At 70.4% G+C, this 54618-nt stretch carries 49 protein-coding genes; 20 read left to right on the top strand and 29 right to left on the bottom strand.

Annotated features, from left to right (window positions below; translation table 11 throughout):
* On the top strand, positions 1-542 hold a 542-nt coding region (locus AOJ26_RS07785; protein WP_199828838.1), incomplete at its 5' end, for an AbfB domain-containing protein.
* Positions 543-608: 66 nt separating this feature from the next.
* On the opposite strand, the gene AOJ26_RS07780 is transcribed toward AOJ26_RS07785, so the two are convergent.
* From AOJ26_RS07780 to AOJ26_RS07745, 8 genes are read right to left on the bottom strand one after another with little or no spacing between them, the layout of a single operon-like run.
* Positions 609-941 carry a metal-sulfur cluster assembly factor gene (locus AOJ26_RS07780; RefSeq protein ID WP_037708299.1) on the bottom strand — a complete coding sequence of 111 codons (333 nt, stop codon included), beginning with the start codon at positions 939-941 and terminating at the stop codon, positions 609-611.
* On the bottom strand, positions 938-1408 hold the full coding sequence (gene sufU / locus AOJ26_RS07775; protein ID WP_053847449.1) for a Fe-S cluster assembly sulfur transfer protein SufU: 471 nt from the start codon (positions 1406-1408) through the stop codon (positions 938-940). The genes AOJ26_RS07780 and sufU overlap by 4 nt, the downstream gene beginning before the upstream one ends.
* Before the next feature lie 17 nt (positions 1409-1425).
* A complete protein-coding gene (locus AOJ26_RS07770) occupies positions 1426-2682 on the bottom strand; it encodes a cysteine desulfurase (RefSeq protein ID WP_053847448.1) in 1257 nt (418 codons plus the stop codon).
* The gene (sufC, locus tag AOJ26_RS07765; protein WP_053847447.1) at positions 2679-3443 is read right to left on the bottom strand and encodes a Fe-S cluster assembly ATPase SufC; all 765 of its coding nucleotides are present in this window, start codon (positions 3441-3443) and stop codon (positions 2679-2681) included. Before sufC ends, AOJ26_RS07770 begins: the two co-directional genes overlap by 4 nt.
* A gap of 7 nt (positions 3444-3450) precedes the next feature.
* Positions 3451-3771, bottom strand: coding sequence for a non-heme iron oxygenase ferredoxin subunit (locus tag AOJ26_RS07760; RefSeq protein WP_053847446.1), 321 nt, complete (start codon positions 3769-3771; stop codon positions 3451-3453).
* Complete coding sequence (gene sufD, locus AOJ26_RS07755) at positions 3771-4952, bottom strand: Fe-S cluster assembly protein SufD (protein WP_053847445.1); 1182 nt, start codon at positions 4950-4952, stop codon at positions 3771-3773. Before sufD ends, AOJ26_RS07760 begins: the two co-directional genes overlap by 1 nt.
* Positions 4953-5008: 56 nt before the next feature.
* Positions 5009-6430 carry a Fe-S cluster assembly protein SufB gene (sufB, locus tag AOJ26_RS07750; RefSeq protein WP_053847444.1) on the bottom strand — a complete coding sequence of 474 codons (1422 nt, stop codon included), beginning with the start codon at positions 6428-6430 and terminating at the stop codon, positions 5009-5011.
* Complete coding sequence (locus AOJ26_RS07745) at positions 6427-7170, bottom strand: helix-turn-helix transcriptional regulator (RefSeq protein WP_053847443.1); 744 nt, start codon at positions 7168-7170, stop codon at positions 6427-6429. Before AOJ26_RS07745 ends, sufB begins: the two co-directional genes overlap by 4 nt.
* A 161-nt stretch (positions 7171-7331) precedes the next feature.
* Here AOJ26_RS07745 and AOJ26_RS07740 point away from each other — a divergent pair, with 161 nt between their 5' ends.
* From AOJ26_RS07740 to AOJ26_RS07725, 4 genes are all read left to right on the top strand, one after another.
* Positions 7332-8186, top strand: coding sequence for an aminoglycoside N(3)-acetyltransferase (locus AOJ26_RS07740; protein WP_053847442.1), 855 nt, complete (start codon positions 7332-7334; stop codon positions 8184-8186).
* A 389-nt stretch (positions 8187-8575) separates the two neighbouring features.
* Positions 8576-9499, top strand: coding sequence for an ABC transporter ATP-binding protein (locus AOJ26_RS07735; RefSeq protein ID WP_053847441.1), 924 nt, complete (start codon positions 8576-8578; stop codon positions 9497-9499).
* Positions 9496-10266 carry an ABC transporter permease gene (locus tag AOJ26_RS07730; RefSeq protein WP_078959791.1) on the top strand — a complete coding sequence of 257 codons (771 nt, stop codon included), beginning with the start codon at positions 9496-9498 and terminating at the stop codon, positions 10264-10266. Before AOJ26_RS07735 ends, AOJ26_RS07730 begins: the two co-directional genes overlap by 4 nt.
* Before the next feature lie 48 nt (positions 10267-10314).
* A complete protein-coding gene (locus AOJ26_RS07725) occupies positions 10315-11334 on the top strand; it encodes a COX15/CtaA family protein (RefSeq protein WP_053847440.1) in 1020 nt (339 codons plus the stop codon).
* Here AOJ26_RS07725 and AOJ26_RS07720 read toward each other — a convergent pair.
* From AOJ26_RS07720 to AOJ26_RS07705, 4 genes are all read right to left on the bottom strand, one after another.
* Entirely contained in the window at positions 11292-12005 is a 714-nt protein-coding gene (locus tag AOJ26_RS07720) for a nucleotidyltransferase domain-containing protein (RefSeq protein WP_053847439.1), read from the bottom strand. The genes AOJ26_RS07725 and AOJ26_RS07720 overlap by 43 nt on opposite strands.
* 18 nt (positions 12006-12023) lie before the next feature.
* Complete coding sequence (locus AOJ26_RS07715; RefSeq protein WP_053847438.1) at positions 12024-13130, bottom strand: amidohydrolase family protein; 1107 nt, start codon at positions 13128-13130, stop codon at positions 12024-12026.
* Positions 13131-13235: 105 nt separating this feature from the next.
* Positions 13236-13568 (bottom strand): hypothetical protein, encoded by a 333-nt coding sequence (locus AOJ26_RS07710; RefSeq protein WP_053847437.1) that lies wholly within the window; start codon positions 13566-13568, stop codon positions 13236-13238.
* Between the two features lie 44 nt (positions 13569-13612).
* Positions 13613-14566: a heme o synthase gene (locus tag AOJ26_RS07705; protein WP_053847436.1), complete on the bottom strand. Its 954-nt coding sequence runs from the start codon at positions 14564-14566 to the stop codon at positions 13613-13615.
* A gap of 354 nt (positions 14567-14920) precedes the next feature.
* Here AOJ26_RS07705 and tkt point away from each other — a divergent pair, with 354 nt between their 5' ends.
* The 5 genes from tkt to pgl are packed head-to-tail and all read left to right on the top strand — an operon-like array spanning position 14921 to position 21621.
* On the top strand, positions 14921-17023 hold the full coding sequence (gene tkt / locus AOJ26_RS07700) for a transketolase (protein WP_053847435.1): 2103 nt from the start codon (positions 14921-14923) through the stop codon (positions 17021-17023).
* Positions 17024-17056: 33 nt separating this feature from the next.
* Positions 17057-18175: a transaldolase gene (gene tal / locus AOJ26_RS07695; protein ID WP_053847434.1), complete on the top strand. Its 1119-nt coding sequence runs from the start codon at positions 17057-17059 to the stop codon at positions 18173-18175.
* Positions 18176-18179: 4 nt separating this feature from the next.
* Positions 18180-19703, top strand: coding sequence for a glucose-6-phosphate dehydrogenase (gene zwf / locus AOJ26_RS07690; protein WP_053847433.1), 1524 nt, complete (start codon positions 18180-18182; stop codon positions 19701-19703).
* Positions 19700-20842 carry a glucose-6-phosphate dehydrogenase assembly protein OpcA gene (gene opcA, locus AOJ26_RS07685; RefSeq protein ID WP_053847432.1) on the top strand — a complete coding sequence of 381 codons (1143 nt, stop codon included), beginning with the start codon at positions 19700-19702 and terminating at the stop codon, positions 20840-20842. Before zwf ends, opcA begins: the two co-directional genes overlap by 4 nt.
* On the top strand, positions 20839-21621 hold the full coding sequence (gene pgl / locus AOJ26_RS07680; protein ID WP_053847431.1) for a 6-phosphogluconolactonase: 783 nt from the start codon (positions 20839-20841) through the stop codon (positions 21619-21621). Before opcA ends, pgl begins: the two co-directional genes overlap by 4 nt.
* A gap of 76 nt (positions 21622-21697) precedes the next feature.
* On the opposite strand, the gene pgi is transcribed toward pgl, so the two are convergent.
* From pgi to uvrC, 11 genes are all read right to left on the bottom strand, one after another.
* A complete protein-coding gene (gene pgi, locus AOJ26_RS07675) occupies positions 21698-23353 on the bottom strand; it encodes a glucose-6-phosphate isomerase (protein WP_053847430.1) in 1656 nt (551 codons plus the stop codon).
* 266 nt (positions 23354-23619) lie between these two features.
* Positions 23620-23955 (bottom strand): RNA polymerase-binding protein RbpA, encoded by a 336-nt coding sequence (locus tag AOJ26_RS07670; RefSeq protein ID WP_003976875.1) that lies wholly within the window; start codon positions 23953-23955, stop codon positions 23620-23622.
* A gap of 214 nt (positions 23956-24169) precedes the next feature.
* Positions 24170-24400 carry a preprotein translocase subunit SecG gene (secG, locus tag AOJ26_RS07665; RefSeq protein WP_053847429.1) on the bottom strand — a complete coding sequence of 77 codons (231 nt, stop codon included), beginning with the start codon at positions 24398-24400 and terminating at the stop codon, positions 24170-24172.
* A gap of 103 nt (positions 24401-24503) precedes the next feature.
* Positions 24504-25280, bottom strand: a complete 777-nt coding sequence (gene tpiA / locus AOJ26_RS07660) for a triose-phosphate isomerase (protein WP_053847428.1) — start codon at positions 25278-25280, stop codon at positions 24504-24506.
* A 6-nt stretch (positions 25281-25286) separates the two neighbouring features.
* The gene (locus AOJ26_RS07655; protein WP_053847427.1) at positions 25287-26498 is read right to left on the bottom strand and encodes a phosphoglycerate kinase; all 1212 of its coding nucleotides are present in this window, start codon (positions 26496-26498) and stop codon (positions 25287-25289) included.
* 124 nt (positions 26499-26622) lie between these two features.
* Positions 26623-27630: a type I glyceraldehyde-3-phosphate dehydrogenase gene (gene gap / locus AOJ26_RS07650; RefSeq protein WP_053847426.1), complete on the bottom strand. Its 1008-nt coding sequence runs from the start codon at positions 27628-27630 to the stop codon at positions 26623-26625.
* Positions 27631-27843: 213 nt separating this feature from the next.
* The gene (locus AOJ26_RS07645) at positions 27844-30795 is read right to left on the bottom strand and encodes a M14 family metallopeptidase (protein ID WP_053847425.1); all 2952 of its coding nucleotides are present in this window, start codon (positions 30793-30795) and stop codon (positions 27844-27846) included.
* Between the two features lie 161 nt (positions 30796-30956).
* Positions 30957-31946: a DNA-binding protein WhiA gene (whiA, locus tag AOJ26_RS07640; protein ID WP_031057649.1), complete on the bottom strand. Its 990-nt coding sequence runs from the start codon at positions 31944-31946 to the stop codon at positions 30957-30959.
* Positions 31937-33004, bottom strand: coding sequence for a gluconeogenesis factor YvcK family protein (locus AOJ26_RS07635; RefSeq protein WP_053847424.1), 1068 nt, complete (start codon positions 33002-33004; stop codon positions 31937-31939). Before AOJ26_RS07635 ends, whiA begins: the two co-directional genes overlap by 10 nt.
* Positions 33001-33960, bottom strand: coding sequence for an RNase adapter RapZ (rapZ, locus tag AOJ26_RS07630; protein ID WP_053847423.1), 960 nt, complete (start codon positions 33958-33960; stop codon positions 33001-33003). Before rapZ ends, AOJ26_RS07635 begins: the two co-directional genes overlap by 4 nt.
* On the bottom strand, positions 33957-36068 hold the full coding sequence (gene uvrC, locus AOJ26_RS07625; RefSeq protein ID WP_078959790.1) for an excinuclease ABC subunit UvrC: 2112 nt from the start codon (positions 36066-36068) through the stop codon (positions 33957-33959). Before uvrC ends, rapZ begins: the two co-directional genes overlap by 4 nt.
* Positions 36069-36484: 416 nt before the next feature.
* On the opposite strand from uvrC, the gene AOJ26_RS07620 reads away from it, so the two are divergent.
* The 3 genes from AOJ26_RS07620 to AOJ26_RS07610 all read left to right on the top strand — a co-directional run bounded on the left by AOJ26_RS07620 (position 36485) and on the right by AOJ26_RS07610 (position 39677).
* A complete protein-coding gene (locus tag AOJ26_RS07620) occupies positions 36485-37441 on the top strand; it encodes a hypothetical protein (protein WP_053847421.1) in 957 nt (318 codons plus the stop codon).
* A gap of 137 nt (positions 37442-37578) precedes the next feature.
* Positions 37579-38703: a LacI family DNA-binding transcriptional regulator gene (locus AOJ26_RS07615; protein ID WP_053847420.1), complete on the top strand. Its 1125-nt coding sequence runs from the start codon at positions 37579-37581 to the stop codon at positions 38701-38703.
* Between the two features lie 62 nt (positions 38704-38765).
* Positions 38766-39677 (top strand): carbohydrate kinase family protein, encoded by a 912-nt coding sequence (locus AOJ26_RS07610; protein ID WP_053847419.1) that lies wholly within the window; start codon positions 38766-38768, stop codon positions 39675-39677.
* Positions 39678-39752: 75 nt separating this feature from the next.
* Here AOJ26_RS07610 and uvrA read toward each other — a convergent pair whose 3' ends face one another.
* Entirely contained in the window at positions 39753-42791 is a 3039-nt protein-coding gene (gene uvrA, locus AOJ26_RS07605; RefSeq protein ID WP_053847418.1) for an excinuclease ABC subunit UvrA, read from the bottom strand.
* A 228-nt stretch (positions 42792-43019) separates the two neighbouring features.
* Between uvrA and AOJ26_RS07600 the strand changes: the two genes are divergently transcribed.
* The 5 genes from AOJ26_RS07600 (at position 43020) to AOJ26_RS07580 (ending at position 47597) form a co-directional block, all read left to right on the top strand.
* A complete protein-coding gene (locus AOJ26_RS07600) occupies positions 43020-43706 on the top strand; it encodes a maleylpyruvate isomerase family mycothiol-dependent enzyme (protein WP_053847417.1) in 687 nt (228 codons plus the stop codon).
* Between the two features lie 9 nt (positions 43707-43715).
* A complete protein-coding gene (locus AOJ26_RS07595; RefSeq protein WP_053847416.1) occupies positions 43716-44366 on the top strand; it encodes an MBL fold metallo-hydrolase in 651 nt (216 codons plus the stop codon).
* A 704-nt stretch (positions 44367-45070) separates the two neighbouring features.
* Entirely contained in the window at positions 45071-45955 is an 885-nt protein-coding gene (locus AOJ26_RS07590; protein ID WP_053847415.1) for an ABC transporter substrate-binding protein, read from the top strand.
* Positions 45952-46842, top strand: coding sequence for an amino acid ABC transporter permease (locus AOJ26_RS07585; RefSeq protein ID WP_053847414.1), 891 nt, complete (start codon positions 45952-45954; stop codon positions 46840-46842). The genes AOJ26_RS07590 and AOJ26_RS07585 overlap by 4 nt, the downstream gene beginning before the upstream one ends.
* Positions 46839-47597 (top strand): amino acid ABC transporter ATP-binding protein, encoded by a 759-nt coding sequence (locus tag AOJ26_RS07580; protein ID WP_324613969.1) that lies wholly within the window; start codon positions 46839-46841, stop codon positions 47595-47597. The genes AOJ26_RS07585 and AOJ26_RS07580 overlap by 4 nt, the downstream gene beginning before the upstream one ends.
* 44 nt (positions 47598-47641) lie before the next feature.
* Here the strand turns inward: AOJ26_RS07580 and aroQ are convergent, their stop codons facing one another.
* On the bottom strand, positions 47642-48115 hold the full coding sequence (aroQ, locus tag AOJ26_RS07575; RefSeq protein ID WP_053847413.1) for a type II 3-dehydroquinate dehydratase: 474 nt from the start codon (positions 48113-48115) through the stop codon (positions 47642-47644).
* Between the two features lie 84 nt (positions 48116-48199).
* Here aroQ and AOJ26_RS07570 point away from each other — a divergent pair, with 84 nt between their 5' ends.
* Positions 48200-49246, top strand: coding sequence for a S66 family peptidase (locus tag AOJ26_RS07570; protein WP_053847412.1), 1047 nt, complete (start codon positions 48200-48202; stop codon positions 49244-49246).
* A gap of 95 nt (positions 49247-49341) precedes the next feature.
* Complete coding sequence (locus AOJ26_RS07565) at positions 49342-50628, top strand: MFS transporter (RefSeq protein ID WP_053847411.1); 1287 nt, start codon at positions 49342-49344, stop codon at positions 50626-50628.
* On the opposite strand, the gene AOJ26_RS07560 is transcribed toward AOJ26_RS07565, so the two are convergent.
* The 4 genes from AOJ26_RS07560 to AOJ26_RS07545 all read right to left on the bottom strand — a co-directional run.
* Complete coding sequence (locus AOJ26_RS07560) at positions 50618-51718, bottom strand: calcium:proton antiporter (RefSeq protein ID WP_053847410.1); 1101 nt, start codon at positions 51716-51718, stop codon at positions 50618-50620. The two genes, AOJ26_RS07565 and AOJ26_RS07560, sit on opposite strands and share 11 nt — an antisense overlap.
* A 45-nt stretch (positions 51719-51763) precedes the next feature.
* Positions 51764-52066, bottom strand: a complete 303-nt coding sequence (locus AOJ26_RS07555) for a hypothetical protein (protein WP_053847409.1) — start codon at positions 52064-52066, stop codon at positions 51764-51766.
* A gap of 131 nt (positions 52067-52197) precedes the next feature.
* Positions 52198-53199 (bottom strand): TerC family protein, encoded by a 1002-nt coding sequence (locus AOJ26_RS07550; RefSeq protein WP_107092816.1) that lies wholly within the window; start codon positions 53197-53199, stop codon positions 52198-52200.
* 227 nt (positions 53200-53426) lie between these two features.
* The coding region (locus AOJ26_RS07545; protein WP_078959789.1) for an export associated protein at positions 53427-54618 on the bottom strand (1192 nt) is incomplete at its 5' end.

The raw sequence follows: 54618 nt of genomic DNA, 5'->3' as shown, positions 1-54618 counted from the left end.
TGTCCCCCACCCCCGGCAGCCCCCGGCAGCAGGGCGCCGACCCCACCGTCACGGTCACGGCGAGCCCGAAGCCGCCCAAGTCCAGAACGACCAGGGCGAGTTCGCCGAAACCGCAGCCCCCCGCGACCTACCGTTCGGTCCGCTCGGTCAACTACCCCGACCGCTACTGGCACGTGGACGACGGCTATGTGGGCCTGGACCCGGTCAGCGGTGCGCAGTCCCGCGAGGACGCCACCTTCAAGCAGGTCAAGGGACTGGCGGACGGCTCCTGTTACTCGTTCGCCACCCAGGACGGCAGATACCTGCGCCACCGCTCCTTCGTCCTGCGGGCCGACCGCGACGACGGCTCCTCCCTCTTCGAGCAGGACGCGACGTTCTGCCCCCGGGACGCCGCCTACTCGGGCGCGAAGATGCTGGAGTCGGTGAACTACCCCGGCTCCTTCCTCCGCCACAGGAACTTCGTGATCCGTCTGGAGCGCTTCGAGTACGACTCGCAGTACCTGTCGGACTCGTCGTTCCAGCTCGTGGGCGGCCTGGCCTGAGCCGCGTCCGGGCACACGGAAGCGGCGGCACCCGAAGGTGCCGCCGCTTTGCCGTCCGCTCGTCCCTCAGACGTTGAACCCGAGCGCCCGCAACTGCTCGCGTCCGTCGTCCGTGATCTTGTCCGGGCCCCACGGCGGCATCCACACCCAGTTGATGCGCAGCTCGCTGACGAGGCCGTCCGTGGCGGACTTGGCCTGGTCCTCGATGACGTCCGTCAGCGGACAGGCCGCCGAGGTCAGGGTCATGTCGAGGGTCGCGATGTTCGCGTCGTCGATGTGGATGCCGTAGATCAGGCCGAGGTTGACGACGTCGATGCCCAGCTCGGGGTCGACGACGTCGTACAGCGCCTCGCGGATCTCTTCCTCCGAGGCCGGCTTCATCTCAACGGTCTCGCTCATGCCGTCTTCCTTTCGGCGTCGGCTCCGGCGTCCATCGCCTGGGCCGTCGCGTCCTTCCACGCCATCCAGCTGAGGAGGGCGCACTTGACCCGGGCCGGGTACTTGGAGACACCGGCGAACGCGACCGCGTCCTCCAGCACCTCCTCCATCGCGTCGTCCGGCTCGATCCGGCCCTTGGACTGCATCAGCTCCAGGAAGGTCTCCTGGATCCGCTGCGCCTGGGCCAGGTCCTTGCCGACCAGCAGGTCGTTCAGGACGGACGCGCTGGCCTGGCTGATCGAGCAGCCCTGCCCCTCGTAGGAGACGTCCTCGATCCTCGTGCCGTCGTACTTCACGCGGAGGGTGATCTCGTCGCCGCACGTCGGGTTCACGTGGTGCACCTCGGCGTCGCCGTCCCGGAGACCACGCCCGTGCGGGTGCTTGTAGTGGTCCAGGATGACTTCCTGGTACATCGAGTCCAGCTTCATGCGATAGCCCGTTCCCGTCAGCCGAAGAAGTTCCGTACGTGCTCCAGGCCCTCGACCAGTGCATCGATCTCGGCCGGAGTGGAGTACAGATAGAACGACGCTCGCGTGGTCGCGGGAATTCCGTACCGCAGGCAGACCGGCCGCGCGCAGTGGTGGCCGACCCGGACCGCGATGCCCTGCTCGTCGAGGACCTGGCCCACGTCGTGCGGGTGGATGTCACCGAGCGTGAAGGAGATCGCCGCGCCCCGGTCCTCGGCCGTGGTCGGGCCGATGATCCTGAGGTCGGGGACCTCCGCCAGGCGCTGGACCGCGTACTCGGTCAGCGCGTGCTCATGGGCGAGGATCTTGTCCATGCCGATCGAGTTGAGGTAGTCGATCGCCGCGCCCAGGCCCACCGCCTGCGCGACCGGGGGCGTACCCGCCTCGAACTTGTGCGGCGCCGGGGCGTACGTCGACGAGTGCATCGACACGGTCTCGATCATCTCGCCGCCGCCGAGGAACGGGGGCAGGTCCTCCAGGAGTTCCTGCCGGCCCCAGAGCACGCCGATGCCCGTCGGGCCGCACATCTTGTGGCCGGTGAAGGCCACGAAGTCGGCCTGGAGCGCCTGCACGTCCACCGGCATGTGCGGGGCGGCCTGCGAGGCGTCGATGCAGACCAGCGCACCGACCTCCTGCGCGCGGCGGATGATCGCCTCGACCGGGTTGACCGTGCCCAGGATGTTGGAGACCAGCACGAAGGAGACGATCTTGGTCTTCTCGGTGATGACCTCGTCGATGTTGGAGAGGTCGAGACGGCCGTCGTCGGTCAGTCCGAACCACTTCAGCTTCGCGCCCGTGCGCTGCGCGAGCAGCTGCCACGGCACGATGTTGGAGTGGTGCTCCATCTCCGTGATGACGATCTCGGTCTCGGAGTCCACGCGGTAGGGCTCGTCGGCCCAGCCCAGCATGTTGGCCACGAGGTTGAGCGACTCGGAGGCGTTCTTGGTGAAGATCACCTCGTCGCGCGAGGGCGCGTTGATGAACTCGGCGACCTTGTCGCGCGCGCCCTCGTACAGCGCCGTGGCCTCCTCGGCGAGCACATGCACACCGCGGTGGACGTTGGCGTTGTAGCGCTCGTAGTACTCGCTCAGGGCGTCCAGTACCTGGCGCGGCTTCTGCGAGGTCGCCGCGTTGTCCAGGTAGACGAGCTTCCGGTCGTCGTGGACCAGGCGGTCCAGGATCGGGAAGTCCTTGCGGATCGCCTCGGTGTCGAGGAGGCCCGGCAACTGTGTCACTCGGATGCGCCACCCTTCGTGTAGGCCTCGTAGCCCTCGTTCTCCAGCTTGTCGGCGAGCTCGGCACCGCCGGACTCGACGATCTTGCCGCCGGCGAACACGTGCACGTGGTCGGGCTTGATGTAGCGCAGGATGCGCGTGTAGTGCGTGATCAGCAGGGTGCCGACCTCACCGGTCTCGCGGACGCGGTTGACGCCCTCGGAGACGACCCGCAGCGCGTCGACGTCGAGGCCGGAGTCGGTCTCGTCGAGGATCGCGATCTTGGGCTTGAGGAGCTCGAGCTGGAGGATCTCGTGGCGCTTCTTCTCACCGCCGGAGAAGCCCTCGTTGACGTTGCGCTCGGCGAAGGAGGGGTCCATGTTGAGGCGCTCCATGGCCTCCTTGACCTCCTTCACCCAGGTGCGCAGCTTGGGGGCCTCGCCGCGGATGGCGGTGGCGGAGGTGCGCAGGAAGTTCGATACGGAGACACCCGGGACCTCGACCGGGTACTGCATCGCGAGGAACAGACCGGCGCGGGCGCGCTCGTCGACCTCCATCTCCAGGACGTCCTCGCCGTCGAGGGTGACGGTGCCGCCGGTGATCGTGTACTTGGGGTGACCCGCGAGGGAGTAGGCGAGCGTCGACTTGCCGGAGCCGTTGGGGCCCATGATGGCGTGCGTCTCGCCCTGCTTCACGGTCAGGTCGACACCCTTGAGGATCTCCTTCGTGGCGTTGTCGGCCTCGACGGTGACGTGCAGGTCTCGGATTTCAAGCGTTGCCATGGGTGCCTCAGGACTCCTGGGTGAGGGAGACGAGCACGTCGTCCCCTTCGATCTTTACGGGGTATACGGGGACGGGGCGTGTCGCGGGAAGGCCGGACGGTTTGCCGGTGCGCAGGTCGAAGCTGGAGCCGTGCAGCCAGCACTCGATCTGGCAGTCCTCCACCTCGCCCTCGGAGAGCGAGACGTTGGCGTGGGAGCAGATGTCGTGGATGGCGAACACCTCTCCCTCGGTCCGCACGACCGAGACCGGCGTGCCGTCGAGTTCCACCCGCTTCGGGGTGTCCTCCTCCAGCTCGCTCAGCCCGCAGGCGCGTACGAAGGCGGCCATCAGACGGTGGCCTCCAGCTCCTCGTCGATCTTCACGAGAAGGCGCTCCTCGATGTCGTCGACACCGATCTGCTGGACCAGCTCGGCGAAGAAGCCGCGGACCACCAGACGCCGGGCCTCGTCGGCGGGGATGCCGCGGGCCATCAGGTAGAAGAGCTGCTCGTCGTCGAACCGGCCGGTCGCCGAGGCGTGGCCGGCGCCGACGATCTCGCCGGTCTCGATCTCCAGGTTCGGCACGGAGTCGACCCGGGCGCCGTCGGTGAGGACGAGGTTCCGGTTCATCTCGTAGGTGTCGGTGCCCTCGGCCTTGGCCTCGATGAGCACGTCACCGATCCACACGGCGTGCGCCGCGTCGCCCTGGAGCGCGCCCTTGTAGACGACGTTGGACTTGCAGTGCGGGGTGTTGTGGTCGACCAGGAGGCGGTGCTCCTGGTGCTGGCCCTGGTCCGTGAAGTACAGCCCGAACAGCTCGGCCTCGCCGCCGGTGCCGGCGTAGGACACGCGCGGGTGCAGCCGTACGAGATCGCCGCCGAAGGTGACGACGACCGACTTGAAGGACGCGTCCCGGCCGACCAGCGCGTTGTGCTGGGCCACGTGCACGGCCTTGTCGTCCCAGTCCTGGACGGAGACGACGGTCAGCTTGGCGCCGTCGCCCAGGATGTAGTCGACGTTGGCGGCGAGCACCGCGTCACCGGTGTGGTCGATGACCACGACGGCCTCGGCGAAGGCTCCGAGCTCGATGACCTGGTGGCCGAAGCGGACCCCGCCCTCGCCGTGCACGGCGATGCGGATCGGCTCGGTGAGGACCGTCTCCTTGGGGACGGTGACCACGCCGGCCTTCTCGAACGACGAGTACGCCTGGGCGGCGATGCGGTCCACCGGGGTGCCCGCCTTGCCGATCCGGGCGTCGTCACGGCCGACGGTCTCGACGGTGACGCCCTCGGGGGCCTGCACGTCCACCGTCACGCCGGCGCCGGTGGCGACCGCGGTGCCGTCGTGCAGCCCGCGCAGGCGCTCCAGCGGGGTGAACCGCCACTCCTCCTCACGGCCGTGCGGGACCGGGAAGTCCGCGACGTCGAAGGACGGGGGCGCGCTCATGCGCGTGGCGACGGTCGACTCGGCGGCCACCGCGATCTGGCCCGCGGTGGTGGAGCCCACGGGGATGTTCTGAGCCTCAGCCATGGCTGTCGGTCTGCTCTCTTCCTACGTCAAGAAATCTTCGGGCTTCAGGAGGCGGGTCAGCCGACCGCGCCTTCCATCTGCAGCTCGATCAGCCGGTTGAGTTCGAGGGCGTACTCCATCGGCAGCTCCTTCGCGATGGGCTCGACGAAGCCGCGCACGATCATGGCCATCGCCTCGAACTCGGAGAGACCGCGGCTCATCAGGTAGAAGAGCTGGTCCTCGGAGACCTTGGAGACGGTCGCCTCGTGGCCCATGGACACGTCGTCCTCGCGGACGTCCACGTAGGGGTACGTGTCGGAGCGGGAGATGGTGTCGACGAGCAGCGCGTCGCACAGCACGTTCGACTTGGATCCGGCGGCGCCCTCACCGATCTCGACGAGACCGCGGTAGGACGTACGGCCGCCGCCGCGCGCCACCGACTTGGAGACGATGTTGGAGGAGGTGTTCGGCGCCATGTGGACCATCTTGGAGCCGGCGTCCTGGTGCTGGCCCTCGCCCGCGAAGGCGATGGACAGGGTCTCGCCCTTGGCGTGCTCGCCCATCAGGTAGACGGCCGGGTACTTCATGGTGACCTTGGAGCCGATGTTGCCGTCGATCCACTCCATGGTCGCGCCCTCGTACGCCACGGCGCGCTTGGTGACCAGGTTGTAGACGTTGTTCGACCAGTTCTGGATGGTCGTGTAGCGGCAGCGGGCGCCCTTCTTCACGATGATCTCGACGACCGCGGAGTGCAGGGAGTCCGACTTGTAGATCGGGGCCGTGCAGCCCTCGACGTAGTGGACGTAGGCGTCCTCGTCGACGATGATCAGCGTCCGCTCGAACTGGCCCATGTTCTCGGTGTTGATCCGGAAGTAGGCCTGGAGCGGGATCTCCACGTGCACGCCCTTCGGCACGTAGATGAAGGAACCGCCGGACCACACCGCGGTGTTCAGCGACGCGAACTTGTTGTCGCCGACCGGGATGACGGTGCCGAAGTACTCCTTGAAGAGCTCGGGGTGCTCCTTCAGGGCGGTGTCGGTGTCCAGGAAGATGACGCCCTGCTCCTCCAGGTCCTCGCGGATCTGGTGGTAGACGACCTCGGACTCGTACTGGGCCGCGACACCGGCGACGAGGCGCTGCTTCTCCGCCTCGGGGATGCCGAGCTTGTCGTACGTGTTCTTGATGTCCTCGGGCAGGTCCTCCCAGGACTCCGCCTGCTTCTCCGTGGAGCGCACGAAGTACTTGATGTTGTCGAAGTCGATGCCCGACAGGTCCGAGCCCCAGTTCGGCATGGGCTTCTTGTCGAAGAGGCGCAGACCCTTGAGCCGGAGCTTGGTCATCCACTCCGGCTCGTTCTTCTTCGCGGAGATGTCGCGCACGACTTCCTCGCTCAGACCGCGCTTCGCAGAGGCGCCGGCTTCGTCGGAGTCGGCCCAGCCGTATTCGTACTTGCCCAGGCCCTCGAGCTCAGGGTGGGCAGTCTCCGTGGGGAGAGTCATGCGGGGTTCCTCCCGGCCGTGCTTGCAGATGCGTGATGAGTGGTGTGGGAAATCTTGGGGATGAACGTCGTGCAGACGCCGTCGCCGTGCGCGATGGTCGCCAGTCGCTGGACATGGGTTCCCAGCAGCTGGGAGAAGATCTCGGTCTCCGCCTCACAGAGCTGGGGGAACTTCTCCGCGACGTGGGCCACCGGGCAGTGGTGCTGGCAGAGCTGCTCGCCGACCGGTGCGCTGCGCGCCGTAGCAGCGTACCCGTCCGCACTCAGGGCCTTGGCCAGGGCTTCGGTGCGCTCCTCGGGGGCGGCGGACTCGACGGCCTTGCGGTAGACCTCGGCCTGCGCGGCGATCCTCGCGCGCGCGAAGGCGACGACCGCCTCGTCCCCGCCGAAGCGCTCCTGGATCCAGCGCAGGGCGTCCGCGGCGAGCTTGTCGTAGGACTGGTCGAAGGCGTCCCGGCCGCAGTCGGTGAGCGCGAAGACCTTGGCGGGACGGCCTCGCGTCCGCGCGCCGTAGACCCGCTGCTCGCGCGCCTCGACCACCTCGTCGGCCACCAGCGCGTCCAGATGGCGTCGTACGGCCGCCTGGGTGAGCCCCAGTCGTCCGGCCAGCTCGGCGACGGTCGACGGGCCGTGGTCCAGGATGGATCGCGCGACGCGGTTGCGGGTGGACCGCTCACCGGTCGCGAGCTCCTCCTGAGGGGCCCCCGTGGGGGTCTCCCGAGCCTCGCCGACGTTTTTCACAACGCCATTGTTGCGTAATTCCTCAGGACCGGGCAAGCCGCGTCCGCTCCGGGGGACGGTGCCCTGCGTCACTTAGGCACCCCTAACCTGACCTGGGGAAACGATCTTTGATCGATCAAACCGGTGGCGTCCGGCGGTCCTGTCAGGGACACTCCCGAACCATGCCGACACGACCTCCCACCGGCCCACTTGTCACGCGCGACACCCTCGCCGGACAGCTGCGCGAGCTGGGTGTCATGAGCGGCGAGACCCTGCTCGTGCACTCCTCCCTGAGCTCCCTCGGCTGGGTCTGCGGAGGCCCGGTCGCGGTGGTCCAGGGACTCCTGGACGCCCTCGGCCCGGACGGCACCCTCGTGGTCCCCACCCAGACCGGCGACCTCTCGGACCCGGCGGTGTGGAGCGACCCCCCGGTGCCCGAGGAGTGGTGGGACACGATCCGGGCGGCCATGCCCGCCTACGACCCCCTCGTGACGCCCTCGCGCGGGGTCGGCGTCATCCCCGAGACCGTCCGCACCTGGCCCGGCGCCCTGCGCAGCGCGCACCCGCAGACCTCCTTCGCGGCGACAGGCCCCCGCGCGCGTGCGGTGCTCGACGGCCACGCCCCCGACTGCCGCCTGGGCGAGCGCAGCCCCCTGGCCAGGCTGGAGGCCCTCCACGCGCGCGTGCTCCTCCTCGGCGCGGGCTACGACACCTGCACGAGCTTCCATCTCGCCGAGTACCGCGTCCCGGCCCCGCTGGTGAAGGTCGGCCGCCCGGGACCGGAGGGCTGGGAGGTGGTCACGGAGGTCTCGATCACCTCGGACCGCTTCGACGAACTCGGGTACGACTTCGAGCGGGACACCGGTGTCGTCGTACGGGGAAGGGTGGGCGCCGCCGACGCTCGGCTGTTCCCGGTGGCCGACGCCGTGCGGTACGCGGAGCGCTGGCTGCCGCTGCACCGCTCGCGGGAGGAGGAGGTCCCGCTCGCGGCGCGGGAGGGACTCGGGCGCACCCGGGAGGGCCCGGCAACCGACTGAACCGGTTGCAACGCCCCGGCGGAGCCCACCCATGCCGGTCCGGAAGGCCCCAGCCACTTCGGAAGGCCGCCCGGTCCGGTCCCGAAAGCCACCGGGATGGTTCGGAAGGGCCCGGGCCGGTTCGCAAGGGCCGCGGCCCGGTCTCGGGGACCCCGAGGCCCGCCTCACAGACACCCGGCCCGGTGCCGAAGACACCCGAACCTGCCCCGGGACCGCGAGCCATCTCACAGGCACCCGCGCCTGCCCCGGGCCCCCGGGCCCCCGGGCCAGCCTCCGAAACCCCGTAACGACCCCGCTGGAACCTCACGACGGCCCCGGAATTCCTCCCGGCGGTGGAGATCTCGCACCCGCCCGTCTGCGTGGCGCACGGCGAACCTAGACTCGGGCCCATGCGAAGTGAGCCCGTGGTCCAGGTCCACGCCCTGGTGAAGCGGTACGGCACGAAGACCGCCGTGGACGGCCTCGACCTGGTGACCCGGGCGGGCGTGACCGCCGTACTCGGGCCCAACGGCGCAGGCAAGACGACGACCGTGGAGACCTGCGAGGGCTACCGCAGGCCGGACTCCGGCACGGTACGGGTCCTGGGCCTCGACCCGGTGCGTCAGGCCCGTGAGCTGCACCCGCGGATCGGCGTGATGCTCCAGTCCGGGGGCGTGTACTCGGGCGCCCGGGCCGACGAGATGCTCCGCCACATGGCGAAACTGCACGCGCACCCGCTCGACGTGGACGCGCTGATCGAGCGCCTGGGTCTGGAGAGCTGCGGCCGGACGACGTACCGCAGGCTGTCGGGCGGCCAGCAGCAGCGCCTGGCCCTCGCCATGGCCGTCGTCGGGCGCCCGGAACTGGTGTTCCTGGACGAGCCGACCGCCGGCCTCGACCCGCAGGCCCGCCGCGCCACCTGGGACCTGGTTCGCGACCTGCGCGCGGACGGCGTCTCGGTCGTCCTGACCACGCACTACATGGACGAGGCCGAGCAGCTCGCCGACGACGTGGCGATCATCGACGGCGGCCGGGTCATCGCCCAGGGCAGCCCCGAGGAGCTGTGCCGCGGCGGCGCGGAGAACACCCTGCGCTTCACGGGCCGCCCCGGACTGGACGTCGGCTCCCTCCTCAAGGCCCTTCCCGCCGACTGCACGGCGGCCGAGCTGACCCCCGGCTCCTACCGGGTGGTCGGCAAGGTGAACCCGCAACTGCTGGCCACGGTGACGTCCTGGTGCGCCCAGCACGGCGTGATGCCGGACAGGATCTCGGTGGAACGCCACACCCTGGAAGACGTGTTCTTGGAGCTGACCGGCAAGGAGCTGCGCGCGTGACCGCCACCGGCATGTACACCCCGAAGCCGGGCGCGGCGCCCCTGGGACGCATGATCGCGACCCAGGCGGTCCTGGAGACGAAGATGCTGCTGCGCAACGGCGAGCAGCTCCTGCTGACGGTGGTGATCCCCACCCTCGTCCTGGTCCTGTTCAGCTCGGTGGACATCATCGACACCGGCACGGACAAGGCGGTGGACTTCCTGGCCCCCGGCGTCCTGGCCCTCGCGGTCATGTCGACGGCCTTCACGGGCCAGGCCATCGCGACCGGCTTCGAACGCCGCTACGGCGTCCTGAAGCGCCTGGCGTCCTCCCCGCTCCCCCGCTGGGCCCTGATGACGGCGAAGACGGCCTCGGTCCTGGTGACGGAGATCCTCCAGGTGATCCTGCTGACGGTGATCGCCTTCGCCCTGGGCTGGTCCCCGCACGGCAACCCCTTCGCCGTCCTCCTGCTCCTGGTCCTCGGCACGGCGGCGTTCTCGGGCCTGGGCCTCCTGATGGCCGGCACCCTCAAGGCGGAGGCCACCCTGGCCGCGGCCAACCTGGTCTTCCTGCTCCTCCTGGTCAGCGGCGGGGTCATCATCCCGCTGGACCAGTTCTCCCGGACCACCCAGGACATCCTGAGCCTGCTCCCGATCACGGCCCTGTCGGACGGCCTGCGGGACGTGCTCCAGCACGGCGCCGGGATGCCGTGGGGCGACCTGGGGATCCTCGCGGTGTGGGCGGTGGCCGGTCTGGCCGCCGCGGGACGCTTCTTCCGCTGGGAGTAGACGCGGACCGGGGCCCTCGTGAAAGCGTGCACAAGCGGGCCCCCTACGATGGAAGGCGTGCCGAACCTGACCCGCGCCGACGCCGTAGCGGCCGTCCGCAACCCGCTCGCCTTCATCGCCGCACGCTGGACCCCGACCCCCCGGACGGTTCAGCGGGCCGCTCTCTCCGCGCTCGTCATGGCGGTGGTCATCGTGGTCACCGGCGGGGCGGTGCGGCTGACCGGGTCGGGACTCGGGTGCCCGACGTGGCCCAAGTGCACGGAAGACTCGCTGACCGCGACCAGCGCGATGGGCTTCCACGGAGCGATCGAGTTCGGCAACCGGATGCTGACGTACGTGCTGTGCGCCGCCGTAGGCTGGGCCATCGTCGCGGCCCGCAGCGAGAAGCCGCGCCGCCGCAGCCTCACCCGGCTGGGCTGGGCGCAGTTCTGGATCGTGATGAGCAACGCGATCCTCGGCGGCATCGTCGTCCTGGTCGGCCTCAACCCCTACACGGTCGCGGCCCACTTCGTGGCGACCACGGCCCTGATCACGGTCGCCGCGGTGATGTGGCAGCGCACCCGCGAGGGCGACACGGCACCCCGCCCGCTGGTCGGCAAGCCGGTGCAGCAGCTCGTGTGGTTCATGGTCGCGGCCGCCGCCCTGCTGATCCTCGTCGGCACCGTGGTGACCGGCGCCGGACCGCACGCCGGTGACTCCAGCGAGGTCGAGCGGATGCCGCTGGACTGGGAGACCGTGAGCAAGGTGCACGCGGTCCTGGCCTGGATCGTGGTGTCGCTGACCTTCGCCCTGTGGTTCATCCTCAAGGCGGTCGACGCTCCCCGGGGCCCCCTGCACCGCACCCGCGACCTCTTCCTGATCCTCCTCTCCCAGGGGGTCATCGGTTACGTCCAGTACTTCACCGACCTGCCCGAGTTCCTGGTCGGGCTGCACATGCTCGGCTCGGCCCTGGTGTGGATCGGGGTGCTGCGCGTCCTGCTGGCCCTGCGGGAGCGGCCCGAGGACGAACTGCCCGAGGTGCCGGCTCAGTACGCGGCCACCAGCTCGTCGATCGCCGGGCCCAGGTAGCCGCGGGTCAGCTCCGCCCTGTTCTCCACCGCGGGCCCCGGTTCGCCGTAGCGGCGCCCCCGCACGTCCTCGACGACCTCCTCGGGCGCCCCGAGCCGGGGCAGCAGGTCCAGCGCCTCGCGCTTCGAGATGAGCCGGCCCTCGCGCACGGTCACGGTCGCGCGGGCGAACGTCAGCAGCCCCAGGTCGACCCACACGTCCCGGTGCCACAGCGCCGCGTTGTCGACGGCCGGCCGCCAGAAGTCACGCTGGTCACGGATCACGAAGTCGGCCAGCTCCCGGTCCGGGACCGGCGCCAGCAGGTCCGCGGGCGGCTTCCCGTGCAGCACCCGCCCGAAAGAGTGCAGTTCGCGCCGGGTCACCGGGGAGACCGGCCGCCTGAACAGCTCCTCGTGGGCCCAGGTGAGGTGGCGGCGGTCCAGGTCGGCCGACGGCGTCAGATAGGTGCAGTGGAGCTGTGCGGACAGCGGCTCGGCCCGCAGGCGCGCGTGCAGCTTCGCCAGCCGCCACACCGTGCGGGGCGTGACCGAGGGGAGGACGGCGATCAGGTCCAGGTCGCTGCGGCCCTCCTGGTAGTCGCCGCCGGCCAGCGAGCCGTGGGCCCACACGGCGACGGGCGCGAGCGGGGCCAGGTCGGCGAGGAAGCGGTCCAGCAAGGCGTCGGTCTGCATGGACCCATCCTGTACAGCTCACTCCAGCCCGTACACCCTGCGCGCGTTCCCCGCCGCGATCAGCCCGGCCACCCGCTGGGCGTCCGCCAGCGACCAGGCCCCCTCGGCGACCCAGCCGCCCAGCACCCGGGCCAGCGCCTCACGGAACAGGCGGGCCCCCACCACATGCAGTTCGGGCAGGCTGTGGGCCCCGCTGGAGAAGACGATCTTGCCGAAGGGCGCCAGTTCCAGGATCTCCGCGAGGACGGTCGCCGCGCGGGCGCCGGTCCGCACGAGGGCGGCGCCCGAGTCGGTGTAGACGTGCGGGAAGACACCCGCGAGATGGGCGGCGTGCCGGTGGTAGGGGTAGCTGTGCAGCAGGACGATGTCGGTGCCGAGACCCGCGGTGGCGCGCACGAAGTCGGTGAGCAGGACGGGGTCGGTGCGGTCGATGCGCAGTCCCGGTTCGCCGAGACCGGCGTGCAGCTGGAGGGGCAGGCCGGAGGCGGCCGCGATCCACAGCAGGTGCCGCAGGAGCACGGGGTCGGACAGCTCGCCGCCCACCCGGCGGCCCGCCAGCCAGCGGCCTGCCGCGCCCCGCACCTCTCCGGGCCCGGGCGGCTCGGGCGCCAGCGCGAGCCCGTGCCGTACGCCCGCCACCGAGGTGAAGGCGACCGCGTTCGCGGCGGCTCCGTGCACCGACTCGGCGAGGTTGGCGAGGAAGGACTCGACGGTGCCCGAGGTGTCGGCGACCTGTTCGGCGAGGAGTTCCAGGCGGACGATCTCCCGGGTCTCCGCGGACGCGGCGGAGGCCAGCTCGGTGGGGCCTGTGAGGTCGCCGGGCAGTCCGGTGTCGATCAGGTAGGTGGTGATCCCGCTGCCGCGCAGCAGCCTGCGGCCCGCTTCCAGCACCCCGAGCTCACGGCGCCGGGCCAGATAGCGGGCGGGCGGGCAGTGCGGTTCGAGGCCGAGGAGGGGCGGGCACCAGCGCCGTACGGCGAAACCGGTCTGGGTGTCGAACAGCGTGGTCCCCGGGGCGGGCGGCCCCTCGGTGCGGGCCAGCTGGGCCTCGAAGGTGCCGAGGCCCAGCTCCGTCCTCAGTACGCCGTGGCAGTACTGGTCCACGAGGGACGGCGTTTCGATCATCCGGGCTCCCCGTGTCTGGACCGTGCCGGCTACTCACAGGTCCTAACGGGTGAACCGGGTGTCAGGTGTTGGGGACGCACACCCCATGTGAAAGGGCGGCGGATCTCAGCCGTTCGAGGGACCGCCGACCTGGATGCCGGCCATGCGGCTCCACTCGTACGGACCGGTCCTCACCTTGGCCGCGAACTCGCCGTCGAACTCCTCGTGCACGGTGAGGCCGGACTTCTCGACGGCCTTCTCGGCGATGTCGTGCGAGGGGGCCACCAGGTCGCCCCAGCCGCCGTCCGCGCCGACGAGGACGATCCGGGTGCCGCGCTCGCCGATGTTGGCGAGCTGGCCCTCGGCGCCGCCGTGCTCCCTGGAGAAGGCGCTGATCCGCCTGGCGAGCCGGGCGACCTTGCGCTCGGCCTTCGCGTCAACCTGCTGCGTGTCTGCCATGACCAGGATGCTACCGACGAGTAGAGGGGACGGCGACGTGACCCTTACCTCAGGAAGGGGTCGACCGCCACCGCGAGGAAGAGGATCGACACATAGGTGATCGACCAGTGGAACAGCCGCATCTCCTTGAGCTTCGCGCCCGTCACCTCGGCCTTGGCCCGGTTCTGCAGGCCGTGCGCCTCCCACAGCCAGAAGCCGCCCGCGAGGAGCGCGACCGCCGTGTAGAACCAGCCGGTGTAGCCGAGCGGGGTCAGCAGCAGCGAGACCGCGACCATCACCCAGCTGTAGATGACGATCTGCTTGGCGACGACCTTGTTGGAGGCGACGACCGGCAGCATCGGCACGCCCACGCGCGCGTAGTCCTCACGGACCTTCATGGACAGCGGCCAGTAGTGCGGCGGCGTCCAGAAGAACATGACGAGGAAGAGGACGACCGGGGCCCACGACATGGAGTTCGTGACCGACGACCAGCCGATCAGGACCGGCAGGCAGCCGGCGATGCCGCCCCACACGATGTTCTGCGAGGTACGCCGCTTGAGGATCATCGTGTAGACGACGACGTAGAAGAGCAGCGCTCCGAGCGACAGCCAGGCGGACAGCCAGTTGACGGTGAGGCCGAACAGCAGGGTCGACACGACCGCCAGCGTGATGCCGAAGGCGAGGCACTCGCGCGGCGACACCATGCCGGTCACCAGGGGGCGCTGCGAGGTGCGGTCCATGAGCGCGTCGATGTCGCGGTCGATGTACATGTTGAGCGCGTTGGCGCCGCCCGCGGACAGATAGCCGCCGACACAGGTGAGCAGGACCAGCTTCAGGTCCGGCACACCCTGCTGCGCCAGGAACATCACCGGAACGGTGGTGATGAGCAGCAGCTCGATGATCCGCGGCTTGGTCAGCGCCACGAACGCCTTGGCCCGGGCCCCGAACGGCCGGTGACTCGAGCTCTTGCTCTCCCCCAGCACACCGGCTGGACGGGATTCGACGGCCGTCACGCACACCCCTACAGAGACATCCCAGCAAGCCTCAGCCGTGTGAAGTCCCGGTAAAGGCTCGCGCGTACCACGCCACTGTAGACGTTGCCCATACCCCGATATCCGCGGGGGTCGGGTCGTGTCCGCCGACACCCCCGGAAGAGCTCGGTCCCACTCGGTTGAGCACTCGGACGAGCGCTTGCGTATTCAGTTGCCAAGTGCGCTCCGAGCCGGTCGGGAGGCGGATCCCGGTAAGGCCCGGCAGTCTGGAATGACTCGAAAAAACGCACGTACTTGCGGGGGTAGGCTCGACAACGGCCGGGCGTCCCGTGCACCGGCATTTCGACATGTGTGACATGTGGAGAGGAGCCCTGACCCAGGGTGAGCACCAAGCCGACCACCACAGACCTCGAGTGGACCGAGTTGGACCAGCGGGCCGTCGACACCGCCCGCGTCCTGGCCGCCGACGCCGTACAGAAGGTCGGAAACGGCCATCCGGGTACGGCGATGAGCCTGGCTCCCGCCGCCTACACCCTCTTCCAGAAGGTGATGCGGCACGACCCGGCCGACCCCGACTGGGTCGGGCGCGACCGCTTCGTGCTGTCCGCCGGCCACTCGTCCCTGACCCTCTACACCCAGCTCTACCTGGCCGGCTTCGGCCTGGAGCTGGACGACCTCAAGTCCTTCCGCACCTGGGGCTCCAAGACCCCGGGCCACCCGGAGTACGGCCACACCAAGGGCGTGGAGACCACCACCGGTCCGCTCGGCCAGGGTGTCGCCAACGCGGTGGGCATGGCGATGGCCGCCCGCTACGAGCGCGGTCTGTTCGACCCCGAGGCCCCCGAGGGCACCTCCCCCTTCGACCACTTCGTCTTCGCCATCGCCGGTGACGGCTGCCTCCAGGAGGGCATCTCCGCCGAGGCGTCCTCGATGGCCGGCCACCAGAAGCTCGGCAACCTGATCCTGCTGTGGGACGACAACCACATCTCGATCGAGGGCGACACCGAGACGGCCGTCTCCGAGGACACCGTCAAGCGCTACGAGGCGTACGGCTGGCACGTCCAGCGTGTCGAGCCGCAGGCCAACGGCGACCTCGACCCGGTCGCGATCTTCGAGGCGATCCAGAAGGCCAAGGCGGTCACCGACAAGCCGTCCTTCATCGCGATGCGCTCGATCATCGCCTGGCCCGCCCCCAACGCGCAGAACACCGAGGCCGCGCACGGCTCGGCGCTCGGCGACGACGAGGTCGCGGCCACCAAGCGGGTCCTCGGCTTCGACCCGGAGCAGTCCTTCGAGGTCTCCGAGGAGGTCATCGGCCACACCCGCCAGGCGCTGGAGCGCGGCCGGCAGGCCCGCGCCGAGTGGGAGAAGTCCTTCCAGGAGTGGCGCAGCAACAACCCGGAGCGCGCGGCCGAGTACGAGCGCGTCGCCGCGGGTGAGCTGCCCAAGGACTGGGAGTCGGCGATCCCCGTCTTCGAGCCCGGCAAGGGCGTCGCCACGCGTGCCGCGTCCGGCAAGGTCCTCCAGGCGCTCGGCGCGGTGATCCCCGAGCTGTGGGGCGGCTCCGCCGACCTCGCCGGTTCGAACAACACCACGATCGACAAGAACAGCTCCTTCCTCCCGGCGGACAACCCGCTGCCGGAGGCGGACCCGTACGGCCGCACGATCCACTTCGGCATCCGCGAGCACTCCATGGCAGCGGAGATGAACGGCATCGCCCTGCACGGCAACACGCGGATCTACGGCGGCACCTTCCTGGTGTTCTCCGACTACATGCGCAACGCCGTGCGGCTCTCGGCCCTGATGCACCTGCCGGTGACGTACGTGTGGACGCACGACTCCATCGGTCTGGGCGAGGACGGCCCGACCCACCAGCCGGTCGAGCACCTGGCCTCGCTGCGCGCGATCCCCGGCCTGAACGTGGTCCGCCCGGCCGACGCCAACGAGACCGCGACCGCCTGGCGCGAGATCCTCGGCCGCTGGACCAAGGAGTTCGGCAAGGGCGCCCCGCACGGACTGGCGCTGACCCGTCAGGGCGTGCCGACGTACGAGCCCAACGAGGACGCGGTCAAGGGCGGTTACGTGCTGTTCGAGGCCGAGGGGCCCGACGGGCAGAACACAGAGCCGGAGGTCATCCTGATCGCCACCGGCTCCGAGGTGCATGTGGCTGTCGAGGCACGTGAGCAGCTCCAGGCCGACGGCGTGCCGACGCGTGTCGTCTCCATGCCGTGCGTGGAGTGGTTCGAGGAGCAGGACCAGGGGTACCGGGACAGCGTCCTGCCCCCGTCCGTGAGGGCCCGTGTCGCGGTCGAGGCGGGTATCGGTCTGACCTGGCACAAGTACGTCGGGGACGCCGGTCGCATCGTTTCCCTGGAGCACTTCGGTGCTTCCGCGGACGGCAAGGTCCTCTTCCAGGAGTTCGGCTTCACCGGCGAGAACGTGGCCGCCAAGGCGCGGGAATCTCTCGCCGCCGCCCAGCGCTGACGCTCATATACGACACGTAGGAGATGTAATTCCATGACAGACGCACTCAAGCGCCTCTCCGAGGAAGGCGTCGCGATCTGGCTGGACGACCTGTCGCGCAAGCGGATCACGTCCGGCAACCTCGCCGAGCTGATCGACCAGCAGCACGTCGTGGGCGTCACCACCAACCCCTCGATCTTCCAGAAGGCGATCTCCGAGGGCGACGGCTACGACCAGCAGCTCTCCGACCTCGCCTTCCGCAAGGTCACGGTCGAAGAGGCCATCCGCATGATCACCACGGCGGACGTCCGGGACGCCGCCGACATCCTGCGGCCGGTCTTCGACGCCACCGGCGGCCAGGACGGCCGGGTGTCGATCGAGGTCGACCCGCGCCTGGCGCACAACGAGAAGGCGACCGTCGCCGAGGCCAAGCAGCTCGCCTGGCTCGTCGACCGCCCCAACACCCTCATCAAGATCCCGGCCACCCGCGCGGGCATCCCGGCGATCACCGACGTCATCGGTCTCGGGATCAGCGTCAACGTCACGCTGATCTTCTCGCTGGAGCGCTACCGCGAGGTCATGGACGCCTACCTGGCCGGCCTGGAGAAGGCCAAGGAGCGGGGCCTGGACCTGTCGCAGATCCACTCCGTGGCGTCCTTCTTCGTGTCCCGCGTGGACACCGAGATCGACAAGCGCCTCGACGCGCTGGGCACCGACGAGGCCAAGGCCGCCCGCGGCAAGGCCGGCGTGGCCAACGCGCGCCTCGCCTACCAGGCGTACGAGGAGATCTTCTCCGGCGAGCGCTGGGCGAAGCTGGAGAAGGCCGGCGCGAACAAGCAGCGTCCGCTGTGGGCCTCGACCGGCGTCAAGGACAAGGCCTACAAGGCCACCCTGTACGTCGACGAGCTGGTGGCGCCCAACACGGTGAACACCATGCCGGAGGCCACGCTCCAGGCGACCGAGGAGAGCGGCGAGATCCGCGGCAACGCGATCGCCGGCACGTACGAGCAGGCCCGTGCCGATCTCGACGCCGTCGAGAAGCTCGGGATCTCGTACGACGAGGTGGTCCAGCTCCTGGAGGAAGAGGGCGTCGAGAAGTTCGAGGCGTCCTGGAACGACCTGCTCAAGTCGACCGAGGCGGAGCTTCAGCGCCTCGCCCCCTCGGAGGGCTGAAACCTTGTCGAGCAGCAATCCGCTGCGTGACCCTGCCGACCGACGGCTCCCGCGTATCGCGGGGCCGTCGGGCCTGGTCATCTTCGGCGTCACGGGCGATTTGTCACGAAAGAAGCTCATGCCCGCCGTGTACGACCTCGCGAACCGGGGTCTGCTGCCGCCGGGCTTCTCGCTGGTCGGCTTCGCCCGGCGCGACTGGGAGAACGAGGACTTCGCCGAGGTCGTCCACGACGCCGTCAAGGAACACGCCCGGACGCCGTTCCGCGAGGAGGTCTGGCAGCAGCTCATCCAGGGGATGCGCTTCGTCCAGGGCACCTTCGACGACGACGACTCGTTCGAGCGGCTGCGCGACACCATCGACGAACTCGACAAGGCACAGGGCACCGGCGGCAACTTCGCCTTCTACCTGTCCGTGCCGCCGTCCGCCTTCCCCGTGGTCATCCAGCAGCTGAAGAAGCACCGGCTGGCCGACCAGTCGGGCGGCTCCTGGCGGCGTGCGGTCATCGAGAAGCCCTTCGGCCACGACCTCAAGTCGGCCGAGGAGCTCAACGCGACCGTCGAGGAGGTCTTCGCCCCGGACCAGGTCTTCCGCATCGACCACTACCTGGGCAAGGAGACCGTCCAGAACATCCTGGCGCTGCGCTTCGCCAACACGATGTTCGAGCCGATCTGGAACCGGTCCTTCGTGGACCACGTGCAGATCACCATGGCCGAGGACATCGGCATCGGCGGCCGGGCCGGCTACTACGACGGCATCGGCGCCGCCCGTGACGTCATCCAGAACCACCTGCTCCAGCTCATGGCCCTCACCGCCATGGAGGAGCCGGCCTCCTTCGACGCGGACGCGCTGGCCGCGGAGAAGACCAAGGTGCTCGGCGCGGTGAAGCTGCCGAAGGACCTGGGCCGGGACACCGTGCGCGGCCAGTACGCGGCGGGCTGGCAGGGCGGCGCGAAGGCGGTCGGCTACCTCGAAGAGGACGGCATCGACCCCCAGTCCAAGACCGACACGTACGCGGCCATCAAGGTGGAGATCGACAACCGCCGCTGGGCCGGCGTGCCGTTCTACCTGCGCACCGGCAAGCGGCTGGGCCGCCGGGTCACCGAGATCGCGGTGGTCTTCCAGCGGGCCCCGCACTCCCCCTTCGACACGACGGCCACCGAGGAGCTGGGCTCCAACGCGATCGTCATCCGGGTCCAGCCGGACGAGGGCGTCACCGTCCGCTTCGGCTCCAAGGTGCCGGGCACCTCGATGGAGATCCGGGACGTGTCCATGGACTTCGCCTACGGCGAGTCGTTCACGGAGTCCTCCCCCGAGGCGTACGAGCGCCTGATCCTCGACGTCCTGCTCGGCGACTCCAACCTCTTCCCCCGCACGGAGGAGGTCGAGCTGTCCTGGAAGATCCTCGACCCGATCGAGGAGTACTGGGACACGCACGGCAGGCCCGCCCAGTACCCCTCCGGTACGTGGGGCCCGGTCGAGGCGGACGAAATGCTCGCACGAGAGGGACGGAGCTGGCGCCGGCCATGAAGATAGACCTCACGGACACCACGGCCAGCAAGATCAACAAGGCCCTGGTCAAGGGGCGCCGCGCCATCGGCACACCGGCCGTCGGCATGGTGCTCACGCTGGTCATCGTCACGGACGAGGAGAACGCCTACGACGCCCTCAAGGCCGCCAACGACGCGTCCCGCGAGCACCCCTCGCGCACGCTGGTGGTCATCAAGCGGGTGTCGCGCAGTCCCCGTGACCGCACCCAGTCCCGTCTCGACGCCGAGGTGCGGGTGGGCGCGGACGCGGGCACCGGCGAGACGGTCGTGCTGCGGCTGTACGGCGAGGTCGTCGACCACGCCCAGTCGGTGGTCCTCCCGCTGCTGCTGCCGGACGCGCCGGTCGTCGTCTGGTGGCCGGTGGACGCGCCGCTCGACCCGGCCGGGGACCCGCTCGGGGCGCTCGGCCAGCGGAGGGTCACCGACACCTACTCCTCCGAGCAGCCGGTGCGCGAGCTGACCGCGCGCGCCGACACCTACACGCCGGGCGACACCGACCTGTCCTGGACCCGGATCACCCCGTGGCGCTCGATGCTGGCCGCCGCGCTCGACCAGGTCACCTGCAAGGTCGAGGCCGTCGAGGTGGAGGGCGAGGAGTTCAACCCGAGCTGCGAGCTGTTGGCGATGTGGCTGGCGGACCGGCTGGACGTGCCGGTGAAGCGGTCCCTGTCGAACGGCCCCGGCCTGACGGCGGTCCGCATGCACACGGACAGCGGTCCGATCGTCCTGGACCGCGCGGACGGCTCGCTCGCCACGCTCTCCATCCAGGGGCAGCCCGACCGTGCGGTGGCGCTCAAGCGCCGGGACACGGCCGAGCTGATCGCGGAGGAGCTGCGCAGGCTGGACCCGGACGACACGTACGCCTCCGCGCTGCGCTTCGGCGTGGACCGGCTGAACCCGTCGGCGCCCTTCCCGGAAGCGGGTGACGACGGTCCGGACGCCAAAGGGGGCGAGGGTTCGGACACCGAAGGCTCCGACGCCAAAGGAGAACCCGTCTCCGAAGCCCCTGTCGAGGGCGCTGCGGAAGCTCCCGGGGCGCAAGGGCCGCAAGAGTCGGCACCGGAATCGCTGAAGCCGGTCCCCTCCGGTCTGTCCGGCGGCGGGAAGGCGGCGAAGTGAGCACTCCGCAGCTCGTCGTGCACCACGACAAGGAACTGATGGCGCAGGCCGCCGCGGCCCGGCTGATCACCAAGATCGTGGACGCGCAGGCCTCCCGCGGCTCGGCGTCGGTGGTCCTCACCGGCGGCCGCAACGGCAACGGCCTGCTCGCCGCCCTGGCCGCGGCGCCCGCCCGGGACGCGATCGACTGGGGCCGCCTGGACCTGTGGTGGGGTGACGAACGCTTCCTGCCCGAGGGCGACCCGGAGCGCAATGTCACCCAGGCCCGCGAGGCCCTGCTCGACTCCGTTCCGCTGGACCCGAAGCGCGTGCACGCCATGCCCGCGTCGGACGGCCCGCACGGCGACGACGTGGAGGCCGCGGCGGCGGCCTACGCCGAGGAACTGGCCCGCGCGGCCGGCCCCGAGAACCACGGCGCCGTCCCGACCTTCGACGTCCTGATGCTGGGCGTCGGCCCGGACACCCACGTGGCCTCCCTGTTCCCGGAACTCCCCGCGGTACGGGAGACGGAGCGCACGGTGGTCGGCGTGCACGGCGCGCCGAAGCCGCCGCCGACCCGGGTGTCGTTGACGCTGCCCGCGATCCGCGCGGCCCGCGAGGTCTGGCTCCTGGCGGCCGGCGAGGACAAGGCACAGGCCGCGGCGATCGCCCTGTCCGGCGCGGGCGAGATCCAGGCCCCGGCGGCGGGAGCCCGAGGCCGGGCCCGCACCCTGTGGCTCCTGGACTCGGCGGCGGCCTCCCAGCTCCCCAGGTCGCTGTATCCGCCGGCTTCTCCGTAACGGCGGCATCGCACACGGCAGTCGACGCCGGGTCCCTCCGAGGAGGGGCCCGGCGTCGGTGTTGTCGGCGGGTGCGTCACGCCCGGCCGCGCAGCTCCCGGTACGTCGACACCAGGGCCTTGGTGGACGCGTCCAGACCCGGTACGTCGGCGCCCTCCGTGAGGGCGGGCTCGACGCGCTTGGCGAGGACCTTGCCGAGCTCGACGCCCCACTGGTCGAAGGAGTCGATGTTCCAGACCGCGCCCTGGACGAACACCTTGTGCTCGTAGAGCGCGATGAGCTGCCCGAGGACGGACGGCGTGAGCTCCTTCGCGAGGATCGTGGTCGTCGGGTGGTTGCCGCGGAACGTCTTGTGCGGGACGAGTTCCTCGGCCACCCCCTCCGCGCGCACCTCGTCCGGGGTCTTGCCGAAGGCCAGCGCCTGGGTCTGGGCGAAGAAGTTCGCCATGAGCAGGTCGTGCTGGGCCTTGAGTTCGTCGCTCAGTTCGCCGACCGGACGGGCGAAGCCGATGAAGTCCGCCGGGATGAGCTTGGTGCCCTGGTGGATCAACTGGTAGTAGGCGTGCTGCCCGTTGGTGCCGGGCGTGCCCCACACCACCGGCCCGGTCTGCCACTCCACGGGCCGTCCGGCACGGTCCACGGACTTGCCGTTGGACTCCATGTCGAGCTGCTGGAGGTAGGCGGTGAACCGGGACAGGTAGTGGCTGTACGGCAGCACGGCATGCGACTGGGCGCCGTGGAAGTTGCCGTACCAGATGCCCAACAGGCCCAGCAGCAAAGGCACGTTGGACTCGGCCGGGGCGGTGCGGAAGTGCTCGTCGACGAGGTGGAAGCCGTCGAGCATCTCGCGGAAGCGGTCGGGCCCGATGGCGATCATCAGGGAGAGGCCGATCGCGGAGTCGTAGGAGTAGCGGCCGCCGACCCAGTCCCAGAACCCGAACATGTTGGCCGTGTCGATGCCGAAGTCCGAGACCTTCCCGGCGTTGGTCGACAAAGCCACGAAGTGCCGGGCGACGGCTTCCTGGCCGGCCTTCAGCTCGCCGAGCAGCCACGCGCGGGCCGAGGTGGCGTTGGTGATCGTCTCGATCGTGGTAAACGTCTTGGAGGCGATGACGAACAGCGTCTCGGCGGCGTCCAGGTCGCGGGTGGCCTCGTGCAGGTCGGCGCCGTCGACGTTCGACACGAAACGGACGGTGAGGTCGCGGTCGGTGAAGCCGCGCAGCACCTCGTACGCCATCGCGGGTCCGAGGTCGGAGCCGCCGATGCCGATGTTGACGACGTTCTTGATCCGCTTGCCGGTGTGGCCGGTCCACTCTCCGGAGCGGACCCGGTTCGCGAAGTCGCTCATCCTGTCGAGGACGGCGTGCACCCGCGGGACGACGTTCTCCCCGTCGACCTCGATCACCGCGTCGCGCGGGGCGCGCAGGGCGGTGTGCAGCACGGCCCGGTCCTCGGTGAGGTTGATCCGCTCCCCGCGGAACATGGCGTCCCGCAGGCCGAAGACGTCGGTCGCGACGGCGAGTTCACGCAGCAGCCGCAGCGTCTCGTCGGTGACCAGGTGCTTGGAGTAGTCGACGTACAGGTCACCGACCCGCAGTGAGTACCCGGTGCCGCGCCCGGGGTCGGCGGCGAACAGCTCCCTGAGCCGCACCTCGCCGAGCTCCTCGCGGTGCTCGGCCAGCGCGGTCCACTCGGGCGTCCGGTTGAGCCTGGTACGGCCGTCTGCGTTCATGTCCGACTTCAGCCTTCTTTCGTGCCTGTCCCAGCGGTTCCAACGTAGTTGATCAACGCGGGACGCGAGCCGTGCGGGCCTCGGCGCCCCGCCCACCCACAGGTACGTGCGCACGGGGCACGGGTGTCAGTGGCACGGGGGACAGCACGGAGAAGGCGGCTGCGAACAGGGCAGCCCGGCACGGGCCGTGGAGGGCACGCAGGCCCTGTACGGCCGTGGAACGGCTCCGGCCAGGCACCCCTCGGTACCCGGCCGGTTCTCGACTTCTAGATCTCGCCCCGCAGCTTGGCGAGCGCCTCGGCGAGGATCGCCTCGCCGTCCGCGTCGCTGCGCCGCTCCCGTACGTACGCGAGGTGCGTCTTGTACGGCTCGGTGCGCGGCGGGTCCGGCGGGTTGTCCCGGTCCTGTCCGGCGGGGAAGCCGCAGCGCGGGCAGTCCCAGGTTTCGGGGACCTGCGCGTCGCTGGCGAAGCTGGGCTGCGTCTCGTGCCCGTTGGAGCACCAGAAGGAGATGCGCAGACGGGGCGCGGACTCGCCCCGCTCGGCCTCGCCCATCGGCCCCGCCCCGACCCGGCTACCTCGGATCGCGTTGCCACTTGCCACGGTCGTAACTCCCTGCGTGATGGTGCCGCGAAGCGAGTCGACGTGTCGCTTCGTTGCGAGCGCCTCAGTCTACGTAAGGCCCAACGCGCGTCCAGTGGTTGGAGTTACAGCCCCCACACCTAGACGCAAGCCCCATGATAGGCCGCGCTCAGGTGCGCGTACCGAACATGGGGCCTTACGTGCGGAATGGACGTGCTGTGTGGGGCGTCGCCGCTCAGTTGTTCGTCTTCATGAGAAGACCGAGTACGACAATGCACGCGAACCACAGCAGACCGATCACCACGGTGATGCGGTCGAGGTTGCGCTCGGCGACCGAGGAACCACCGACGGACGACTGCATGCCGCCACCGAACATGTCGGAGAGGCCGCCGCCCTTCCCCTTGTGCATCAGCACCAGCAGCATCAGCAGCCCGCTGAAGACGATCAGGGCGATCGAGAACCCCAAAACCACGGCTGGACCAACTCTCTCGGATTCGGATGAACGACGGGGGCACGGCCTTCAGGGCCATGCCCCCGCAAGGGTACGACGGATCGCCGCCAGGGCCTACTTACTGGTCCCGGAAGCGCACGATCTTGACGAACTCGTCGGCGTCCAGCGAGGCACCGCCGACCAGGGCGCCGTCGATGTCGGCCTGCGCCATGATCTCGGCCACGTTGCCGGCCTTGACGGAGCCGCCGTACTGGATGCGGACCTTGTCGGCCAGCTCCTGGGTGTACAGCTCGGCGACCTTGGCGCGGATGGCGGCGCAGACCTCCTGGGCGTCCTCGGCGCCGCAGACCTTGCCGGTGCCGATGGCCCAGACGGGCTCGTAGGCGATGACGACGGACTCGGCCTGCTCGGCGGGGACGTCCTTGAGGCCGCCCTCGACCTGGGCGAGGGTGTGGGAGACGTGGTTGCCCGCGTCGCGGACCTCCAGCTCCTCGCCGACGCACAGGATCGGGGTCAGACCGTGCTTGTAGGCGGCCTTCACCTTGGCGTTGACGATCTCGTCGGTCTCGGCGTGGTACTGGCGGCGCTCGGAGTGGCCGATGGCCACGTACGTGCACTTCAGCTTGGCCAGCATCGAGCCGGAGATCTCACCGGTGTAGGCGCCCGAGTCGTGCGCCGAGAGGTCCTGGGCGCCGTACTTGATCCTGAGCTTGTCTCCGTCGACCAGGGTCTGCACGGAACGCAGGTCGGTGAAGGGCGGCAGGACGGCGACCTCGACGGCCTCGTAGTCCTTGTCGGCGAGGGCGAAGGCGAGCTTCTGGACGTGTGCGATGGCCTCGAGGTGGTTGAGGTTCATCTTCCAGTTACCCGCCATGATCGGCGTGCGAGTGGTCATGCGGGGTCAGTCCTCCAGTGCGGCGAGGCCGGGGAGCGTCTTGCCCTCGAGGTATTCGAGGGAGGCGCCGCCACCGGTCGAGATGTGTCCGAACGCGTTCTCGTCGAAGCCCAGGATGCGGACGGCCGCGGCGGAGTCGCCGCCGCCGACGACCGTGAAGGCCGAGGAGTCGAGGAGGGCCTGGGCGACCGCCTTGGTGCCCTCGGCGAACTCGGGGTGCTCGAAGACGCCCATCGGGCCGTTCCAGAAGACGGTGGCGGCGTCGGTGATCTTCGAGGCGTACAGCTTGCCGGACGCCGGGCCGATGTCCAGGCCCATCCGGTCGGACGGGATGGCGTCGGCGGCGACGGTGGTGGCGTCGGCCGGGGCCTTGGTCTTCAGGTCCGGGAACTCCGGGGCGACCACGGCGTCGACCGGCAGGACCAGCTCGACACCGGTCTTCTCGGCGCGCGCGATGTACTCCAGGACCGCCGGGATCTGGTCCTCCTGGAGCAGGGAGGCGCCGACCTCGTGGCCCTTGGCCTTGAGGAAGGTGAAGGCCATGCCGCCGCCGATGAGGATGCGGTCGGCCTTGCCGAGCAGCTCGTCGATGACGGCGAGCTTGTCGGAGACCTTGGCGCCGCCGAGCACGACCACGTAGGGCCGCTGGACGTCGTCGGTGAGCTTCTTCAGGACGCCGACCTCGGTGGCGATGAGGTAGCCGGCGTAGTGCGGCAGCCGGGCCGGGAGGTCGAAGACCGAGGCGTGCTTGCGGTGCACCGCGCCGAAGCCGTCGCCGACGTAGACGTCCGCGAGGGCTGCCAGCCGGTCCGCGAACTCGCCGCGCTCGGTGTCGTCCTTGGAGGTCTCGCCGGCGTTGAAGCGCAGGTTCTCGATCACGGCGACCTGGCCGGGCTGGAGGCCGTTCACGGCGTCGTGCGCGGCGGGGCCGACGGTGTCCTGGGCGAAGGCCACGGGGGCGTCCAGGAGTTCGCCGAGCCGCTCGGCGGCCGGGAGCAGGGAGAAGGCCGGGTCCGGGGCGCCCTTGGGGCGGCCCAGGTGCGAGGCCACGACCACCTTGGCGCCCGCGTCCGCGAGGGCCTTGACGGTGGGCAGGACGGCGCGGATGCGGCCGTCGTCGGTGATGCGGCCGTCGGCGAGCGGCACGTTGAGGTCGGCGCGGACGAAGACCCGCTTGCCGTCCACGCCTTCGGCGAGAAGTTCGTCGATCGTCTTCATGAGGGAACTCCTGGTGAGGGTGCTCTGATCGTACGAGGGCTGTTCAGCACGTGAGTCAGGGCCCGGGCGGCGCGTCCCTGCGCCGCCCGGGCCCTGCTCTCATGTCAAGGTGCCTGCTCTGGGATCAGAGCTGGTTGCCGACGAAGACCGTGAGGTCGACGAGGCGGTTGGAGTAGCCCCACTCGTTGTCGTACCAGCCGAGGATCTTCACCGTCGTGCCCTCCTGGACCATGGTCAGGGAGGAGTCGAAGGTGCAGGACGACGGGTCGCTGACGATGTCCGAGGAGACGATCTCGTCCTCGGTGTAGGTCAGGTAGCCCTGGAGCTCACCCTCGGAGGCCTTCTTGAACGCGGCGTTGACCTCGTCCTTGGTGACCTCGCGGGACAGCTCCACGACCAGGTCGGTGGCCGAACCGGTCGGGACCGGGACGCGCATCGCGATGCCGTCCAGCTTGCCCTTGAGCTGCGGCAGGACCAGCGCGGTGGCCTTGGCGGCACCCGTGGTGGTCGGGATGATGTTCTCGGCGGCGGCACGGGCGCGGCGCAGGTCCTTGTGCGGGAAGTCCAGGATGCGCTGGTCGTTCGTGTACGCGTGGACCGTGGTCATCAGGCCCTTGACGATGCCGAAGTTCTCGTCGAGGACCTTGGCCATCGGCGCCACGCAGTTGGTGGTGCAGGAGGCGTTGGAGATGACGTGGTGGTTGGCCGCGTCGTACTTGTTCTCGTTGACGCCCATCACGATGGTGATGTCCTCGTCCTTGGCCGGAGCCGAGATGAGGACCTTCTTGGCGCCGCCGGCGATGTGCTTCTCGGCGTCGGCCTTCTTCGTGAAGATGCCGGTCGACTCGACGACGATGTCGACGCCCAGCTCGCCCCACGGGATGTCGGCGGGGTTGCGCTCGGACAGCACCTTGATGGTGTGACCGTCGACGGTGATCGTGTCGGCGGTGTGCGACACCTCGGCCTTGAGGCGGCCCAGGATGGTGTCGTACTTCAGCAGGTGCGCGGTGGTCGCGGTGTCACCCAGGTCGTTGACAGCCACGATCTCGATGTCAGCACCCTGCTCCAGCAGCGCGCGGAAGTAGTTACGACCGATGCGGCCAAAGCCGTTGATGCCTACGCGGATCGTCACGAACCGATCTCCTCGTTGGTACGCCGGTTGTGAGACCGGCGAGCTGTATGGGATGTCCCCGACCACCCCCGACCCTACCTCCCTGAGGCTTTCGGAGTGACATCGAGATGCCGCATACACGGGCAGGCGGTCCGTACCCGCCAGTAGGGGTACGGACCGCCCCGGACCGAAAGCTCCGGTCACCCGGGATCACTACTCCGGGTCACCATGGGTTCACCCGCCGACGGCCGCCAGTGCCTTGCGGATCAGGGCCGTGCGGTCGGCCGCCGCGGTGACGTGCTCCAGGCCGAAGCCCAGCAGCACGGTGTCGTCCGTGGTGACCGCGCCGTACGTCTTGAACAGCTCTCCGGCGCGCCCCCAGTCCTTCACGACCGCGGGGCTGCCCGCGGGCGGCCCGGGCACGCTCCACGCGCCGAGCGAGGTCTCGAAGCCCTCGGTCTCGGTGGCCTGGCCGCCGACGACCACGGAGGCGTTGTCCGCGAGGACACCGCGCCCGCCGGAACCCGGGTCGGTGATGTAGCTGAGCGAGACCTCGACCTTCTTGCCGGCGTACGCGGACAGGTCGAAGGAGACGTCCTGCCAGCCGGCCGACGCCCCGGTGAGGCTGTTCCACTGGCCGCTGGTGCCGGTGGCCGTGCAGCCGTCGGTCCCCTGCGTCAGATACCGCTTGAGCGCGGGGTGGGCCGCGATGAAGAACCCGGCCCCGCACTCGGCGGGCACCGCGGTGCTGGTGGCGCCGTTCTTCTCGGGGAGCGTGGTCCAGTCGTCGGCCCCGGCGGTGTGCGCCTCCAGGACAGCGTGGTCGTAGCCCTCCTCGGTGTCCCACAGCAGCCGGGTGCGCAGCGTGGGCGCCTGCGCGGCGGTCACCTGGGTGAGGTCGATGGTGCGGGTGAGGCGGTTCCAGGCGTAGTCGCTGTGCGTGACGGCGGCCATGGAGGTGCCCTCGTACGGCCCGTACGGGTTGGGCGTGCCCGGGTACGTCCCCGCTCCCGCGCTCGCGAACTGCGGGAAGGTCGCCACGGGCAGGTTGTCCGAGGTGACGCTGAAGGAGCCTGCCGCGTCCAGCGGGTTGCCGGGGGCGGCACCGAGGGTGCCGGCGGTCCCGGTGAGCTTGCCGGTGCCCTGGAAGGCGGTGGCGCCCGGCAGGGTCGTGCGGGTGTAGGCGCCCAGGTAGTACTGGCTGAAGTCGTTGGACAGCGTGCCGCCGCCCAGGTCGACGCTGCCGCCGGCCCGCTCGCCCGCCTCGATCAGCTTGCCGCCCTCGTTGAGGAAGGCGCGCAGCTGGAGCTGGGTGGGATTGCCCGGGACGGTCGCGCCCGTGTAGTGGACGACCGACCTGAAGTGGTCCAGGACCCCGAGCGCGTCGGGTGCGCCCTGAGTGGCGACGTTCCAGACGATCGCCTTGCGGCCGGCTGCCTTCAGCGCGTCCACGTACGTCTGCGCCTGTGCGGCGGTCGCGCCCTCCTCGGCGACCACGAGCACGTCGGCGCGCGGCCGTTCGGCCACGGTGTACGTGAAGTGCGCGCTGGCGGTGGGCTTTCCGCTCTTCGCCCGGCCGGTGAACCAGACCTCGACCCTGTCGCCCGGGTCGGCGTCCTCGACCTCGGCCCGGTACTCGTCGAAGTAGAGGTTGTCCTCACCGCCGTAGGTCTCGCCGCCCTTCCAGGCCCTGAGGTCCCTCTCGTGCGTACGGCCGCCGTTGACGCGGTACTTGAGCTCCTTGTCGCGCACCGACCTGCGGGCGACGACGGAGACCTCCTGGTCGGCGCCGCGCGCGTAGGACGTGGTGAACGTCTTCGGGGTGAAGTCGGCGGCCTTCAGACCGAGCGAGGACTTCGGCTGGTCGGGCCGGGCCGCGGACTCGGCGACGGAGAGCGCGAAGGGGATGTTCTTCTCGAACTCCTGCTGGATCAGCTTCTCGTCGTCCGGGAAGTTGAAGACCGACTGGCAGTCGGCCGCGTTCCACTGGTCGTTCGGGTCGAGGTCCGAGGCCGTCTGGCAGGTCGACATCTCGGGGGTGAACATCGCCAGGCCGTTGACGTTCGACGCGTGGCCGTCCGCCTCGCCGTTGGTGGTGTACAGCTCCGAGGAGACCTGCGGGCGGTAGCCGGGGATCGCGGAGTTCTCCGGGGTGCCGGCGAGCGCCCTGTAGAGGACGTCGTCGGGTGTGTCGGTGGCCACCTGCCAGCCGACGCCGTAGAGGAGGAGTTCGGCCGCGGAGTGGTAGTTGATGCCGTAGGTGAAGCCGATCCGCTTCTCGAAGGCGTCCAGGGCCTTGGTCTCGGGTTCCGAGGACGGGGCCGGGCCGCGATAGGTCTCGCTGGTGGGGTTGGGGGACGAACCCTCGTTGTCGTAGCCCCACTTGTAGGAGAAGTTGCGGTTGAGGTCGACGCCGTCGCCCACGCGGATCGTGCCGTCGCCGTTGTTGTCGCGCAGGTTCTTGCGCCACAGGCGGTTGTCTTCGCTCTGGAAGGTGTAGTCGTAGCCGTCGGGGTTGGCCGACAGGACGAACCACAGTTCGGTGGAGTCGACGATCTTCCTGATGCGCTTGTCGCGCTGGTAGTTGTCGACGTAGTGGTGGAGCAGCCGCCGTGTCATCTCCGGCGTGATCCACTCGCGCGCGTGCTGGTTGGACATGTAGAGGACGGAGGGTTTGGCGCCGTCCTTGGACTTCTTCGCGTTCTTGGTGAGCTTGAGGGCGAGGATGTCCTTGCCGTTGACCGTCTTGCCGATGGAGACGACCTTGGTGAGACCGGGGTTGGCGCGGGCGGTGGCGAGGAGTTCCTCCCTGAGCCCGCCGCTTCCGCTGTACGGCCGGAACACACCTTCGGCCGCCTTCTCCACGCGGGCCTCGGCCTTGGCGGTCAGGGTGTGCTCGGTGAGCTCGACGCCCTTCGCCTCGAGCTTCTCCGCTTCCTGGTCGGTGAGGTAGACCTCGACGGTCGCGGTGCCCTTCGCGGGCACCTGCTCGCTCAGTTCGTGGCCGTCCTGCCCGGCCGCCAGCAGCAGGGGTACCTGCCCGCTGGTGACCTCGGCGCGGAAGACCTTGACTTCGTTCGGATCAGGAGAACCGGCGCTCTGCGCGGCATGGGCGACGGGTGCGATGCCCGCGCCGCCGAGCAGGAGCGCGCCAACAGCGAGGATCGGTCTCGCTCTTCGTCTCATGAGCCCCCCTTGCGGTGGTCCGCCACAGCAGCGAACAGATGCCAGGCTCATGACAGTTCATGATCCAGTCAAGGGTGCCTCACGGATACGCAAACGCCGGTGCCGACGGCCCGAGGGGGCGTCGGCACCGGCGTGGTGAGGAGCGGTCAGGTGAGGGGCCGTCAGCCGACGAGGTTGTCGGCCATCTCCTCGGTGATGCTGGACTCCGTGCCCGGGATGCCGAGGTCGGAGGCGCGCTTGTCGGCCATCGCGAGCAGCCGGCGGATACGGCCGGCGACGGCGTCCTTGGTCAGCGGCGGGTCGGCGAGCGCGCCCAGCTCCTCCAGCGAGGCCTGCTTGTGCTCCATTCGCAGCCGTCCGGCGGCCGCGAGGTGCTCGGGCACGTCGTCGGCGAGGATCTCCAGGGCCCGCTGGACCCGCGCCCCGGCGGCGACGGCCGCGCGCGCGGAGCGGCGGAGGTTGGCGTCGTCGAAGTTGGCGAGCCGGTTCGCCGTGGCCCGCACCTCGCGGCGCATCCGGCGCTCCTCCCAGGCGAGCACCGACTCGTGGGCACCCAGACGGGTGAGCAGGGCGCCGATGGCGTCACCGTCGCGGACGACCACGCGGTCCACGCCGCGCACCTCGCGGGCCTTGGCGGCGATCGACAGGCGGCGGGCGGCGCCGACCAGCGCGAGCGCGGCCTCCGGGCCCGGGCAGGTCACCTCCAGGGAGGAGGAGCGGCCGGGCTCGGTGAGCGAGCCGTGCGCCAGGAAGGCCCCGCGCCAGGCGGCCTCGGCGTCACAGGTGGCACCCGAGACGACCTGCGGGGGCAGGCCCCGGATCGGTCGGCCCCGGCCGTCGACCAGGCCGGTCTGGCGGGCGAGCTGGTCACCGCCGGCGACGACCCGGACGACGTAGCGCGAGCCGCGGCGCAGCCCGCCCGGAGCCATCACGATCAGTTCGGAGCTGTGGCCGAAGATCTCCAGGATGTCCCGCTTGAGGCGGCGGGCCGCCATCGCGGTGTCCAGCTCCGCCTCGATCACAATGCGCCCGCTCACCAGGTGGAGGCCGCCGGCGAACCGCAGAATGGCGGAGACCTCCGCCTTTCTGCAGCAGGTCCGGGTGACGGGGAGCCGGGAGATCTCGTCCTTCACCGCTGCCGTCATCGCCATGGGCCGATCCTTCCATGCATCCGAAAAATACGGTCGTACGCGGCGGCCAACAGCTCCGGGTCGTGCCTCGGGGTTCCGTCGGGCCGGGCCACCGGCGCCAGCTCGACCGCGGCGCCGAACCGCTTGGCGGCATCGGTCAGTGAGTCGCGGTCGGGCACGGCGGCCTGGTCGGCCAGCACCACGTCCAGGGCGAGTTTAGGGGCGTGTCGTCCCAAAACCTCCAAATGACGCTGCGGGGAGAAGCCATCGGTTTCTCCCGGCTGCGGTGCGAGGTTCAGGGAGAGTACCCGGCGCGCCTTCGTCTGCGTGAGCGCGTCCAGCAGTTCCGGCACGAGCAGGTGCGGGATGACCGAGGAGAACCACGAGCCGGGGCCGAGGACCACCCAGTCCGCGTCCCGGACCGCCTCGACCGCCTCGGGGACCGCGGGCGGGTCGTGCGGCACCAGGTGCACCGACTGCACCTCGCCCGGGGTCAGCGCCACGGTCGCCTGTCCCCGTACGGTGTCCACGTCCTCGGGCCGCTCCGGGTCGTGTCCCTTGACCAGGGCCTGGAGCTCCAGGGGTACCGCGGACATGGGCAGCACCCGGCCATGGGCGCCCAGGAGCCTGCCGACCAGGTCGAGGGCCTGGACGTGGTCGCCGAGCTGCTCCCACAGGGCGACGATCAGCAGATTGCCGACCGCGTGTTCGTGCAGGTCGCCCTTGGACTGGAAGCGGTGCTGGATGACCCGGGCCCAGGTCTGGCCCCAGTCGTCGTCGCCGCACAGCGCGGCCAGCGCCTTGCGCAGGTCGCCGGGCGGCAGGACGCCCAGCTCGTCGCGCAGGCGCCCGCTGGAGCCGCCGTCGTCGGCCACGGTGACGACGGCGGTGAGGTCGCCGGTGATCCGGCGCAGGGCGGCGAGCGAGGCGGACAGGCCCATGCCGCCGCCGAGCGCGACCACCTTGGGCTGGGCACCGCGCCGGCGGGGCCGGGCCCCGCGGGCCTCGGCGGGGCGGGCCGCCCGCCCTTCGGGGACGGCCCTGCGCAGCCTGCTCAGCCGCGGACTACGTGCGGTCATTCCCGTCCCATGTCCCGGTGTACGACCACCGTCTCCACACCCTCGGCCGCGAGGCGCGCGGCGAGCTTCTCCGACGTGGCGACCGAGCGGTGCTTGCCGCCGGTGCAGCCGATGGCGATGGTCACGTACCGCTTGCCCTCGCGGCGGTAGCCGGCCGCGATGAGGCGCAGCAGCTCGGCGTAGCGGTCGAGGAACTCCTTGGCGCCGGGCTGGTTGAAGACGTACGCCGACACCTCCTCGTTGAGACCGGTGAAGGGCCGCAGCTCCGGCACCCAGTGCGGGTTGGGCAGGAACCGCATGTCCGCGACCAGGTCGGCGTCGACGGGCAGGCCGTACTTGAAGCCGAAGGACATCACGGTGGCGCGGAGTTCGGGCTCCTCCTCACCGGCGAACTGGGCGTCCATCTTGGCGCGCAGCTCGTGCACGTTGAGGCTGGAGGTGTCGATGACCAGGTCGGCGTCGCCGCGCAGCTCGCGCAGGAGTTCGCGCTCGGCGTCGATGCCGTCGACGATCCGGCCGTCGCCCTGGAGGGGGTGCGGGCGGCGCACGGACTCGAAGCGGCGCACCAGGGCCTCGTCGGAGGACTCCAGGAAGACGATCCGCCGGGTGACGTGCTTGGCCTCCAGGTCGGCGAGGGACTCGCGGAGGTTGTCGAAGAAGCGCCGGCCGCGGACGTCCACGACCACCGCGATCCGGGCGACATTGCCCTGGGAGCGGGCGCCGAGCTCCACCATGGTGGGGATCAGGGCGGGCGGGAGGTTGTCCACGACGAACCAGCCGAGGTCCTCCAGGCACTTGGCGGCGGTGGAGCGGCCGGCGCCGGACATCCCGGAGATGATCACCAGCTCGGGGATGGCGGCCTCCGGGACTCCCGCCGCGTCGAGGGTCGCGCCCGGGCTCACCTGTGCTTCTTCTCCACTCTGGTCCTGTCGTTCTTCGTGCTCGTTCACATTCATGTCTCCTGCCCCCGTCGTTCGTCCGGGGCGCCCGCCGTCACGGGGCCCCCACCGGAACCCGTGGTGACGGGTTCCTCGTTATCCATGATCTCTCCAGTCGCCGTGTTGACGGCGGGCGCGGCCGGGGCCGCCTGGGCGAGGGCCACGGCGATCGTCTCGGCCGTCTTGCGGCCTATGCCGGGGACCTCGCAGATCTGGTCGATGGTGGCGGATCGTAGTTTCTTCAGGGAACCGAAGTGTTTCAGCAGGGCCTGCTTGCGCGTGTCCCCGAGGCCAGGGACGTCGTCGAGCGGGCTCGACCGGAAACGCTGGGACCGCTTGGTGCGCTGGTAGGTGATCGCGAAGCGGTGGGCCTCGTCACGGACCCGCTGGAGAAGGTACAGGCCTTCGCTGGTGCGGGGCAGCACGACCGGGTCGTCCTCCTCCGGCAGCCAGACCTCCTCCAGGCGCTTGGCGAGGCCGCAGACGGCGATGTCGTCGATGCCGAGCTCGTCCAGGGCCCTCTTGGCGGCGGCCACCTGGGGCTGTCCGCCGTCGACGACGACGAGCTGGGGCGGGTAGGCGAACTTCTTGGGGCGGCCGTTGTCCTCCTTGAGGCCGTTGCCGGGGGCGCCGTCGGCGCCGGTCCCGGAGACGGCCGGGAGGTCGTTGCCGGAGGCGTCCTTGAGGCCGGTCTGGGAGGCGTCGTCCACCCACTCGCCGGTCTTCTCCTTCTCGGACAGGTACCGCCGGAAGCGGCGGGAGATCACCTCGTGCATGGACCGGACGTCGTCCTGGCCCGCGAAGCCCTTGATCTGGAAGCGGCGGTACTCGCTCTTGCGCTGGAGCCCGTCCTCGAAGACGACCATGGACGCGACCACGTCGTCGCCCTGGAGGTGGGAGATGTCGTAGCACTCGATCCTGAGCGGGGCGCTGTCCAGGTCGAGGGCCTCGGCGATCTCCTCCAGGGCACGCGAGCGCGTGGTCAGGTCGGAGGCGCGCTTGGTCTTGTGGAGGACGAGAGCCTGCTGGGCGTTGCGCTGCACGGTCTCCATCAGGGCCTTCTTGTCGCCGCGCTGCGGGATGCGCAGCGAGACGCCCGCCCCGCGGCGCCCGGCGAGCCACTCCTGGACCGGCTCGACCGGCTCGGGCAGGGCCGGGACGAGGACCTCCTTGGGGACCGCGTCGCCCTTCTCCTCGCCGTAGAGCTGCTGGAGGGCGTGCTCGACGAGGGCGCCGGTGGTGATCTCCTCGACCTTGTCGGTGACCCAGCCGCGCTGGCCGCGGACGCGTCCGCCGCGGACGTGGAAGATCTGGACGGCGGCCTCCAGCTCGTCCTCGGCGACCGCGATCAGGTCGGCGTCGGTCGCGTCGGCGAGCACGACGGCGCTCTTCTCCATGGCCTTCTTCAGGGCCCCGATGTCGTCACGCAGGCGGGCCGCCCGCTCGTACTCCATCTCCTCGGCCGCGTCCGCCATCTGCTGTTCCAGACGGCGGATGTAGGTCCCGGTGCGGCCGGCCATGAAGTCGCAGAAGTCCTCGGCCAGGTCGCGGTGTTCCTCGGCGGAGACGCGGTCGACGCAGGGCGCCGAGCACTTGCCGATGTAGCCGAGGAGGCAGGGGCGGCCGGTGCGGGCGGCGTTCTTGAAGACGCCGGCGGAGCAGGTGCGGACGGGGAAGACGCGCAGCAGGAGGTCGACGGTGTCGCGGATCGCCCACGCGTGCCCGTACGGCCCGAAGTACCGCACGCCCTTGCGTTTGTGGCCGCGCATCACCTGCACGCGCGGGAACTCCTCGTTCATCGTCACGGCGAGGTACGGGTAGCTCTTGTCGTCGCGGTACTTGACGTTGAACCGGGGGTCGAACTCCTTGATCCAGGAGTACTCCAGTTGCAGGGCCTCGACCTCCGTGGACACCACCGTCCACTCCACGGACGCAGCCGTGGTCACCATCGTGCGGGTGCGGGGGTGCAGGCTCGCCAGGTCCTGGAAGTAGTTCGCCAGGCGCTGACGCAGGCTCTTCGCCTTTCCGACGTAGATCACCCGGCGGTGCTCGTCGCGGAACCTGTACACCCCGGGAGTGTCAGGGATCTCCCCTGGTTTGGGGCGGTAGCTGGAGGGGTCGGCCATGTCTCACACCCTACTGGCGTGGGCTGACACTCCGGTGAGCCTGTGGACGACGACCGGCCGGTGCCAGGGGCCGCTGATCTCACGGTGTGATGTGTCACTCCGGGAACGTCAGCACCGCACGTGTTCCCCTGCGGTGCCCTCGGTGGCCCGAAGACGGTTCCGACGTCGACGTCGAGCGACCCTCGGGGCGGCCGGCGCCACGTGCGCGGGCGGGCCGCCGAGCGGCCGGGAGTGCACCACCGTTCGGCGGCAGGTGTTGTCGGGAATTGGTCAACACGCTTCAATGCGGGGGAACTCGGGGCCGGGAACGACGGCGTACGGATGTGAAGCCTCCCCCCGGCCTGCCACGGACGGCCCCGACACACCTCCGCGAACGGCCTGACCAGCCGGCCGCACCCGTACAGAAAGGCCCCTGCATGCCGCACGCCACACAGCACGCGGACGACGTGAGCGTCGCCGGCGCGGAACTGGACTCGGCCCTGCGGGGCGGCCCCTTCCACGTCGCGCTGCGCGCGGCGATCGCCGCGCGGGGGCTGCCGCTCCAGCGCGTCCAGCACCATCTGTCGCGTTACGGGGTCAAGGTCGGGGTCACCAGCCTGAGCTACTGGCAGCAGGGCGCCCGGCGCCCGCAGCGCCCGGAGTCGCTGCGGGCCGTACGCGCGCTGGAGGAGATCCTGCAACTGCCGGAGGAGTCGTTGATCCGGCTGCTCGCCGAGGACGACGACCGGTCGGCCGCCGAGCGGCCCGCGGCCCGCTCCTACCGCTCCTTCCTGGCGGCCTCGGACGTCCTCGGACAGCTGCTGGGAGAGCTGGACTCGCCGCCCGACGCGGGGCTGCACACCCTCGGCCACCACGAGCGCATAGACATCGGCGCGCGCCGCGAGCTGCGCGGCCTGGAGTCGCACCACATCGTGCGCGCCCACCGCGAGGGCGTCGACCGCTTCCTCGCCGTCCACCACGGCGACCCGGGGTGCGTGCCGGAGCTCATGACCGTCCACGCCCTGGAGAACTGCCGTACGGGGCGCGTCCGTTCGCACCACGACACCGGGGTGCTGGTGGCCGAGCTGCTCCTCGACGCCCGGCTGCGGGCCGGGGACACCTTCCTGTTCCGCTACGCCGTCGAGGACGGCACGGGCGGGGTCTCCCGCGAGTACGTCCGCGGCTTCGGTGCGCCCGGCGGGCAGTACGCGCTCCAGGTCCGCTTCGACGGGAACGCCCTGCCGCTGCGCTGCCACCGCTTCGCCCAGCACTCCCCCGCCGCGCCCCGCAGCGGCCGCCGGGACCTGTCCCTCACCGGCCACCACCACTCGGTGCACCTGGTCGAGCCACGGGTGCGGTCGGGGGTCGTGGGGATCGGGTGGGAGTGGGAGTGAGCGGGACGCCGTGTCGGGTCCGCCGCGGCACGTAAACGTTTGCGCAAGCGTTTACGCGGGCCGCCGGATGGGATACCTTCCCGGCCGTGGGCCCTCGACGTCCGGGTGCCCCGCACGCCGTTCCGGAAGGGGAGCCCATGCCGACCATGGCCGACGTGGCCCGCAGTGCGGGAGTGTCCGTGGCGACCGTCTCGCACGTCCTCAACGGCACCCGGCCGGTCCTGCCCCACACCCGCCAGGCGGTGCTGGACGCCGTCGACGAGCTCGGTTACACGCCCAACACCCTGGCCCGTTCGCTGGTGACCTCCCGCACCCGTTCCATCGGGCTCGCGGTGTCGGCGATCAGCAACCCGTACTTCACCGAGATCCTCCAGGGCGTCGAGGCGGGCGCGCTGGAACACGGCTACAGCCTGCTCATCGCCGATCCCCACGACGATCCCGACCACGAACACAAGGTCGTCCAGCTCCTGCACGAGAGGCGGGTGGACGGCATGATCGTCGCGCCCTCGCCGGACCCGCGCGAGCTGGTCTCCTACCTCGGCCGCCACCGGGTACCGACGGTGTTCCTGGACCGGGTGATCGACGGTTCGGGCGGCCGGGTGGGCGGTGGGGCGGGCGGTGTCAAGGAGAACGGCCTCCGGCGCTTCGACCAGGTCTGTGCCGAGAGCACCGAGCCGATGGCGCGGCTCGTCACCCATCTCGCCGGACTCGGCCACCGGCGCATCGGCCTGGTGGCCGGCCTGCCCGGGCTGAGCACCACCGCCGAACGGATCGCCGGATACCGGCAGGGCCTCACCGCCGCCCGCCTCCCCCACGACGACGACCTGCTCGTCCACGGCGACTCCGCGTCGGCCGGGGCCGAACGGGCCACGGCCGCCCTGCTCGCCCTGGACACCCCACCCACCGCCCTCGTCACCGCCAACAACGCGATGACCATCGGCACCCTACGGGCTCTTCGCGCGCACGGTCTCTCCGTACCGGACGACCTCGCCCTGTGCTGCTTCGACGACTTCGCCTGGGCCGATCTGTTCTCGCCCCGGCTCACCGCGATCGCCCAGCCCAGCAGGGAGATCGGCGCCCAGGCGGTCCGGGTCCTCCTGGAGCGCCTCGACGAGCCGGACCGGCCCGCCCGGACCGTGCGCCTCGACTGCACGTTCGTGCACCGCTCGTCGTGCGGCTGCCCCGACTCCGGGGAGGGGGCGGCGGGTTCCTCGCGGTCCCGTCGGGCTGCCCCGCTCGCCGATTCCTCCCGACGCCCTTGACCCTCTCAGCCCACGCACGCTCAGCCCTCCCTGCCCTCGCAGTTCCAGAAAGGACCCGTTTCGTGATCGTCGTCGCCGGTGAGGCCCTGATCGATCTGGTCCCGCAGGGCACCGGTGCCCTCGCGGCTCTCAAGCCGGCGCTCGGCGGCGGCCCCTACAACACCGCCGTGGCCCTCGGCCGGCTCGGCTCCCCCACCGCCTTCTGCTCCCGTACCTCCCTCGACGCCTTCGGCGAGGCCCTGCTCGACGGTCTCCGGGAGGCGGGGGTGGACGTGTCCGCCGTACAGCGCGGCAGCGAACCCACCACCCTGGCCGTCGCCACGATCGACACCGCCGGCTCGGCCGCCTACTCCTTCTACGTCGACGGCACCGCCGACCGCCTGTTCGCCGCCCCCGCCCAACTCCCCGCCGGCACGCGGGCGGTGTCCTTCGGCACCTGTTCGCTCGTCCTGGAACCGGGCGCGAGCGCCTACGAGGAGCTGATGCGGACCGCGGCCGCTCAGGGCGTGTTCACCGCGCTCGACCCGAACATCCGGGCCGGGCTGATCGCCGACGCGGACGCCTACCGGGCCCGGTTCAAGAACTGGCTGCCGTCGGTGTCGCTGCTCAAGCTCTCCGAGGAGGACGCCCTGTGGCTGGGCGGCACCCCGCAGGAATGGCTGGCCGCGGGGCCCGGGGCCGTCGTGGTCACCCACGGCGGCGACGGGCTGACGGTGTTCACCCGGGGCGGGACGGTGCTGCCGGTTCCGGGCGAGAAGGTCGACGTCGTGGACACGATCGGCGCGGGCGACACGGTGAACGCGGCCCTGCTGCACGGCCTGGCCGGCCTCGACGCGCTGTCCCCGGAGGCGCTCGCGGATCTGGGCGCCGAGGACTGGACCCGGCTGCTGCGGTTCGCGGCGCGCGCGGCGGCGATCACCTGCTCACGCGCCGGGGCGCAGCCGCCGTACGCGTCCGAACTGGGTGAGCTGTAGGAGCGGGGCCGGTGACGGAGCGAGCGGTGCCCCGCGGGACGTCCCGCGGGGCACCGCTCGCTCCGTCTGTCCGGCTCAGGCCTTGCGGGCCCGGGCCGTCTTCTTGGCGGGAGCGGCCTTCTCGGTGGCTCCGGCGGCCTTCTTCGCCGCCGTCGTCCTGGCTGTTGCCGTCTTCCTCGCCGTCGACTTGGCCGCGACCGTCTTCTTCGCCGCGGCCGTCTTCCTGGCCGGTGCCTTGCGCGGGGCCTTCACCGAGGTCCCGTCGCTGATCCGGTCGGCACCGAGGATCTCCCTGAGGAACTTGCCGGTGTGGCTCGCCGGGACTCCGGCGACCTCCTCCGGGGTGCCCTCGGCGACGACGAGTCCGCCGCCCGCGCCGCCCTCGGGGCCCATGTCGACGATCCAGTCGGCCGTCTTGATCACGTCGAGGTTGTGCTCGATGACGATGACGGTGTTGCCCTTGTCGACCAGGCCGGACAGGACCTTCAGCAGCTTGCTGATGTCCTCGAAGTGCAGACCGGTGGTCGGCTCGTCGAGGACGTAGACCGTACGGCCGGTGGAGCGCTTCTGGAGCTCGCTGGCGAGCTTCACGCGCTGGGCCTCACCGCCGGACAGCGTGGTGGCGGCCTGGCCGAGACGGACGTAGCCGAGGCCGACGTCCTTGAGGGTGTTGAGGTGGCGGGCGATCGCGGGGACGGCGTCGAAGAACTCCGTCGCCTCCTCGATCGGCATGTTCAGGACGTCGGCGATGGACTTGCCCTTGTAGTGGACCTCCAGGGTCTCCCGGTTGTACCGGGCGCCGTGGCAGACCTCGCACGGGACGTAGACGTCCGGGAGGAAGTTCATCTCGATCTTGATGGTGCCGTCGCCCGCGCAGTTCTCGCAGCGGCCGCCCTTGACGTTGAAGGAGAAGCGGCCGGGCATGTAGCCGCGGACCTTCGCCTCGGTGGTCTCGGCGAACAGCTTGCGGACGTGGTCGAAGACGCCGGTGTAGGTCGCCGGGTTCGACCGCGGGGTGCGGCCGATGGGCGACTGGTCGACGTGCACGACCTTGTCGACGAGGTCGTCGCCGTCCACGCGCGTGTGCCGGCCCGGGACGCTCCTCGCGCCGTTGAGCTCGCGCGCCAGGTGCGTGTACAGGATGTCGTTGACCAGGGTCGACTTGCCGGAGCCGGAGACACCGGTGACCGCGGTGAACACACCCAGCGGGAAGGACACGTCGATGTCCTGGAGGTTGTTCTCGCGGGCCCCGTGCACCGTGAGCTGCCGGGACGGGTCGAGGGGCCGGCGGATGTCGGGCAGCGGGATGGCCTTCTTGCCCGACAGGTACTGGCCCGTCTCCGACTCGGCGTTGGCGAGCAGCTCCTTCAGGGAGCCGCTGTGCACGACCTTGCCGCCGTGCTCGCCCGCGCCGGGGCCGATGTCGACGATCCAGTCGGCGACCTTGATGGTGTCCTCGTCGTGCTCGACGACGATGAGCGTGTTGCCCATGTCGCGCAGCCGGACCAGGGTCTCGATCAGCCGGTGGTTGTCGCGCTGGTGCAGGCCGATGGACGGCTCGTCGAGGACGTACAGGACGCCGACGAGTCCGGAGCCGATCTGGGTGGCCAGGCGGATGCGCTGGGCCTCGCCGCCGGACAGGGTGCCGGCCGCGCGGTTCAGCGAGAGGTAGTCCAGGCCGACGTCGACCAGGAACTTCAGCCGCTCGTTGACCTCCTTGAGGACCCGCTCGGCGATCTTCTTGTCGCGGGCGCTGAGCTTCAGCTCGCCCAGGAAGTCCGCGCAGTCGCTGATGGACATGCCGGAGACCTCGGCGATCGACTTGCCCATGACCGTGACCGCGAGGACGAGCGGCTTGAGCCGGGTGCCCTCACAGGTGGGACAGGGCACCTCGCGCATGTAGCCCTCGAAGCGCTCGCGGCTGGCGTCGCTCTCGGACTCGCTGTGCCGGCGCTTGACGAAGGGGACGGCCCCTTCGAACGGGGTGGTGTAGACCCGCTCGCGGCCGTACCGGTTGCGGTAGCGGACCTCGATCTGCGTCTTGTGGCCGTAGAGCAGGGCCTTCTTGGCGCGCTGCGGCAGTCCCGCGAAGGGGATGTCCGTGCGGAACCCGAGCGCGTCCGCGAGGGCGCCGATCAGCCGGCCGAAGTAGTCCTTGGTGTGCCCGTGCGACCAGGGGTGGATGGCGCCCTCGTCGAGGGACTTGTCCTCGTCGGGGACGATCAGCTCCGGGTCGACCTCCATGCGGGTGCCGATGCCGGTGCACTCGGGGCAGGCGCCGAAGGGCGAGTTGAAGGAGAAGGAGCGGGGCTCCAGCTCCTCGAAGGACAGGTCGTCGTACGGGCAGTACAGGTGCTCCGAGAACATCCGCTCGCGCTCGGGGTCGTCCTCGGGCAGGTCGACGAAGTCGAGCACGACCATGCCGCCGGACAGCCCGAGGGCGGTCTCGACGGAGTCGGTGAGCCGGCGCTTGGCGGAGTCCTTCACCGTGAGGCGGTCGATGACCACCTCGATGGTGTGCTTCTCCTGCTTCTTCAGCGTGGGCGGGTTGGAGAGCTGGACGGTCTCGCCGTCCACGCGCGCGCGGCTGTAGCCCTTGGTCTGGAGGTCCGCGAAGAGGTCGACGAACTCTCCCTTGCGCTCCCGCACCAGCGGCGACAGCACCTGGAAGCGGCTCCCCTCCGGCAGCTCCAGGACCCGGTCGACGATGGCCTGCGGCGACTGGCGCGAGATCGGGCGGCCACACTCGGGGCAGTGCGGCTTGCCGATGCGCGCGAAGAGCAGACGCAGGTAGTCGTAGACCTCGGTGATGGTGCCGACCGTCGAGCGCGGGTTGCGCGAGGTCGACTTCTGGTCGATGGAGACCGCGGGCGACAGGCCCTCGATGAAGTCGACGTCGGGCTTGTCCATCTGGCCGAGGAACTGGCGGGCGTACGAGGAGAGCGACTCCACGTAGCGCCGCTGGCCCTCGGCGAAGATGGTGTCGAAGGCCAGGGAGGACTTGCCCGACCCGGACAGGCCCGTGAAGACGATGAGCGAGTCGCGAGGCAGGTCGAGCGAGACGTTCTTCAGGTTGTGCTCGCGCGCGCCACGGACGATGAGACGGTCGGCCACGCCGGTCCGCACCTTTCTTGGCTTGAGAGGAGTGACAGGGGCGGGGCCCCCGTGCTTTCTCAGACTAGGGGGAGCCACTGACAACGCCGGTCGGATTCCCGGATGCGTAACAATCCCCGGCCTTCCAGCATGCCCGACGCCGCACCCGACCATATAGCACGCGCATTCGATTTACGGCACTCCTTCACCACCTTCACCCGAAGGTGTGGCGGCACTAGGGTCAGCAGCATGATTGATCACGCTCATGACCTGGAGTCTGTACGGGGTGCGACCGAGCGGCTGCTGACCGCAGCCGCCAGGATGGACAACGCGGACGTGACCGAGTCGTCACGGCTGCCGGGCTGGAGCCGCGGCCACGTCCTCGCGCATCTCTCCCGCAACGCCGACGCCCTGGTGAACGTCCTGGAGGGCCGGCCCATGTACCCCTCCGCGGAAGCGCGCGACGCCGACATCGAGCGCGACGCCCCCCGCCCCCTCGACGTCCAGCTCGCCGACCTCCGCGAGAGCGCCGCCCGCTTCCAGAAGGCCGGGGCCGAACCGGCCGACTGGTCGCGCACGGTCGAGCTGCGCAACGGAGTCACCGACTCGGCGTCCCGGGTGCCGTTCCGGCGGTGGGTCGAGGTGGAGCTGCACCATGTGGATCTCGGGATCGGGTACGAGCTGGAGGACCTTCCCGAGGACTTCACGCAGCGCGAGATCGACTTCCTGACGGAGCGGTTCCGGGGCCTTCCCGACGTGCCCGCGCTCGTGATCGAGCAGGACGACGGCCGCCGGACCCCGACGGGCGGCGCCGGGGACCCCGTGCTCGTCGTCACCGGCCGCACGGCCGACCTGCTCGGCTGGCTCGCGGGCCGCCGCGACGGCTCGGCACTGACGGTCCACGGCGGCACCCTCCCCTCGCTGCCCCCGCTATAGGCTGCCGCCATGACGTACAGCGGACAGGTGACGGTCGGCGGCGCCGCCGACGTGCACGAGCTCAAGGACCTGATGATCACCAAGATCGCGGTCGGCCCGATGGACAACAACGCCTATCTGCTGCGCTGCCGGGCCACCGACGAGCAACTGCTGATCGACGCCGCCAACGAGGCGGACACCCTGCTGGGCATGATCGGTGACGACGGCATCGCGTCCGTCGTCACCACGCACCGGCACGGCGACCACTGGCAGGCCCTTGAGGCGGTCGTCGCGGCCACGCGCGCGCGTACGTACGCCGGCCGGGACGACGCCGAGGGAATCCCCGTGCCCACCGACGTCCTGGTCGACGACGGCGACGTCATCCGCGTGGGCCAGGTCGAGTTGACCGCACGCCACCTCGTCGGCCACACGCCGGGCTCGATCGCCCTCGTCTACGACGACCCGCACGGGCATCCCCATGTGTTCACCGGGGACTGCCTGTTCCCGGGAGGTCCTGGCCGGACGACACAGCCGGCGGACTTCCAGAGCCTCATGGGCGGGCTCGAGGAGAAGGTGTTCTGCCTGCCGGACGAGACGTGGGTGTACCCGGGGCACGGCAACGACACCACCCTCGGAGCGGAGCGCCCGCAGCTCCAGGAATGGTGGGCGCGCGGCTGGTAGTCCCTCGACGCGGGAAGGGGGTGCCGATCCCTCGGCCAGCGGCGGTGCCGGCAGCCCCTCGGCCCGGATCGGGACCGGTGGCGGCCCCTCGGCTAGGGTCGCCGCTTCTCGGCCGCCAGCAGCGCGGCGACCAGCGCTTCGAAGATGCCCAGGTTCGCGGGGGACTTGATGCCGAGCTCCAGTGCGGCGGCTCGTGGGGTGATCGGAGAAGGCTTCTTGCCGGGTTCGAGGATCCCGGCTTCCCTGAGCAGCGCCTTCTGCGTGGTGTGCAGCGCCTTGGCGAGAGGCTTGAGCAGGTCGGCCGGAGGCTCGTACGTGGCGTCGGCGATCGCGGCTATGTCCGCCTCCGGCAGCTTTCCGGTGCTGTTGACTGACCATCATCCTGACACGGGGGCGGCGGACTCGGCCCGGTGTGCGCCGGTGATACCGGTCCGGCGCACGCGCCCCGTGTGAACTCTTCGCACGCGCCGGTGTCACGCACGCGCTCCCGGCGCACTTGGTCGCGCAGTCAACTGGGAGCAGCCCCGCACAGGATGACGGCTCCTGCGCGGTACGGGCCGCCGGTCTTTCATCCCCGCCCTCGACCGGCGGCCCCGGCAACCTGTCCGAAAACTGTTCACAGAAACGCAACACCCGTTCCCAATATGCGGACGATTGCCGTCGTGACCTCGACAAACGGGACAGTGGACTGTCACTCTCCCGCCATGCACCCTGCCCCTCGCGCACTGCGCCGCGCCGTCGCCGCGGCATCGATAGCCCTGCTCGCCACCGCTGTCGGCTGTGCTCCGCAGTCCGACGACGACGCGAACGCCAAGGCCTCGGGGTCCACCGGAACCACCTGCGCCAAGGGCGAGTTGGCCACCAAGACCTCCGGCAAGCTGACGATCGCGACCGACGAACCGGCCTACGAGCCCTGGTTCAAGGACGACAAGCCCGCGAACGGCAAGGGGTTCGAGTCGGCCGTCGCGTACGCCGTGGCGAAGCAGCTCGGCTACGACAAGAGCGCCGTGGTCTGGCAGAGCGTCCCCTTCAACAAGGCTTTCGCCCCCGGGGAGAAGACCTTCGACTTCGACATCAACCAGGTGTCGATCAGCGCCGAGCGCAAGAAGGCCGTGGACTTCTCGTCCGGCTACTACGACGTGCGCCAGGCCGTCATCGCGCTCAAGGGCACCAAGGCCGCCGAGGCGACGAGCATCGCGGACCTGAAGGGCCTCAAGCTGGGCGCCCAGGTCGGCACGACGAGCCTGAACTACATCCAGGACGTGGTGAAGCCGACGCGGGAGGCCGCCGCGTACGCCAAGAACGACCAGGCCAAGTCCGCTCTGGAGAACAAGCAGGTGGACGCGATCGTCGTCGATCTGCCCACCGCCTTCTACATCACCGCTGCCGAGGTCACGGACGGCACGATCGTCGGGCAGTTCGAGAACCAGGGCGGCACACCGGAGCAGTTCGGGCTCGTGCTCGACAAGGGCAGCGCGCTCACGTCCTGCGTGACGGCCGCCGTGGACGCCCTGCGCAAGGACGGCACGCTCGGCAAGCTGGAGCAGCAGTGGCTGTCGGACGCCGTCGACGCCCCGGTCCTCAAGTGACGCTCACCAAGGACGAGGCCGGCCCGGAGGACGCGGGCGACTCGTACGCGCCGTCGCGGCGGCGGATCGAGCGGGAGGCTCTCAAGCGGGCCCGCTCCCGCCGCGCCACGGCGATCGCCGCCGTCTCGACCCTGGTCACCGCCGTCGTCCTCTACCTGGTCGTCGTCAACGCGCCCGGCTGGCCGCGCACCAAGGAGACGTTCTTCAGCGGGCAGTACGCGCGCGAGGCGTTCCCGAAGGTCCTCGAAGGGCTCTGGCTGAACGTCCGGCTGCTGTTCGTCTGCGGCGCCGCCGTCCTGGTCCTCGGGATGCTCATCGCCATCGCCCGCACACTGCGCGGCCCGGTGTTCTTCCCGCTGCGCGTCCTGGCCGCCGCCTACACGGACTTCTTCCGCGGCCTTCCGCTCATCATCAACCTCATGATCGTCGTCCTGGGCGTGCCGGCGCTGCGGCTCCAGGGCGTGACGGTCGACCCGGTGTGGCTGGGCGGCACGGCGCTCACGCTGACGTACTCGGCGTACGTGGCCGAGGTGTTCCGCGCCGGCATCGAGTCCGTGCACCCCTCGCAGCGCGCCGCGGCCCGCTCGCTCGGCCTCTCCAACCGGCAGGCGCTGCGGTACGTGGTGCTGCCGCAGGCGGTGCGCCGCCAGGTGCCGCCCCTGCTGAACGACCTGGTGTCCCTCCAGAAGGACACCGGTCTGGTGTCGATCGGGGGCGCGATCGACGCCGTACGAGCCGCCGACATCATCGTCGGCCGGAGCCTCAACTACACGCCGTACATCGTCGCGGGCCTGGTGTTCGTGGCGCTGACCATCCCGATGACCCGCTTCACGGACTGGGTGACGGCACGGATGGACCGCCGGCGGGCCCAGGGAGGAATCGCATGAGCGACGCAGACGGACCGGTGCTGCGGATGGAGTCCGTCCGCAAGACCTTCGGCGGCTCGGTCGTGCTGCGGGACGTCGACCTGGAGGTCGCCCCGCACACGGTGACCGCGCTGATCGGCGCCTCGGGGTCCGGCAAGTCGACGCTGCTGCGCTGCGCCAACCTCCTGGAGGAGATCGACGACGGCGCCATCTGGCTGGACGGCGAGGAGATCACCGACCCGCGCGTCGACCAGGACGCGGTACGGCGCCGTATCGGCGTGGTCTTCCAGGCGTACAACCTCTTCCCGCACATGACCGTGCTGGAGAACATCACGCTGGCCCCGCGCCGGGTGCACGGCGTGGCCCGCGCGGAGGCCGAGGAGCACGCCCGTGAGCTCCTTGAGCGGCTCGGGCTCGGCGGGAAGGCCGGCGAGTACCCGGACCGGCTCAGCGGCGGTCAGCAGCAGCGGGTGGCGATCGTGCGGGCCCTCGCCGTACGTCCCCGTCTGCTGCTGCTCGACGAGATCACCGCGGCCCTCGATCCGGAGCTGGTGGGCGAGGTGCTGAACGTCGTGCGGGACCTGAAGGGCGACAGCATGACCATGGTGCTCGCCACGCACGAGATGGGCTTCGCGCGGGAGGTCGCCGACCAGGTCTGTTTCCTGGACGGAGGTGTGGTGCTGGAGCGCGGGACCGCCGAGCAGATCTTCGGCGACCCGCGGCGGGAGCGGACCCGGCGCTTCCTGCGGCGGATCGTGGAGGCGGGCCGGCTGTAGAAGGGTGTAAGGGGCGCCCGCCATTGCGGGCGCCTGTTACCGCCCTACGCCTCCGCCCGGGCCGGTCCCGCCAGCGCCGCGACGCGCTCCACACCGAACACGTACCCCTGCACGCCGCAGCCCGCGATGACCCCGTCCGCGCGCAGCGAGACGTAGGAGTGGTGCCGGAAGGACTCGCGCCGGTGGATGTTGGAGATGTGCACCTCCAGCACCGGCAGCCCGTCACAGGTGTTGAGGGCGTCCAGGATCGCGACCGAGGTGTGCGAGTAGGCGCCGGGGTTGATGACGATCCCGCAGTGGTTCAGCCGCGCCTCGTGGATCCAGTCAACCAGTTCGCCCTCGTGATTGGACTGCCGGAAGTCCACTGTGCCGCCGTGCGCGGCGGCCGCCTTGACGCACAGCGCCTCGACGTCGGCGAGGGTGTCCTTGCCGTAGATCTCCGGCTGCCGCTGCCCGAGCAGGTTCAGGTTGGGGCCGTTGAGGATCATGATCGGGGCGTTGGCCAGGGTGCGGGGCACGGTTCCTCCGGTCGGTGAAGACGGGCTGCTCGGACCCGGTTTATCACGGTGCGCCGCGCACGGTGCGGCCCGTACCCTCCGGGCATGACGACGATCTCCTACCCGCCCAAGCCCGTACCCGGCGACCGCATAGCCGTCATCTCCCCCGGTGCCGGTCTGCCGGGGCTCTTCCCGCGCCCCTACGAGTTGGGACTCGAGCGGCTGCGCAAGGAGTACGGCCTGGAGCCGGTCGAGTATCCGACGACCCGCAGGATGGGCTCGTCGCCCCGGGAGCGCGCCGACGACATCCACGCCGCGTTCGCCGACCCGAGCGTCAGGGCGGTCATGGCGACCGTCGGCGGCGACGACCAGATCACCGTGCTGCCGTACCTGGACCGGGAGTTGATCCGGGCGAACCCCAAGCCGTTCTTCGGGATGAGCGACAACACGAACCTGCTCGCCTACCTGTACAACACCGGGATCGTGGGCTACCACGGCGCGACCGTGATGACCGCGCTGGGACGGCCGGTGGCCATGAGCGCGCTGACCGCCGACTCCCTGCGGGCGGCCCTGTTCACCTCCGGCGCCTACGACCTCGCGCCCGCCGCCCGCTGGCGGGATGTCGACCGCGACTGGGCGGACCCCGCCACCTTCGACGCCGAACCGGAGACACGCCCCGGCAACGGCTGGACCTGGGTGAACGCCGACCGGGTGGTGGAGGGCCGCAGTTGGGGCGGCTGCCTGGAGATCCTGGGCTGGCTGCTGATGGCCGACCGCGAGATCGCGCGCGACCTGAGCGTGTACGACGGCGGGGTGCTGCTCCTGGAGACCTCGGAGGAGATGCCGAGCGACGTCGAGGTCTTCCGCACCCTGCGGAACATGGGCGAGCGCGGACTGCTCCAGCGCTTCTCCGCACTGCTGTGGGGCCGCCCCAAGACGTGGTCCTTCGAGCGCCCCCAGAGCCCCGAGGAGGCGGATCGTTACTCCGCCGACCAGCGCGAGGCCGTCCTGCGCGCCATGAGCGTGTACGCCCCCAACACCACCATCGTCTTCGATGTGGACTTCGGACACACCGATCCCCAACTCGTCATCCCCTACGGCGGTCTCGTCCGTGTCGACGGTCCCGCCCGGCGCATCACCGTCACGTACTGATCACTCCCGTGCGCGCCCGTACGCCCCCGTAACCCGTGATCACTGTGGGTAGTTGACGCGACATGCACGACGTACGCACCGTGAGGACGCCCTCCATGCCGCGGCTCGCGGCCGCCTCGCTCGCCGGGACGGCCATCGAGTTCTACGACTTCTTCGTCTACGGGACGGCCGCGGCGCTGATCCTGGGGCCGCTGTTCTTCCCGACCTTCTCGTCGGTCGCGGGGACGCTGGCCGCGTTCGGGACCTTCGGGGTGGGGTTCGTCGCACGGCCGCTCGGCTCGGTGCTGTTCGGGCACATCGGTGACCGGCACGGGCGACGGCCGGTCCTCGTGGCCTCGCTGCTGCTGACCGGCGCCGCCACGGTCGCGGTCGGGTGCGTGCCGACGTACGACACGATCGGTGTGGCCGCCCCGCTGCTGCTCCTGGTGCTGCGCTTCCTGCAGGGACTCGGGCTGGGCGGGGAGTGGGGCGGGGCCGTGCTGCTGACCGCGGAGCACGCGCCCCCCGAACGGCGCGGGCTGTGGACGAGCTTCCCGCAGGTGGGGCCCGCGCTGGGCTTCCTGCTCGCCAACGGGGTGGTGCTGGCGCTGTCGGCCGCGCTGTCCGAGGCGCAGTTCGCCGCGTGGGGCTGGCGGGTGCCGTTCTGGGCGGCCGGGGTGCTGGCGGCGGTCGGGCTGTGGCTGCGCTCCGCGCTCCCGGAGAGCCCCGGGTTCCTGGAGATCGACGACCACGCGCGTGTGCCGCTCGCCGTGGTGGTGCGCGAGCACGGACGGCTCGTCCTGCTGACGGCGGGCGCCCTCGCGGTCGGGTACGCGATCTTCTACGCCGTGACCACGTGGTCCCTCGCCTACGGGACCGAGCGGCTCGGGGTGAGCCGTACCGTCATGCTGACCTGCATCATGGCCGCGGTGCTGGTGAAGGGCGCCCTCACACCGGTGGCCGCACTGCTCGGGGACCGGTACGGGCGGCGGCCGCTGTGTCTCGCGGGATGTGCGGGGGCCGCGCTGTGGATGTTCCCGATGGTGGCGTTGCTCGCGACCGGGGAGCCGCTGTGGATGTTCCTCGGCTTCCTGGGCGCGATGACCTCGTTCATCACCATGTTCGCCGTGATCGCCGCCTACTTGCCCGAGCTGTACGAGCCGCGGGTGCGCTGCACGGGAGCCGCGGTCGGCTACAACCTCGGCGGGGTGGTCGGGGGCGCGCTCACGCCGATCGTGGCGACGGCTCTGGTGGAGCACGGCGGGCGGGTGCCGTGGGGTGTGGGCGCGTATCTGACCGGGATCGCGTTGCTCAGCCTGGGGTGTTTCGCGTTGCTGCCGGAGACGCGGCCGGTGGCGATGGCCGGAGCGGAGCCGGCTCTGGACCGGTCTGTCACGGGTTGATCGCCAGTTCCAGGTAGGCGGCGAACACCACCAGGTGGACACCGCCCTGGAGCGGTGTGGCCCGGCCGGGAACCACCGTCAGGGAGCTCACCACCACCGTCAGGGCCAGCAGCACCATATGGGTGGCGCCGAGGCCGAGGACGAGCGGGCCGGAGAGCCAGACGGAGGCGAGGGCGACCGCGGGGATGGTCAGGCCGATGCTCGCCATGGCGGAGCCGAGGGCGAGGTTGAGGCTGGTCTGCACACGGTCGCGGCGTGCGGAGCGCAGTGCGGCGATGGTCTCCGGGAGCAGCACCAGCAGGGCGATGATCACGCCGACGACGGCATGGGGCAGGCCGGCCTTGGCCACCCCGGACTCGATGGTGGGCGAGACGCCCTTGGCCAGTCCGACCACCCCGATCAGGGCCAGGCCCAGCAGGCCCAGGCTGATCAGCGCGGCACGGGCGGTGGGCGCGTGCGCGTGGTCGTCGACGGTGATCACCTCGCCCTGGCGGGTGATCGGGAGGAAGTAGTCGCGGTGCCGTACGGTCTGGGTCGCCACGAACAGCCCGTACAGGACCAGCGAGGACAGCGCGGCGAAGGTGAGCTGGGTGGCGGAGAACTCCGGGCCCGGTTTGCTCGTCGTGAACGTCGGCAGCACCAGGCTCAGCGTGGCCAGGGTGGCGACCGTGGCGAGGGCGGCGCCGGTGCCCTCGGGGTTGAAGACGGCGGTGCCGTGCCGCAGTGAGGCCACGAGCAGGCAGACGCCGACGATGCCGTTGCAGGTGATCATCACGGCCGCGAAGACCGTGTCCCTGGCCAGGGTCGCACTCTTGTCGCCGCCGTCCACCATCAGGGTGACGATCAGGGCCACCTCGATGACCGTGACGGCGACGGCGAGGACGAGCGAGCCGAACGGTTCGCCGACCCGGTGGGCGACCACCTCGGCATGGTGCACCGCGGCCAGCACGGCCCCGGCGAGCACCAGGGTCACCAGCACGACGACCGCCCCGGGCAGGTCGCGGCCCCAGGTGAACACCAGCAGGACGACCGCGAGCACCGGCACGACGGACGTCCAGCTCGTGGTGAGCGACCTGAGCCGAGCGATCATGGGGCGATCGTCGCAGAGGCGCGCGGGCCGCGCACTGCGCCGGGACTATTGGATCGCACCGGATTCCAGGACGTCGCAGTTGGTGTAGACGCGGTCGCCGATGGTCAGCGCACCCAACTGCTCCGCGAGTCTGCCGGTCTCGGGGGCGTCGCTGTTGCGCATGGCCTCGTCGTACGAGTCGAACTCGATCAGGGCCAGATAGTGGTTGGGCCTGTCCCGGTCCTTCAGGAGCATGCGGTGGGTCGGGCCGCCCGTCCCGCCCGCGCTGCGCTGCCCGGCCTCCTCCATCAACTGCCGCATCTCGTCGAGGCGTTCGGTCTCGAAGCCGATGATCTGCACGAACTTCACGGTTGTCTCCAGCCGGCCGCGGCGCCCCCGGGCCGGGGAACGCGCTCTGGAACAAAACAAGCACCGGGAGCGGTACCCGGCAATTCGCCGCACGCCGCTCCCGGTGGTGGTTCTCCCTACGTCGGCCGCGGTCAGGCCTCGATGCTGTCCTTCGGAGCGCCTTCGCTCTTCGCCTGCGCCGCCTCGGCCTCCGCCTGCTTCCTGGAGGCCATCAGGCTGGTGACGGTGGTGACGATCAGGACCGAGCAGATCACGCCGAGCGAGACCGGGATGCTGATCTCGGGGACGTGCACCCCGGACTCGTGCAGGGCGTGGAGCACGAGCTTGACGCCGATGAAGCCCAGGATGATCGACAGGCCGTAGCTCAGGTGGACCAGCTTCTTCAGCAGGCCTCCGATGAGGAAGTAGAGCTGGCGCAGACCCATCAGGGCGAACGCGTTGGCGGTGAAGACGATGTACGGGTCCTGGGTCAGACCGAAGATCGCGGGGATCGAGTCGAGGGCGAACAGCACGTCGGTGGAGCCGATCGCGAGCATCACGACGAGCATCGGCGTCATGACCCGCTTGCCGTTCTCCACGATCCACAGCTTGGTGCCGTGGTAGCGGTCGGCCACGCCGAACCTGCGCTCGGCGGCCTTGAGGAGCTTGTTCTCCTCGAACTCCTCGTCCTCCTCGTCCGCCCGGGCCTCCTGGATGAGCTTCCAGGCGGTCCAGATCAGGAAGGCGCCGAAGATGTAGAACACCCAGGAGAAGCTGGCGATGATCGCGGCACCGGCCGCGATGAAGATCGCGCGCAGCACCAGGGCTATGAGGACACCGACGAGAAGCACCCGCTGCTGGTACTGCGAGGGCACCGCGAACTTCGCCATGATCAGGACGAAGACGAAGAGGTTGTCCACGCTCAGGGACTTCTCGGTGATGAAGCCCGCGAAGAACTCACCGGCGGGCTGACCGCCGGCGAAGAGCATCAGACCGAGGCCGAAGAGACCGGCCAGGGCGATCCAGACGACCGTCCAGATACCGGCTTCCTTGATCGACACGTCGTGCGGCTTGCGGCCGATGAAGAAGTCGACCGCGATGAGGGCGGCGAGGCCCACGATCGTCAGGACCCACAGGGTCACGGAAACATCCACAGTTCCTCCGGCAATACGTAACGGCAAGTAACCAGCGTCGTCGCGCTGCCGGAGGTCTCTTCCACCCACGGTGGGCCGACGCCCCGGGATCAGGCCTGATCCGTATTGACGGGTACGCCGCAGTCGACAGGGAGTACTCCCCTCCGTGCCACCAACCGTACCCCAATCACCAAGGGAAGGTAAAGCGATTGGCAAAAGAAAGGTCAAAATCCCTGATGGGACTGGCTTTACGTGTACTTGGTGCGAGCCTCAGCGACCTGGTTCAGGACCTGTTGGAGCACCTGGCTGCCGGCGGGCGGGAGCGGCGGTTCGTAGGTCCAGGCATGGCCGACCCAGGGGTCGGCGAGGTGGTCGTCGGGCACCGGCGTCAGCCGCATGAGCGAGCGCCACAGGGGGTCGAGGAGCGGGCCGTACCCGAAGGCCTGCTCACGGTCCGCGACCATCATCAGGTGGACGCCGACGGACGGGCCTTCGTCCGCGAGGTAGCGGAGCTGGGTCACGGCACGGTCGTCGAAACCGTGCGGGAAGTCGTTGACGATCAGGAGCTGTTCGGCGGTGTCGAGGCCGGGCGGAAGGGCGTCGGCCGCGCCGCCGCGCACCGCCATCTGCACGAGGTCGACGCGCTCGGTGAGCCGGGCCAGGACGTCCGTCACGCCGGCGGCGCCGACGGCGGGCGGGGCGGCGAGCACGCCGGACCACACCAGCGGGGCGAGCGCCTGCGCCCCCGAGCCGGCCGGGTCGATGACGTGCAGGGTGTAGTCCCCGGCTGGGTGGACGGCGAGGAGCCGGGCCGCGAGCGCCACGGCCGTGTCCATGGCGAGGCGGTGCAGTTCGTGGGAGTCGAGGAACGAGCCGTCGAGGGATCCGGCGGCCCCGCTGTCGATCCACAGGCCGCGCTCCAGGGGCAGCCGGACGAGCATCGGGATGCGCAGCTCGGCGCACTCGGGCAGATGCAGGTCGCCCAGACGCACGGCCATGGGCACCTCGAACGGCACCCGGTAGCCGTGCCAGACGGGGTTGTCCCAGCGGGCGTACGCCGGCGGCAGGGCGGGTTCGACCACGTCCGACTCGGCGGTGAGCTGACCGAGATCCCGGTCGTAGGCCGCGCGGGCCTGTTCGACGAGCTGGGCGTGTTTGGCGCGGGCCGCCTCCCGTGCGGCGTCCCCCTGCCCGCCGATCCGGCTGCGCGGGTCGGCGAGGGCCGCGTCCAGCTCCTTCTCCATGCGCGAGTCCGCGAAGTCCACGGCACTGCGGTAGGCGGCCGTGGAGCGGGCCAGGTCCTCGAACATGCCCCACACCTGGTTGTAGAGCCGCTCCTCCATGGACCAGCCGGTGGCGTCCCCGGCGACGGGCTGCGCGGGCTGCCCCGGCTGCGCAGGAGGCGCGACGGGCGGGGGCGGCGGCGGGGCGGTGGTCTGC

Origin of the sequence: Streptomyces sp. NRRL B-24085, assembly GCF_001282115.1 — a bacterium.
In the GTDB taxonomy this organism is placed as follows: Bacteria; Actinomycetota; Actinomycetes; order Streptomycetales; family Streptomycetaceae; genus Streptomyces.
This window is presented reverse-complemented; position numbering and strand designations above follow the sequence as displayed.

Coding starts and splice junctions, on each gene's coding strand:
- AOJ26_RS07620 (WP_053847421.1), top strand. CDS start 36,485: ATGCCGCACGCCACACAGCACGCGGACGACGTGAGCGTCGCCGGCGCG.
- opcA (WP_053847432.1), top strand. CDS start 19,700: ATGAAGATAGACCTCACGGACACCACGGCCAGCAAGATCAACAAGGCC.
- AOJ26_RS07655 (WP_053847427.1), bottom strand. CDS start 26,498: ATGAAGACGATCGACGAACTTCTCGCCGAAGGCGTGGACGGCAAGCGG.
- AOJ26_RS07600 (WP_053847417.1), top strand. CDS start 43,020: ATGATTGATCACGCTCATGACCTGGAGTCTGTACGGGGTGCGACCGAG.
- sufC (WP_053847447.1), bottom strand. CDS start 3,443: ATGGCAACGCTTGAAATCCGAGACCTGCACGTCACCGTCGAGGCCGAC.
- AOJ26_RS07595 (WP_053847416.1), top strand. CDS start 43,716: ATGACGTACAGCGGACAGGTGACGGTCGGCGGCGCCGCCGACGTGCAC.
- pgi (WP_053847430.1), bottom strand. CDS start 23,353: ATGAACGCAGACGGCCGTACCAGGCTCAACCGGACGCCCGAGTGGACC.
- uvrC (WP_078959790.1), bottom strand. CDS start 36,068: ATGGCCGACCCCTCCAGCTACCGCCCCAAACCAGGGGAGATCCCTGAC.
- tal (WP_053847434.1), top strand. CDS start 17,057: ATGACAGACGCACTCAAGCGCCTCTCCGAGGAAGGCGTCGCGATCTGG.
- AOJ26_RS07740 (WP_053847442.1), top strand. CDS start 7,332: ATGCCGACACGACCTCCCACCGGCCCACTTGTCACGCGCGACACCCTC.
- AOJ26_RS07590 (WP_053847415.1), top strand. CDS start 45,071: ATGCACCCTGCCCCTCGCGCACTGCGCCGCGCCGTCGCCGCGGCATCG.
- AOJ26_RS07560 (WP_053847410.1), bottom strand. CDS start 51,718: ATGATCGCTCGGCTCAGGTCGCTCACCACGAGCTGGACGTCCGTCGTG.
- AOJ26_RS07580 (WP_324613969.1), top strand. CDS start 46,839: ATGAGCGACGCAGACGGACCGGTGCTGCGGATGGAGTCCGTCCGCAAG.
- AOJ26_RS07725 (WP_053847440.1), top strand. CDS start 10,315: ATGGAAGGCGTGCCGAACCTGACCCGCGCCGACGCCGTAGCGGCCGTC.
- AOJ26_RS07565 (WP_053847411.1), top strand. CDS start 49,342: ATGCCGCGGCTCGCGGCCGCCTCGCTCGCCGGGACGGCCATCGAGTTC.
- tpiA (WP_053847428.1), bottom strand. CDS start 25,280: ATGACCACTCGCACGCCGATCATGGCGGGTAACTGGAAGATGAACCTC.
- AOJ26_RS07780 (WP_037708299.1), bottom strand. CDS start 941: ATGAGCGAGACCGTTGAGATGAAGCCGGCCTCGGAGGAAGAGATCCGC.
- AOJ26_RS07615 (WP_053847420.1), top strand. CDS start 37,579: ATGCCGACCATGGCCGACGTGGCCCGCAGTGCGGGAGTGTCCGTGGCG.
- sufU (WP_053847449.1), bottom strand. CDS start 1,408: ATGAAGCTGGACTCGATGTACCAGGAAGTCATCCTGGACCACTACAAG.
- AOJ26_RS07715 (WP_053847438.1), bottom strand. CDS start 13,130: ATGATCGAAACGCCGTCCCTCGTGGACCAGTACTGCCACGGCGTACTG.
- AOJ26_RS07720 (WP_053847439.1), bottom strand. CDS start 12,005: ATGCAGACCGACGCCTTGCTGGACCGCTTCCTCGCCGACCTGGCCCCG.
- rapZ (WP_053847423.1), bottom strand. CDS start 33,960: ATGAATGTGAACGAGCACGAAGAACGACAGGACCAGAGTGGAGAAGAA.
- AOJ26_RS07635 (WP_053847424.1), bottom strand. CDS start 33,004: ATGACCGCACGTAGTCCGCGGCTGAGCAGGCTGCGCAGGGCCGTCCCC.
- AOJ26_RS07570 (WP_053847412.1), top strand. CDS start 48,200: ATGACGACGATCTCCTACCCGCCCAAGCCCGTACCCGGCGACCGCATA.
- AOJ26_RS07735 (WP_053847441.1), top strand. CDS start 8,576: ATGCGAAGTGAGCCCGTGGTCCAGGTCCACGCCCTGGTGAAGCGGTAC.
- sufD (WP_053847445.1), bottom strand. CDS start 4,952: ATGGCTGAGGCTCAGAACATCCCCGTGGGCTCCACCACCGCGGGCCAG.
- AOJ26_RS07760 (WP_053847446.1), bottom strand. CDS start 3,771: ATGGCCGCCTTCGTACGCGCCTGCGGGCTGAGCGAGCTGGAGGAGGAC.
- AOJ26_RS07710 (WP_053847437.1), bottom strand. CDS start 13,568: ATGGCAGACACGCAGCAGGTTGACGCGAAGGCCGAGCGCAAGGTCGCC.
- whiA (WP_031057649.1), bottom strand. CDS start 31,946: ATGGCGATGACGGCAGCGGTGAAGGACGAGATCTCCCGGCTCCCCGTC.
- AOJ26_RS07645 (WP_053847425.1), bottom strand. CDS start 30,795: ATGAGACGAAGAGCGAGACCGATCCTCGCTGTTGGCGCGCTCCTGCTC.
- sufB (WP_053847444.1), bottom strand. CDS start 6,430: ATGACTCTCCCCACGGAGACTGCCCACCCTGAGCTCGAGGGCCTGGGC.